We start from the raw sequence: 57,671 nt of genomic DNA, 5'->3' as shown, positions 1-57,671 counted from the left end.
TATGCTAGTTTCAGTGATGGCAGGACTAGCGGCGGTGTTTCTGTTAACGTTTGTCCTTTAATGAATATTTGATAACAAAAAGACGTAACTTTAATTGATGAAGTTACGTCTTTTACTATCTATTATATTAAGTTATTTGTACATGTAGTCACGGGTCATTGGAAGTGATGCACCAGCCGGTCCCTTTGAAATGAGGTACTGCATGACATCGATATTTCCAACCTTAAATGAAGCGGCACAGGCTTGAAGGTACAAGTCCCACATGCGGCAGAAACGTTCGTCAAACATATTTTCAATTTCTTTTCGGTGCGCATTGAAGTTTTTGTCCCATGTTTCCGTAGTCTTCTGGTAGTGTCTTCTTAGTGATTCAAGATCGTAGATTTGCATGCCATTATCAATAATATGGTCTAAGTTTTCGGTCAAACCAGGGATGTAACCCCCAGGGAAGATCCACTTATTTAACCAACCATTGATCGCACCACCCTGTTGTCTGGTAATTCCATGGATGAGGGCGTTTCCGTTTTTCGCTAAGTGGTCTGAAACGACCTTGAAGTATTCATCAAGATTTTCTTTCCCAACGTGTTCAAACATTCCAACAGACGTGATGTAATCCCACTTTTCTGACTTTGGTAGTTCACGGTAATCTTGAAGGCGGACTTCAGCGACGTCTTCAAGACCGTATTTTTTGATCTGTTCGTTAACGTAGTCGCATTGTTCCTGACTAAGGGTCACACCAGTAACCTTTAGGTCGTATTCTTTAGCGGCAACTAACATTAAAGTACCCCAACCACAACCGATATCTAAAAGAGTACCACCAGGCTGTGGGTTTAGTTTCTTGATGATGTGATGAACTTTATTCATCTGAGCATCGTACAGGCTATCTTCTGGACTTTCCCAGTAACCACATGAATAGGTCATGGTCTTATCAAGCCAAATTTTGTAGAATTCATTTCCGATGTCATAATGCTTTTGCACATCTTTTTTACTTGCTGCTTCTGAATGAGAAGACTTTGGTAGCCACTTAATGAATTTCTTGTTGTGTAAGAAACTGCTGCTATCCAGGTAAGCTGCTGCAACTAAATCTTCTAAAGAAATCCCTTCAACAGTGATTACACCATCCATGTATGCTTCACCTAAAGCGATTGAAGCATTACTGGTAATATCTTTAATTGGAATTGCTTTGTGGATAGTAATGTGAGCTTTAGGCTCACCCTTACCATAAGTCTTGGTAGAACCATCCCAGTATGTTACCTTTAATGGAATATTAAAACTGTGTTTGATAAATTCACTGTAAAACGTCTTTTCAAGCATATAAAAACCTCTCTTTAATTCAATAGTTATATGGCCATTATAACCTTTTTTTGTGAAACTCGTAAAATAGACTGACATGAATTTTAACAAATTACATTAGATGCTATAATAAAAATATTACGTATTACTATTAAAATTGATTTGAGTAAAGTGTTAAATACGAATTATGAATGGAGAGGGGATGGATTAAAACCAAAATGGAGAATTTAACTAATTGGTGGCAAAAATTTTTAAATAACACAAAATTAAGACGGGCAGTGGTCTTGTTGCTAATTGTCGTTGTTCTGTATCTCTGTCGGTCAATGATGACCACCATTCTTCTGACCTTTATCTTTACGTTATTAATAACCAAGTTAGTACTTTGGATTCGTGCCCGGATTAAGATTCCGATTCCAATCTTGGTCATTGTGATTTACCTATTAATTGTGGGGGCCATTGTACTGGTGAGTGTCCTGTACCTCCCCCAGATTGCTGAGCAGGGAGTTGAAATAACCAAGACGCTAATTACCTTTTATGAAAGTCCCCATTCGATTAAAAACCCAGAATTACGTTCGTGGGTTTTATGGTTACTAAAGAACTTTAATGTACCAAACCAGATTAAGGGAAGTATGAACCTGATTTGGAGTTACATTACAAGCATTGGTTCAACTGGGATTGCTATGTTCTTGTCACTACTTTTGAGTTTCTTTTTTACCTTGGAACTTAAGCAGGTGAAGCGCTTTTCTAAGAAGTTTTTAACCAGTACCTTTGGGTGGTTCTTCTCGGATATCCTGTTTTTCGCGAAGACTTTCGTCAAAACCTTTGGGGTCGTGATTGAAGCCCAATTCTTTATCGCAATCTGTAACACGACGATTACCACGATTTGTTTATGGATCATGCAGATTCCACAGCTTTTGATCTTAGCTGTCATGATTTTCTTCTTGAGCCTCATTCCGGTGGCTGGGGTTATCATTTCGTTAATTCCTCTAACCTTGATTGGTTATACTGTAGGTGGATTTAGATACGTGGTATACATCTTCATCATCATTATGTTGGTTCATCTACTTGAAGCATACGTGTTAAACCCCAAGTTCATGTCGGCTAAGACCGAACTACCAATCTTCTTTACGTTCGTGGTCCTCCTGGTTGGTGAACACATCTTTGGAACGTGGGGATTAATTGTTTCGGTTCCTGTTTTCACCTTTTTACTGGACGTCTTAGGAGTCCAAAACGTTGATGAAGTGGCGAGAAATCGAAAACCAGGTTGGTTTAGTAAGATCAGTAAGTTAGTGAAAAAAAGTTTTAAATGATGTAAAATGAGTTAGTATAAAAACAAAAGAGGGGTAATTACAATGGCTAAATTAGTATTTGTTAGACACGGCCAAAGTGAATGGAACTTATCGAACCAATTCACTGGTTGGGTTGACGTTGACTTAAGTGAAGAAGGAGTTAAGCAGGCTAAAAATGCGGGTAAATTAATTGCTGAAGCAGGAATTCAATTTGACCAAGCTTACACTTCAGTTTTAAAGCGTGCCATCAAGACTTTAAATTATGTGTTGGATGAAAGTGACCAATTATGGATTCCAGTTTTGAAGTCTTGGCGTTTAAACGAACGTCACTATGGTGCACTTCAGGGCCAAAATAAGGCTGAAGCTGCTGAAAAATTTGGTAAGGAACAAGTTCACATCTGGCGTCGTTCATACGATGTTTTGCCTCCACTTTTGGACGCAAATGATGAGGGATCAGCTGCTAAAGATCGTCGTTATGCTGACTTAGATCCAAAGGCGATCCCTGGTGGTGAGAACTTAAAGGTTACTTTGGAACGAGTTATTCCATTCTGGCAAGATCACATTGCTCCTAAATTGTTAGACAACAAGAATGTGATCGTTGCTGCCCATGGTAACTCTCTTCGTGCTTTAACTAAGTACATTGAAGGAATCTCTGATGAAGACATCATGAACGTTGAGATTGCTACTGGTCAACCAATTGTTTATGATATTGACTCTGACTTAAACATTTTAGACAAGGTTAAATTAGGCGAAAATAAATAATTTAATCTAAACCAAAAGACACTTCCTAATTAATTAGGAAGTGTCTTTTTTGTATCCATTAGTGTGATTTTACTACCACGATCGCTTACTTTGATAATGACCGATTTACTGGGGTCGTCTGAAAGAGGTCCCATATTAATGCAGTAGTCGTCATTTTTAGTTTTAACGTATTGAACCCGATCAAGGATTAATTTTTTAAAGACTTTACTGATTTCTTCGTGACGTTTTGCCTTATCTACTGCCGTGGCTAGAGTAAATCCGGACTCTAGATAGGATTTGATTAATAAAACGGTTACTAAGGTATAAATGCTATATCGCTTGTTTTGATTTTTATGAACTGGTAAAGAAGTAATGTATCCTCGCTGCTCCCAGTAGCGAATCTTACTTTGGGAAAGACCGGAGCATTTGGAAATATCACCAATGCCAACCGAAATGTTATTTTTTTTGATGATTTTTCCGAGTCGTCCGTTGAGGTCAGCTACTTCTTGATCATTCTCATTTTCCAAGGGTTTACCTACTTTCTATGCTTAATCAAACTCGATGAATTCATTAAATAATACAATACTAATTATATGTAAAATAATGAACGTGTCAATTAAATTGACATAAACATCGGATGGTTGTATAGTAGTTGGTGTTGTAATTTTGAGCAAATATTAATTAATTAAGCTTTTGAAAGGGGCATATATAATGCATAATATTCCTGCTGTTGATGCGAATGGCAAAAAGTATAATCGAACCATGTTTGTCATTATTCTTTTGGTTGGAACTTTTTGTACGGTTTTAAACCAAACCATTTTGTCAACGGCTTTTCCAACATTAATGCGTGCCTTTAATGTTAATACCTCGACCGTTCAGTGGTTAACCACCGGATTTATGATGGTTAACGGAATTTTGATTCCAGTTAGTGCCTGGTTGAGTGGACGTTTTAACACTAAATGGCTGTACTTATCAGCAATGATCATCTTTGAGATTGGAACGGTGGGGTCATGGATAGCTCCAAGCTTCTGGTTTTTATTTGGATCACGTTTGATTCAAGGTGTTGGAGTTGGTATTGCCATGCCATTACTTCAGACTATCATGTTGTCAATTTTTCCAGCAGAAAAACGGGGCACTGCCATGGGACTTGCTGGAATCGTCGTTGGTTTAGCGCCTGCCATTGGGCCAACTTTGTCTGGATGGGTGATTGATACTTCATCTTGGCGAAATTTGTTTGGGATTATTGCTCCCATTGTTGCCATAGTCATTGTTTTAGGACTGTTTTTTGTTAAACCAGTTCTTCCAACTAAGAAGAGTAAGCTAGATTATCTCTCATTAGTTTTGTCTACCATTGGTTTTGGTAGTTTACTTTATGGATTCTCGTCAGTTGGAAATGACGGTTGGGGAAGTCCAACTGTCATTTGGGGATTAATTATTGGAATCATTTTTATTATTCTCTTTGGCTGGCGTCAACTGGTCATGAAGAACCCGTTCTTGAATTTAAATGTTTTTAAATCACGTGAATTTCGACTTGGAACCATTGTCAGTGCGGTGGTCTTCATGGGAATGGTCGGAGTTGAAATGGTCTTACCTCTCTACTTACAAATTGTTAGAGGGATGAGTGCTTTTCATTCCGGATTGACTCTATTACCCGGAGCACTTTTAACCGGATTTATGAGCCCAATTACTGGAAGACTATTTGATAAGTTTGGGGCCCGTCGTTTAGCAATGGGTGGATTGTTCTTATTGACGGTTGGAACTTTTCCATTTTTATTTTTAACAAAGGATACTCCAACCATTTACGTTGTTATTTTGTATGCGATTAGAATGTTTGGGGTGGCAATGTCCATGATGCCAGTAACGACATCTGGAATGAATGCTCTTCCAGTTTCTGAAATGGGACATGGAACTGCTGCTAACAATACCTTTAGACAGGTTTGTGGATCAATTTCAACGGCCGTTATGATTTCAATTCTAGCCAACGTTACTACCAATAATATGCCAGCAAAACACTTACTTAAAATTAATCCATTGGCATATCGAGCTGGAGCAATTAACGCTAATTTGAAAGGATACATGGCAGCCTTTGGAGTCGCATTCTTAATCTCATTAATTGCCTTTCTTTTGACGTTTGCGTTGAAAAAGGGTCATGTTACTGAAGATCCTGTTTTTGAAAAGGGAGGTAAAAAATAATGATATTTATCTTACTAATTATTTTTGTAATTGCCTTTTTCTTAACGTGGAATTTGATTGCTAATAAAAAAGTGGCAACCTCTTTAGGCCTTATATTTGCTACTTTGATTATCATTACGATTGGTCTAATGATTGCCAATTACCACAATCACTTTGGGATGGAAAAGAAGACCACGGTTAAGACCACTTCGTTTACATCAGTGAACAATCAAGCCAACATGATATTGTATAAGAAGATTGGTCAGACTAATGATAAAGTTGTGATCTACAAAAAGAATGTAAGTCAAAAGAAGCCAACCGTAACACCTGCGATTGACACTACGAATGAAATCAAACCAGGTGGCGATTCAAACAAACTGGTTACGAAGAAACAAGATTGGGTCTACAAAAATAAATTTTACAAAGTCTTCTTCATGTTTGCTCAAAAAGAAGCCTTTATTAAACGTACGAATACTTTCCACGTAAAATCAGGTTACATGGTATTCACACCTGAACAAGCTAAAGCATTTGGGAAGGCCATGAAACAAGAGGCTGCTCAAATGAAGCAGTCACAACAAAATCCTGAAGCTCAGCAACAGATGGCTGCTTCTGGGAAACAGTTTGTAGCAGCTAAGATACAACAAGCTATGGCCGAAAATCCAAAGATGTCACCAAAGGACCAAGCTAAGCTGCAAAAACAAGCTGAGAATGAATTTAAGGCGCAAATGCAAGCAAAGGTTAAAGGGCAAATGGAACAAAAAGCGATGGAACAAGCTTTAAAGGTTAACTAGATAAAAAATGATGCTCAAATTTTGAGCATCATTTTTTATTGCTGTTTTTGGATTTTTTCAAGTTCTTGGTATTGATTGTTCATCCACTGCATGTAATTCTGGCCCTTTGGAGCAGTCTCTGAGACGTTTAAAATAGGAACATGATGTGTTTTAGCGTACTTAACCATTTGCGTTACCACCGGGCTATCGGATTGAGTGTTATTAACAAAGAAAGCAATCTTATGGTTGCGCATGTCACTTTGCAGGTTAGAAATGTCACTGACTGAAGGATCGACGCCCTTTTCGATCGCATTTGAGAACCCGTAGTCCTTAAGTTTGTAACCAAGGGCTGAAAGTGAGTAGTCAAAGACGGGCTCGCTGGTAGCAACTGATTGACCGTGTGAATTCTTTGATAACTGCTTGATTAACCGTTGCGTTTGGCCCCATTCATTTTTGTATGTTTGCGCATTTTCCTCAAAATATCCACGGTGATCCGGATCAATCTTACTGTAGACGGTAACTAGATGATCAACCAAATGGTCCATGGTAGTTGGTTTATACCAAATGTGTTCGTTGTCGCCATCTTTTTTATGCATCAATTTGCCAACGTTTACGTCTTGTTGATGATCGTTTCCAGCGTTTTGAATTAATTCGTTCATCCAATCGTCATAACCAATTCCATTTGAGATGACCACGTTTGCCTTGGCAACTTCTTTCGCGTTGTTAGTTGTTGGTTCAAAGTCGTGTGGATCAACGTCTGAATTGATGATGGACGTGTTGTGACCATACTTTCCGACGACTTGTTGGGCAGCATCACCATAGAAGTTCACCGAACTCACAATCTGAATTTTCTTTGGGTCATGGGCTGCCGATTTGTGACAGGCTGTGAGTGGAATCATCAGTAGTACGAGACAAGTGACTAGGAGGGAAAGTTTAAAATGTCGTTTCATATTATCGTCCTTTTCTAATCTTTATGAATTCTATCCTAGTGTACCATTTTTGGTGTGGTAAAATAGGAATGCCATTCTAGCTCAGTAGGTAGAGCATTTCCATGGTAAGGAAAAGGTGCCGGGTTCGACTCCCGGGAATGGCTTATCGGTTATTTTCATAGTTTAAAACTCTCACTACGTAATCGTAATGAGAGTTTTTTTATTCAGCTGTTGAATTTTTGCTGACTTTAATTAAATTATCACTGATGGCTTGTTTGGGGATCAACGGGGAAACTTCGCCTTTACACAACAGGGTTAACGAATGCATGGCTCGCGTCAGAATTGTGTAAAGGACTCCAAGTGAGTGCTGATCAGGGTAATTCTTTTTTGAGACGTCCCAGGCAATGACCGAATCAAATTCGAGTCCCTTGGCCAAGTAGACGGGAAGTACGACAACTGGTGAAGTCATATCTCGGTCACTATCTTTTAATAATGTAGCATCATAGTGAGCGTTGACCTTTTGATAAACTTGTTTGGCCGATGTGGCATCCCTAGTAATGACCGCAACGGTTTCGTGTTTTTGAAGTTGGTCGTTGATAACGTCAAATAAAGAACTTGTTAGTTCATTAAAATTGTCCTTCACGATTAGCTCAGGCTTTTCCCCATTTCGGTTGAAGGCCTCGATGTTATTTCCATCTGGTAATAATGACTTGGCAAAGGACGTGATGGGATAGGTTGAGCGGTATGAACGATTCAGCTGAATTAGTCGCGAATGTTTACTAGGAATGGCATCATTAAGCTTGTCCAGTAACGTTTGGGCTGACTCGACATCCTTGAAAATGGCCTGTTCACTATCACCAATCAGGTTGAACTTAGCTCTCGGAAAAATGAGCTTGAGATACATAATCTGGGCAATTGAGTAGTCCTGAATCTCGTCGACGAAAAGGTATTTAATGTTAACGTTTTTGTTTTCCCCACTGAAACGATCCCTCAAGTATAGTAGGGGGGCAGTGTCATCCAAACCAATTTGGTGAAATTCAATGTGATTTAGGAAATCATTTTTGCTTTGTTTAAAAGCATCTGGTTCAACATTTTCAGGCAACTTAACGTGGTCAAGAAAATCGGCGTATTGAACGTATGGATCGAAAAACTCATCGTTGTAGATGGCATCGTACACGGTACTAAGTCGATCTTTAACTAGTCGCGTGGCAATGTAGTTTCGTTCATCGTCTAGTTCCTCAAAGTCATTTAAGTGTTTTTCTCCCAGAAGATTGTGGTACTGTTCTTCGCTCATGGTGTCGATAATGTCAGCGACCCATTTTTTCTTAGTTTCATCGTGAATACGGTTCTTCAGTCTCTTGATTAAGCGGTTCTTCGTTTGCAGAAGTTTTTCACTGCTAGTCATTCCACTGGGTAAACTAGCGTAAATCTCACGAATTTCCTTTTTAGAAAAGTAAACTTCACCATTAAAGTGAATATCATCGAACTTGATTTGATCAGAAGTGAGAGTTTGGACGTAGTTTTCAATCTGATCGATGAAGTTCTGACTATTTTTGAATTCGCGAAGTTTAGAATCAGAATCATGATCAGAAGCTTCGTAACGTTGAAAAAGGGTCTGAACTTTCATGCCCTCAAGTCGGTGGGCAAAAAATTCAGCTAACGTAACCTGACGCATATTACGTTCCCCTAAACTTGGCAGCACATCCTTAATGTAGTTACTAAAAAGAAGATTCGGAGAAAAGAGTAGGATTTGGTCAGCATTTAAAGAGTCCCGACTGTGATATAACAGAAAAGCAATCCGTTGTAAGAGTGCTGAGGTCTTTCCTGATCCAGCTACTCCCTGAACGACCAACAGATTACTGGTGGTATCTCTAATAATGTCATTTTGTTCGTGCTGAATGGTGGCTACAATGTTCTGCATCTTTTCGTTGTTTTCATCACTTAAAGCACTCTGCAAGAGTTCGTCGCCAACCGTTTCGTTGGTATCAAACATGTTGATGATCTTGCCGTCTTTAATCTGGAATTGACGTTTCTTTAGAAGGTCAGTGGCTTGTTTTCCATTGGGAGTGTCATAAGCAACTTTTCCAAGTGTACCATTATAGTAGACACTTGAAATGGGAGCTCGCCAATCATAGATTAAAAATTCACCGTTTTTATCGATGAATGACGCCTTTCCAATGTATAGGTGATCAACGTCAGAAAAGCCCTCGTCTGAGATGTCAATTCGACCAAAGTAGGGTGATTTTTTAAGGTCCTGATAAGTGGCTAGTTGGCCCTCAACAATGGCTTGATCCTCAACCACTTTGTTAGTTAAGCTTCGTTGTTGTTGCAGGTCAGCGCTGGTTTCGATTCGGTCATCAGCTTCCAAATAATTTGCGGATGTGTTAGTCCCGTAGTCTTTTTGAACTCGTTGAGTTTCTGCCTTGGCTTTTTGGTATTCGGTTTGGGTGTCTTGGATTTTTTCGTCCAACTGGGAACCAACCCAGGTGACCCGCTCTTGCTCTTTGTTTTTTTCATCCTTATTCAAGTGCATACTCCTCCCTTTAATTCGTGAATAATTCTAATTTGAAAAGCCGGTACTGTCAATTTTTTCGTGTTTTGACAACCCGTCATAAATCGCATAAAATGAAATTAATATGTATTTAGTTTAGTAAGTAGTGGAGTCAAATAACAGAGAGGCTATGTTTACTGAGATTAGTCAGACGACACGAACTGGATAATGGGTAACAACCTTATAGTTTAAGTGGCAGAGAAATCTCTGCAATTTAGGTGGTACCACGTGCAAGGCGTCCTATTGATTATTCAATAGGACGTTTTTTATTAAAGAAAGGAAAATTACTATGGCAAAAAAAGAAATTGTATTAACTGGTGATCGTCCGACAGGAAAACTTCACATTGGACACTACGTTGGTTCGTTAATGAGCCGTTTAGAGTTGCAGAATTCGGGTAACTACGATCCATTCATTATGATTGCTGACATGCAGGCTTTAACCGATAACGCTCGTGATCCAAAGAAGATTCAAAACAGTCTGTTGCAGGTAGCCTTGGACTATCTAGCGGTTGGACTTGATCCAAATCAATCAACAATCTTTGTCCAATCTCAGATCCCAGCCTTAAATGAACTGACCATGATTTATCTTAATTTAGTAACGGTTTCCCGGTTGAAACGAAATCCGACCGTGAAAACTGAGATTAAACAGAAAAATTTTGGTGAAAGTGTACCAGCTGGTTTCTTCATTTATCCGGTCAGTCAAGCTGCTGATATCACCGCCTTTAAGGCAACCGTGGTTCCGGTTGGAGAAGATCAAGAGCCAATGATCGAACAAACCAGGGAAATTGTCAGAAGCTTTAATAGTGCCTATCACAGAGACGTATTGGTTGAACCACAAGGTTTCTTTCCACCGAAAGGCATGGGGCGCATTCCCGGCCTCGACGGAAATGCCAAAATGAGTAAGTCGCTTAACAATGCTATTTACCTTGCTGACGATGCCGATACCATTAAGAAAAAAGTGATGTCCATGTACACGGATCCAAAGCACGTCCACGTTGATGACCCAGGTCAAGTTGAAGGGAACACGGTCTTTACGTATCTGGATATTTTCGCTCACGACAAGCAAAAAGTTAGTGAACTTAAAAAGCAATATCAACACGGTGGTCTTGGAGATGTTAAAATTAAGTTGTATTTAAATGAAGTTTTGCAAGATGAACTCAAGCCAATTCGACAACGTCGAGAAAAGTTAGCTAAGAATCCTGAGTATGTCTACCAGGTCTTAAAAGACGGAAGCGACGCGGCTAACATTGTTGCAGAAAACACCCTTGAAGAAGTTCGCGATGCCATGGGGATTAATTATTTTAAGTAGATAAATTGTCATAGCACCAAATATGAATAAATACTTGAGGAGGAGAATCGAATGGAGAACTTTGTTATCATTGATATCGGTTCAAACTCAGTCAGAATGGCAATTTATTGCATCGATTCCGATGGAAGTTATCATGAGATTAAACGCGTTAAGAACGATACGAGATTGTCTGAGGGAATCGGACAAAATAACATTTTACAGATAACTGCAATGAATCGTACGATCTCGGCGCTTCGATCCTTTAAGTCAGAGTATTCAAAGTATAAAAACGTTGTGGTTCGTGCCATTGCTACGGCAGCGGTGCGCCAAGCTCAAAATCAAAAGGATTTTTTACACAATGTTTATAAGCAGCTTCACATTAAGATTCGCGTGTTAACCGGCAAGGAAGAAGCTTACTATGATTATCTAGGAATCTCTGATCGATTGGCGGTTAAAGATTATCTCTTGATGGATGTTGGTGGTGCTAGTGTTGAAATTATTCAGGTTAGAAACCAAAAAGATATCCATTGTATCAGCGTTCCCATTGGAGCAGTAAAAATTTCGGAACAATTTCATTTGATTAACCAGGTGACTCCAGCTGATTTATTTGCGGCTGAGTCTTATGTTATCGAAGTGTATAGTCGGATTCCTTGGATTAAGAAGCCCCTTCATTATCCGATTGTTTTGATTGGTGGAGCTGCCCGCGCAATTGCAAGAATTAATCGGCAGTACCAACATTTAAGCCATGTTGATCACATCCAAAATTTTCAGTTAACCAGAAAACAAGTCAACAGTACGATGGAAATGTTTCTGAGTAAGACTTTGGCTGAGCGTCAAAAGATTAATGGACTTGAAAACGACCGTGCCGACGTCATCATTGGTGGTTCCCTTTGTTTAACTGTCATGATGCATTTTATTGATTCCAAGCGGGTCATTTTCTCAAACGGTGGCGTGCGTGAGGGACTGATTAATGAATACATTGAGAATAGTCCTCATTTTAGAAAATAGGTGTCATTTTGAACGATTTTAATGGATTTTATAAAAAATCATATCAAAAACGGTTACAGCAGGTTGCCAAATTTGCCGATCTTGATCGAACACAACTTGATGTGATTGAAAGTCACTTCGTAGACGCTAGTAGCCACATGATTGAAAACTACCTTACTGACTACGGATTGCCAGAGGGGGTTGCAACTAACTTTGTAATTAACGGAGTCGAACATTTAATTCCGATGGTGATTGAAGAACCCTCGGTCATTGCGGCCGCTAGTAACGGCGCCAACATGCTTCGTGTTGGTGGCGGCATTCAGGCTAAGTCTCAGAGTCGCATCTTGACTGGTGAAGTCATTTTAGGAGTCTCGGATCCGGTTCAATTTACCGAATGGGTTGAAAATCATCGAGTTAAATTAATTCAGGTTGCACACGATGCTCATCCCACAATTGATAAATACGGTGGTGTCCACGATTTGACCGTCTCACCTCTTTACGATCATTATCTGGTGATTGAACTGTTCGTTGACGTCGGTGATGCGATGGGGGCTAACATCATGAATTCGATGCTTGAGGCTCTTTCGACATACATTGAAATCAACACTAGTCAATCATCTTTAATGAGTATTTTATCGAATTATGGGGATAAAAATTTGGTTACAGCATCAGGAACCGTTCCGTTTCATGCCCTAAAACGAGGTCAATTGGACGGGAAAAACGTTGCTGAAAAAATCGCAGAAGCCTCATTAATTGCAAATAAGTACCCAAAACGGGCGGCAACTCACAATAAGGGGATCATGAATGGGATTGATGCGGTTCTCGTTGCCACTGGTAATGACTGGCGCGCCGTTGAAAGTGCGGTTCATTCCTATGCCGCAAGGGATGGTCAGTATCGTGGGGTTGGTCAATGGCGAGTTACTCCTGACGGATTAAAGGGAGAAATTACCATTCCGGTACCCTCAGGAATCATTGGTGGTGCAACTCGGCTCTTTTCAATGAGTAGGATTAACTATCAAATTTTAAACGTTAGCTCTGCCATGCAATTCATGGAGGTGATTGCTTCTGTGGGATTAGCACAAAATCTGGCAGCCCTAAAGGCGCTTGTAACCGATGGGATTCAACGGGGTCACATGAACCTTCAGATGAAATCACTCGCCATGTCTGCTGGAGCTTCCAGTAAGAACTTGGACATGGTGATTAACGCATTAAAGAAATTACCAACAAATCAAAGAAACTTAGAAAACGCAAAACAAATTATAGAAGGGAAGTTTGGATCAGATGGCCGAAAATAATGATAATGTGCAATTAAGTAAGACGACGCAAGGCTTAATTAACGAAGTCAGTCACTTTTTTCCAGGGGATGTTGAGGTTCAATTTATTGGCAACTTAAAGTCCGGTTATGTGCGACATGACCAAGCGCAAGTCGTGCAAGATGGTGATCGACTTTACGTGCAGATTAGAGATCTGACTGAGCCGGATTTTACTGCTACTCATGAGTTGTTACACTTGTTAATGACACTCCGTGGTTTTCCACAGATTTACTTTCCCCTTACTAGTGGGGATAAGCAACTTGATGAACAGTTAATGTACATGGGAACTGAGTTGTACGATGATGTATGTCACTTTGTCGTGTATGCTGAACAGAGAAAGCACGGTTTAGTTGATGAAGCGGTTGAAAAAGAATATGTTAAGGGTGTTAGACAGACGATTACCCCTGAATCTGGGAAGGTAGACGATGAAATGCCGTTACGATTGGTGACCATTCTGGATGCCATGATTTTTCTTGGCGACCACTTTGATCAGTACGCCGATGTATTTCAAACGAGTTTTCCCATTTCTTTAAAGGCCGCTAAGGAACTTTACGCAATGCTCACAGAGAAGCCGGTGGACTCACCATTTACCCTCAGACGCGATGTGGTCAAACTATACCGTGATTTTGATAAACAGATGAATAACTGGGAACTACCAGCCTTACAATTAAATGATTTTGTGATGCTAACGGCGGTCTTCTCAAAGCGCCAACTCGGTTTGCAAGTGAAACAGGTTTTTAACCTTTATCACTCAGAATTAAAGGAGACCAAGACTAACAAAAGAGCGTACGTGGGCTTTACCAAATCGGATGACCAAAATTCGTTTGTGACAAGTGGTCCAGCTGGTAAAAAGGCAAGTGAAGACTATTTCAAAGAACTATATTCAAAGACGGTTAAAGAGTTGTATCAAGACTTACGGATTCCATATTTATTGAGATAAGGTGACAATATGAATCAAGATAATATTCAAGAAAAGTTTGATAATGCTAAAAACATCGTATTTTTAACGGGAGCAGGAATCTCTACCCCTTCTGGAATTCCCGATTATCGTTCTAAGGGCGGATTGTATACGAATGACAAGAGCAGTAAACCAGCGGAATATTACTTGAGTCATGACTGCTTAGTAAATGAACCTGAGGTATTCTACGAGTACGTCAAAAAGAACATGTACTATCCAGATGCTCAACCCAACATTATTCACAAAAAGCAGGCGGAATTAACCCGTCAAAATCGGGCTAGTATTATCACTCAGAACGTTGATAATCTGTACGAAAAAGCTGACGCAAAGAGCCTGAATGAGTTTCACGGCAACCTCTATGATATTTACTGCCAAAAATGTGGCAAACACGTTGATTATCAGGAATATATGAAGAGTATGTATCATCAAAACTGTGGTGGAATTTTGCGCCCTAACATTGTTTTATATGGTGAGGGAATTAATCCTCAAACAATTGAAAATAGTGTTCGATTGATGAGTCAAAGTGATCTAATTGTGATTGTCGGAACTTCAATGCGAGTTTATCCGTTTGCCGGATTACTTGATTACCGTAATCCCAGTGCCGATGTGATTGCGATTAACCAAGAGAAACTTAATTTTCCGTTTCCGTTTACCATGGTGCAAGAAGACGCCGTTGATTTCTTTGATAAACTGAAAGTATAGGTGGTAACGTGATTTTAATTGGACTGACAACCTGGTCTGATCATCCATCGCTGATTAACGGGGAAGATCGCAAAGTGACTTTATCGGAGTATGCACAGCATTTTCCGATTGTTGAAGTTGATAATCCGTTTTACGGAATCCCCAAGATTAAGACGGTGGAGAATTGGCAGAAGCAGGTTCCAAATAATTTTCAATTCATCTTAAAGGCCAATTATTTGATGACCAAACATCATTTGCCACAGTTTGGTGAAGATAATGAGCAGGTTAGAAGAGAGCAATTTATGCGGTATGGTGAGATGGTTGCTTCACTGGTTGACAGTAACCAGTTGGCATCCGTTTTATTTCAATTTCCGCCGTACTTCCGTTTAAACAACGATAACATTAGGTACCTTCGACTAGTTCGTGAGTGGATGGGAAGTTTACCCATCTCAGTTGAGTTTCGTAATCCTAGCTGGTATGGTGATGAAATCTCAAATGATGTCCACGATTATCTAAAGAGCCTCAAAATGAGTGAAGTGATCGCTGACGAGCCTCATAACCTGTCAGATGGCGTGCCCTTTGAACCCGTTGTTACGGATAAAAATTTCGTCATGCTTCGACTGCACGGTCAAAACCAAAAGGGCTGGTTTGAAAAGAGCTCCCAGTGGCGTAAGAAACGGACTCTGTACCGTTATAACGAAGAGGAATTAAAGCATTTTGCCGAAGTTGTTGATGATCTACGCCAAAAAGCTAAGGTAGTTTGCGTCATTTTTAACAACAACTCTGGTCATGATGCGGCTGACAATGCCCTTCAGTTAAAAAAGATTTTAGGATTGAACTTTGGTGGGTTAGCTCCCATGCAACTCGATCTGTTTTAAGGGACAAAAGTAGTATAATATTGGTACGATTTAGTTTGTACGATAGGAATAAAGGAGCGAATTGGGATGGCTGAAAAACCAACATATTACATTACAACACCAATTTATTATCCATCAGGAAGGTTACACATCGGGAACGCTTATACGACGGTTGCCTGTGACGCACTGGCTCGTTTTAAGCGGGAATCTGGCTACGACGTGTTTTATTTAACCGGAACCGATGAACACGGACTAAAAATTGAACAAAAAGCAGAAAAGTTGGGTGTTGATCCTAAAAGTTACGTTGATAAGATGGCCACTCAAATATCTGACTTGTGGGCTAATTTAGATATTTCTAACGACGATTTCATCAGAACCACTGATGATAAGCACGTAAAAGCCGTGCAAAAAATATTTCAAACGTTACAAGACCAAGGCGACATCTATCTTGGACAGTATTCGGGGTGGTACTCGGTTTCAGACGAAGAATACTTTACCGAATCACAATTAGCAGAGGTTTATCGTGATGCTGAAGGCAACGTGATTGGCGGAAAAGCCCCATCTGGACACGAAGTTCAACTTGTTAACGAAGAGTGTTACTTCTTTAAGATGAGTAAATATTCTGATTGGTTAATGAATTACTACAAAGAGCATCCTGACTTCATTGAGCCGCATTCTAGAATGAACGAAATGGTTAACAACTTCTTAAAACCAGGTTTGGATGACTTAGCGGTTTCGAGAACCACCTTTAAGTGGGGAGTTCCCGTTAAGTCAAATCCTAAGCACGTGGTTTACGTATGGATTGATGCATTGTCAAACTATATCACTGCCCTTGGTTATGACAGTGATAATGACGAGTTGTTTAAGAAATTTTGGCCAGCTGATCTACAGATGGTTGGAAAAGAAATCGTTCGTTTCCATACCATTTATTGGCCAATTATTCTTCACGCCCTTGGTCTCCCACTGCCAAAGAAAATTTATGGCCACGGCTGGCTGACCATGAAAGACGGAAAGATGTCCAAGTCAAAGGGCAACGTAATTTATCCTGAGACGTTAATCGATCGTTATGGATTAGACGCTACCAGATACTATCTGATTAGAGCAATTCCGTTTGCAAGTGATGGGATTTTTACTCCTGAAGACTTTGTTGATCGGGTTAACTATGACCTAGCTAACGACCTTGGTAACTTGTTGAACCGAACGATTGCAATGGTCAATAAATACGAAGATGGCGTAACACCTTCATATCATGATTCTGATGATCAACCGAGTGTTGATTTACAAAAAGTTGCTAAAACAACCGTTTCAGAATTTAAACGGTTAATGAATGACACTCATTTATCTGATGCCTTGGCTGAGATTTGGAAATTAGTTTCTCAAACCAACAAGTACATCGATCAGACCGAGCCATGGACCTTGGCTAAGAACAAGGATGACGCAGATGACCAAGCTAAATTAGCAAACGTCATGAGTCATTTGGTTGCCAGTCTGCGCTTGATTGCAATCTTAGTAAGTCCAATCATGCCAAATGCGGCGAATGAAATGTATCGTCAATTAGGTCTTGATCAGATGGATGGGTTTGATATCAAGAATGCCGCTCTTTCTGGACTTCCTGAAAAACAAAAGGTAATTGAGAATGGTGAACCAATTTTCCCTCGTTTAGATCGCGACGTTGAAGTTAGATTCATTAAGGATCAGATGACTCAATCTGACAAAACAAAGGGTCGTTCAGCAATGAAACGTGCTGACCAAAAGAAAGCTTTTGACCCAGAAAAAACGATTTTGAAGTCAGAGAAGAAGACCTTGGACTTTAGTGATTTTGAAAAAGTTGAATTAAAGGTCGCAGAAATTAAAAACGTTGCTAAAGTTGAAAACGCAGACAAATTATTGAAGTTTCAACTTGATGCTGGCGATGACGGTGACCGTCAGATTGTTTCTGGAATTGCCAAGTGGTATCCAGATTTTAAACAGTTAATTGGTAAAAAAGTGATCATTGTTTCTAACTTAAAGCCAAAGAAACTTCGTGGTGAGTTAAGTCAGGGAATGATTTTGTCCGCTGAACAAAAGGACGGTTCAATTAAAGTAGCAACTGTTGACCAAACTTTAGATAATGGCAGTACTTTAGAGTAGTAAAAAAGTTTCACTAGTCAATGATTAGTGAAACTTTTTCGATTATGAAAGGAATAGTCAATGAAAATATTTGATTCCCACACTCATTTAAACGATCAACCATTCCAAAATGATATTGAGGGCTACGTTCGACACGCCAAAAGACTTGGTGTTGTTAGAATGGCTAACGTCGGGTCCAATACTGAGCTAAATGAGCGTTCCTTGGAGATTTCAGCTCAGTACGACAATCTGTATTCAATTATTGGATGGCATCCAGAAGACGCTATGAATTACAATCACGAGCAGGAAGAACTGCTCGAAAAGCAACTAGAAAATCCGCAAGTTGTCGCTGTGGGTGAGATTGGAATGGATTATTTTCAAGATGTCACACCGAAAGACGTGCAAGAACGAGTCTTTCGGCGACAAATTGAAATTGCCAAAAACATGCATTTACCAATCTCAGTTCATAACCGGGATGCCTTTGAGGATGTTTATCGGATTTTAAAAGATGAAAATATTGGTGAAGTCGGTGGCATTATCCACAGTTTTAACGGAGATAGTGAATGGATGAAGAAATTCGTTGATTTAGGGATGGTGGTTTCATACAGTGGGGTCGTGAGCTTCAAGAAAACCAAAGAGGTTCATGAAGCCGCTCGTTTAACTCCGCTGGATAAGATTCTAGTGGAAACGGATGCCCCGTATTTAACGCCAGAGCCGTTTCGCGGACGACAAAATGAACCGGCTTATTCTTTGTATACCCTAGAAGCAGTTGCCAGATTTAAAGACATTGATCCTGATGTGGTCGCAAAGGCGACGTACGAAAATACGAATCGAATATTTGGATTGGATAATTAAAATGAAAAGAATTAAAGAAGTAATTGTGGTGGAAGGAAAAGATGATACCAAACAAATTCAACGAGCCGTTGATGCTGATACGATTGAAACCCGGGGCTCTGCGATTTCGGATGAGACCCTCGATCTAATTGATCGGTTGGCACAAACCCGTGGAATCATCGTTTTTACTGATCCAGATTTTTCTGGGGAAAAAATCAGAAAAATAATTTCAGATGAGATTCCAGAAGCAAAGCATGCCTTTTTGAAAAAGTCGGAAGCAGTTCCTGATACACAGAAGGGATCCCTTGGGGTTGAGCATGCTAGTCCAGAAGCAATTCGGAATGCCTTGTCTGAAGTGTACACCGAAAGCGATGAGAATCCAGAAGTCATTAGTAAGCAGGATTTGATTCAAGCTGGTTTAGTAGGAACGAAAGAAGCCAAGGAACGCCGACTGGAACTTGGTGAATTGCTTCATTTGGGGTATGTTAACGCTAAACAAATGCAAAAAAGATTGCAAATGTTTGGCATCACGAAAAAACAGTTTAACGATGCACTAAAACAAGTTGATGATAAGGAGGGATTAGATGAGTAAAGTTCCCGCAATCGGCAGTCCAGCTCGGACCCAGGCCATCTTGAACCGATACCGTTTAAATGCGAAGAAAAGCTTGGGGCAAAATTTCTTGAACGATCTTGGAGTTTTAAAAGAAATCGTTGCAGTTGCCCAAATATCAGAAGCCGATGATGTAATTGAAATTGGACCTGGCATTGGGGCATTAACTGAACAAATTGCTCAATCAGCTCACGCCGTAATGGCCTTTGAAATTGACGAGAATCTTCTCCCAATCTTAGATGAGACTCTCAGTCCCTATGACAACATTAAAATTATTAATGAAGACTTCTTGAAGGCTAATCTGCCAAAATTAATTAAAGAAAACTTTGATGGAAAACACCACCTAAAAGTTGTGGCTAATTTGCCTTACTATGTCACCAAACCAATCTTGATGGATATTTTAAAGGGCAACGTTAAATTTAATTCAACGGTGTTGATGATGCAAAAAGAAGTGGCAGAACGAATTAGCGCAAAGCCGGGCAATCGCGACTATGGGGCTTTGACGGTTATCACTCAGTATCTTAAAAACGTTGAGATTGCAATTAACGTATCGGCCAAGTCCTTTATTCCCTCACCAAAAGTTGATTCTGCGGTGGTCAAGTTAACCCCGAAAACAGATAAAAAGGTGATTGCTTACGATGAAAAAGCTTTCTTTGGCTTTGCGCATGGATGTTTCATGCACCGAAGAAAGACACTCTGGAATAATTTGCAGGGTATTTTTGGAAAGAAACCTGAGGTAAAAGAACAAATTGAACAGGATTTAAAACGGTTAGGCATTAATAAGTCAGACCGTCCCGAACAGTTATCGGTTGATCAATTTGTGAAAATGGCAAATCAGTTTCACATAAGTGGATTGCTGGCATAACAGGCTATTCATCCATTACCTTTACATTATATTGATTTTAATGTATAATAGTAATACGCGAGGTGATTGATAATGCCAACTAGTCTATCTAAGATTAAATTATTTCTAGATAATCACATTGGACAGGAAATCCATGTAACTGCACAAGCCGGAAGAAAACGAACTAACGAATATAATGGGGTTCTGGCTGAGACATTTCCCGCTGTATTTTTAATTACACTTGATCCAGACGAGAAGTTAGGACAAGTATCATACAGTTATACTGATATTTTAACCAAGAACATCGAGATTAACTTTGTTTAATGAATTGACCGAAAGGTCTTTTTTTTTGCTTTATATTATTAGTAGTTAGTAAGATGATGTGGGTATTTAAATTAGTCAAGATAATCCATGATTTCCCCGAGCTGTTAGTTGCATGTCTTAAGATAACAGTGTTATATTAGTTGAGAACTATTGATTAGTTAGTAAGCTTCGTTAGTACTATTGAAGCTCGAAATGGTAGGAGTTTAAATATGGATGACTTAGTTTTAAAGATAGAAAATTTAACCGTTAATTTTGCGGATAAACACGTTTTAAGTGATTTGAGCTTTAATGTGAAACGTGGTAGTTTTTTAAGTATTGTAGGCCAGAATGGAGTAGGAAAAACCACCTTGATCAAAGTGATTCTTGGCCAATTGAAGCCCACCAGTGGAAAGGTTCAGTTTATCCCGGATCGTTCCCAAGTCAAGATTGGGTATGTGCCCCAGTTTAGAAATATTGATACCGAATATCCGTTGTCGGTAAAAGATTTTGTTGCTCTAGCTTTTAGTGGTTTTAAACTACCGTGGCTTTCAAGAAAAGATCGTGAAACGTTAAATCAGGTCCTAACTGAGACTAACCTAACTGATATTGCCAAAGAACCATTAGGAAGAACTTCCGGGGGGGAAAAACAGCGAGCTTATCTAGCACAGGCGCTGGTAGTGAAACCCGATCTTTTGATTTTGGATGAATCGACGGCAAGTCTTGACCCAGAGGCCAAGGAGAACCTGCTTAATGTGGTTTCCGATCTAAACGTCAAAAGTGGGTTAACCGTAATTTTTGTTACGCATGACATTCCGCTAGCAAAGAAGTTCGCAAACGAATACCTGTTTTTGCGTCCTGATAATTATGAATTTGGACCAATTAAGAACTTAAATGTTGAAGAATTTTGGAAGGGGCAAGCCGATGTTTAGTTTTGAATTTATGCGTAATGCCTTTTTAGCAAGTACCATCATTGCGGTGGTCTGTGGGGTCATCGGGGTGTTTGTCGTTTCAAGAAACATGCCGTTTCTGACCCACACCCTATCCGAGATTGGGTTTGCTGGAGCTTCCTTTGGAATGTTTGTTGGGATTAGTCCGTTAAACGGGATGCTACTCTTTACCACCATTAGTTCGGTTCTCGTTGGGAGAATGAGTGCTGGCTCCGTTGCCGAAAGACGAGAAGATACCATCAGTGCTGTTTCGGCCCTCTTTATTGGACTGGGAGTCTTATTTCTAGCCCTTTCAAACAGTAGTGCTAGTTATGCCACTAATATCTTGTTCGGAAGTATTGTCGGAATCAGTGCTTCTGAAGTCCATCAGATGATTTGGTTATCGGTGATTGTGTTAATCGTGACCCTATGTATTTATCGGGACTTAAAGTTTGATTCGTTTGATGCAGTGGGAGCCAGAGCCCAGAAAATTCCAAGTGGAATCCTCTCATTGATTTTCCTAGTGATGCTGGCCTTAAGTGTCTCCGTGGCTGCTCAAATTGTCGGGGCACTTTTGATTTTTATCCTTTTGACTTTGCCAGCTGCGAGTGCTAAATACTTTGCCCATTCAGTCGGAAAAATGATTGGACTGGCCATTGTTTTTGGTTTGATCGGAGTTTGGGCTGGATTAACGCTTGGATACTACACGAACTGGCCGGTCAGTTTCTTTATTGCTGTTATTGAGGTTGCCATTTACTTTGGATCACTTATTTATAATCACTTTAGGGAGGGCTAATTTGATTTAGTCCCTCTTTTTTTTACTCTTTTTTCGATAAAGTGAAGTAAAACACGAACATTTATGCTAAAATTTCCTTGTGTGCCAATTTATGACGAGGTGAAAGCATGAAATTTAAAAGAAGTGAACGATTAGTAGATATGACAAACTATCTATTAAACCGTCCTCATACATTAGTACCATTAACTTTTTTCGCTAAGCGCTACAATTCTGCTAAATCTTCCATTAGTGAGGACTTAGCCATTGTGAAGCAAGCATTTCAACAACGTGGGATTGGTCTGGTTGAGACCGTTCCCGGAGCTTCTGGGGGCGCCAAATTTACGCCATACATTTTAAAAGAGGCGGCTGATCAGTTTATTAAAGAGGTCTCTGACATCTTAAACGATAACGATCGTTATCTTCCTGGTGGTTATGTTTATATGTCCGATATTTTAGGCCAACCGGAGAAGTTGAAAACCATTGGGCGGATCATTGCCACCCAATACCTGTTTCAGAAAGTTGACGCAGTACTAACGGTGGCAACGAGAGGAATTCCAGTTGCCGAAGCTTCTGCCACGTATTTAAATGTGCCACTGGTAATTGCTAGGCACGACTCTCAAATTACTGAGGGGTCGACCGTGAGTGTTAACTACGTTTCGGCATCTAGTCAGGAAGTTAAACGAATGACCATCTCAAAAAGAAGCCTGAAGCCAGGTTCTAACGTTTTGATTGTTGATGATTTTTTGCGTGGTGGCGGAACGATTTCTGGTCTGACGTCTCTGATTGATGAGTTTGATTGTCATCTGGTGGGCAGTACGGTTTTTGTTGAAACCGATGACCCAGGTCACAGAAAGGTTACTGATTTTACTTCATTACTTAAAATGGATATTAAAGATGATCAGATTGAGATTAAACCTGGCAATTATGCCCAAAAAATTTTTGGGAGTACAAATTAAAAATTAATTACAAGGGGAACAAAAATGAGTTCAAAGAATACGATTATTTTAGCGGCTGGTAAGGGCACTCGGATGAAGTCCAAGTTATATAAAGTTCTCCACCGAATTTGTGGGAAATCAATGGTTGACCATGTTTTGACGCAGGTATCCAAGTTAGATATGGATAACATCATCACGATTGTTGGTTACGGTGCTGAAGATGTGGAAAACGAACTGGGCAATCGTTGTGAGTACGTCGTCCAAGATAAACAACTTGGGACTGGCGATGCCGTTGCACGAGCTGAAGGACTTTTAAAGAACTCAGATGGTGAGACGTTAGTTATTAGTGGTGATACTCCATTATTTACCTCCTCTACTCTTAAGCAACTCTTTGAGTATCACGAACAAAAAAAGGCCACCGCGACCATTTTGACGTCTAAAGCTCCTGATCCGACTGGTTATGGCCGGATTGTTAGAAATGACATTGGGATTGTAGAAAAGATCGTGGAGCAAAAGGATGCTACGCCGGAAGAGCAGGGCATTCATGAGATTAACACTGGGGTTTACGTGTTTGATAATCATTCGTTATTTGAGGCTTTGCACAAGATTAATAACGATAACGCTCAGGGTGAATATTATTTAACTGATGCCATTGAAGTTTTAAAAAATGAGGGTCACACAATTGCTGCCTACAAGATGGCGAACTTTAATGAATCGATGGGTGTAAACGATCGGGTCGCTCAGGCCCGTGCCACTCAAATTATGCAAGCCCGGATTAATCGTCAACACATGCAAAATGGCGTTACGATTGTGAACCCTGCTGATACTTACATTGATAGTGACATTAAGATTGGTCAAGATACCATTATTGAACCAGGAGTTCAACTGCAAAACGGAACGGAAATTGGGAGTAACTGTATCATTGGTGCCCACTCTAAAATTTCTGGTAGTAAAATTCATGATAACGTTAAGGTCTTCTCTTCGGTAATTGAAGATTCTGAGATGATGCCAGGTTCTAATATCGGACCAGATAGTCATTTAAGACCAGGCGCTAAGATTGAAAAGAACGTTCACATTGGCAACTTCTGTGAGGTTAAAAGTGCCACCATTGGTGAGGGAACCAAGATGGGTCATCTGACTTATGTTGGCAATGCTAAACTTGGTAAACACATTAATATTGGTTGCGGAGTGATTTTTGCGAATTACGATGGAGCCCATAAGCACACCACAACGGTTGGTGATGATTCTTTCATTGGAAGTAATTCCAACTTGATTGCCCCAGTCCACATCGCTGATCATACCTTTATTGCGGCTGGTTCGACCATTACCGACGACATGGATCAGTATGACATGGGAATTGCTAGAGAGCGCCAGACTAACAAGCCGGGTTATTATAAAAAACTTCCCTTTAAAGGCGCTAATTAATTTGAGCTAAATAGTGAAATTGTTTTCTGAAAATAATATAATGGAATTGATTAGGTAGGAAAAAAATGTGGGGGTTATAATGGCTGAAAAGTATGCTGATCCAAAATTAAAGATTTTTTCTTTAAATTCAAATCGTCCGCTTGCAGAAAAGATTGCTAAACGAGTGGGAGTTCCCTTGGGAAAGGCTTCCGTCAGTCGCTTTAGTGATGGTGAGATTCAAATTAATATTGAAGAAAGCATTCGTGGCGATAACGTTTATATTATCCAATCAACTTCTGATCCCGTTAATGATAATTTAATGGAATTATTAATCATGATCGATGCTTTAAGAAGAGCAAGTGCCAAAACCATTAACGTGGTTATTCCATACTATGGTTACGCTAGACAAGATCGAAAAGCACGAAGTCGTGAACCAATTACCGCTAAGTTAGTGGCAGACATGCTGGAAAAAGATGGAATCACACGTTTGGTAGCCCTTGATTTACATGCTGCTCAAATTCAAGGATTCTTTGATGTTCCCGTTGATCATTTGATGGGGGCACCGCTCCTTGCTGATTACTTCATCAAGAACGGACTCGCAAAAGACGCGGTAGTTGTTTCACCTGATCATGGTGGGGTGAGTCGAGCTCGTGCCATGGCTGAGTTTTTAAAGGCTCCAATTGCTATTATTGATAAGCGTCGCCCAAAAGCCAACGTTGCTCAAGTTATGAACATCATTGGGGATGTAAAGGGGAAGCGTTGTATTATGATTGACGATATGATTGATACAGCTGGAACCATTACGAAAGGTGCGCAAGCCTTAATGGATGCTGGTGCTTCAGAAGTTTATGCATGTTGTACCCATCCCGTCTTATCAGGGCCAGCAACCGAAAGAATCGAAGCTTCGCCAATTAAGAAACTGGTTGTGACTGATTCCATTCAGTTACCCGATTATAAAAAAATTGACAAGATCAAACAAATTTCAGTTGCACCATTAATTGGAGACGCAATTACTAGAATTAACGAAAATCGTCCCGTTAGTCCGCTGTTTAGTCATCGGTTTGACTATGGTAAGGATGATGAAAAAAAGTAATGGATAAAAAATAATCTTAGCTTAAAATGCTAAGATTATTTTTTTGCGCTCGTTTGTTATTGATTAACGTACTTATTGATGGCGTATGCTACCCCATCTTCTGAATTAGGTTTGGTAACAAATTGGGCGTTCTTTTTAACTTCATCGATTCCGTTACCCATGGACACTCCCAGTCCCGCAAACTTGATCATCGAAATATCATTCCCCTGATCGCCAATGGCCATGACGTTATCTGGCTTTAAACCAAGCTTTTCGGAAAGATCCCGTAAGGCATTGCCTTTACTTGAATTTGAGTTCATAAACTCAAGAAAGACCGGTGAACTCTGAACGACACTCATTCGGTCGTAAATTGATTTTGGTAGATTGCCCTTTGCTTTGGTGATCTTGTCCGGATAATCAACGTACATCAGTTTGTAAATGTTGACGTCACGAGTGATTTCACCAGGAGTTCGATATTTGATGGGCATCGAAACAAGATGGCTTTCTTCAACGGAAAAGGGACTAATATCACGATCGGTAGTGGTAATGGAATCAACCGTTTCGATTTGGAAGTGAACTCCCATTTCTCGTGACATCATTTCAATTTCTAAAAAGTCATCATACTTAACCGTTTCTTTGATTAACACTTTGCCACTAACCGTTTCGACTAGGGCACCATTATAAGTGATGGCGTATTCATCGTCTCCGTCAATTCCGAGCTTATCAAGGTATGGCTTTACGCCAGTAATGGGGCGACCAGTACAAAGAACCACTTTTATGCCTTGATTGCAGGCTTTAGTAATAGCTTCGATGGTTGCTTTTGCTAATTGATTTTTTTCGTTTAATAGGGTGCCGTCGATATCGATGGCAATTAATTTGATATCCATGTTAGTTCTCCTTTGGAATTATAAGGTTGTCATTATCAATGTATTTTTGAAATTCATCGTATAAAGGTTGAAAAAGTTCAACGTTTTTTGTTGGCTTAAGCATTTCACGTGGAAAGAAAAAACGCTTGTCACCAATTAGTTTTCCGGTAATGGCACGAACTAGGTCACTAGTTTGAGAGAGTTCTACCAAATTACCATCATTTTCCATCAGTTCAATCTGGGCGTTTTGATGTTTACTTTTGGGATCGTAGACATCATAGGGCTGATCAAAACTGTTGTCAGTGGCAGTGTAGTACTTTGGATTAAATCCGGCCTTTTCAATGATCTTTTGTAGCTTAGGGATTAAAAATTCCGTCTGATCATTGTATTTAGCGGATTTAAAGGGACGCCGATTTAAGAAACGTTTGGCGAGGTCAGAGAGAATCGGATCTTCTGACTTGCGCCACATGACGAAGTAAGTGTTAAGCACCCCGTCGTCAATTTGTAAATAATCATCTAGGGAATAGTTGTTAGAAAAAATTGGCATTAAAAGACTTGGTTTAAAGGTGCTCTTTGGTTGTAATGCTAGTTCTTTTGCCCGCATCAGTAGATGACTTAAAATAACTTCCATCGAACGTGAGACGGGATGGAAGTAGACTTGTTGATACATTTGAAAACGGCAAACAATGTAATACTCAATCGCATGTAAACCACTTGCCCGAAAACAAATCCCACCAGAGTACGGACGCATCACCTGAAGAATCCGATCCAAATCAAAATTACCGTATTGTGCTCCGGTGTAATATGAATCGCTTAGAAGGTAGTCCATCCGATCGGCATCAACTTGACTTGAAATCATTTGGACGACTTGCGGATTGTCATAGGTCTTGTTAATGACACTGGCGACGCGTTCGGGAAAATCGGGACCGACCTCACTTAAGACGTGGTTAATTTCCGTTTCGTTTGAAGTGATGATTTGCTGGGTAATCTGTTCATGATTGGTGTGAAAAATGTGTTCAAACGTATGTGAATAAGCTCCATGACCAACGTCGTGAAGTAGAGCGGCACACAGGGCCACGATTCGTTCTGAATCGTCCCATAAGCCATCACCCGCTTTTTTAGACGGATAATTTCGCTTAAAATTATCACAAATTCGTCTAGTAATTTCATACACTCCTAAAGAGTGGCTAAAACGGGTGTGTTCTGCTCCGTGAAAGGTTAATGAAGTAGTTCCTAACTGCTTGATTCGTCTTAGACGTTGAAATTCAGGCGTATTAATGAGATCGAGAATTACTTGGTGTTCAACGTAAACGTGACCCAGAACTGGGTCACGAAAAACTTTGTCATATTTCAATGGTTGATTGTAATACTTCAATAAAAGACCTCCACTTATACTAATCTCTCTTCATTATAACTGAAATAAAAATAAACGTCATGACAAACTCAAAGTTAGTGCATTTCCATTGCTAACGGCGTAAAATCAAATTTGTGAGGTGATATTTTTGACAGAAAACGAAAAGATCGAAAAAGTTCAAGTTGAGATTGCAATCGAAATAAAACAGGACGAAAACGTCGAACACCATCATTTTAAAGAAAATGGGCAACTAGTTATGCTCAACGGCTATCGTTATTTACGTTACGTTGAACACGTTGACGGACAACCGGACGTTCCTGTCACCTACCGGATTGGAAAAAATGCGATTCGGTTAACTCGTGCTGGCAAAAATCATCTTGAACTTCATTTTAAACCGAACGAAACAATCGAAGACTTGTACCGAACGCCATTTGGTAATTTGAAAATTGGGGCACATACCACTAGCATTAAGCAATCTAGAGATGATAAAAACGGATGGCAAATGATTGAGATTAACTATGAGTTGTACACTGACGGACAGAAAGTCGGCGACTATCGAGTCAAATTGCAATTTAAATGTTAAACTAGTATTATTAGTCTGTTAGGAATCTAGAAAGGCGTGGTCGAATTGGAACTTAAAGAATTAGACAAGCAAGATAAAAGCGAATTATCAATGGTTGAAGTGGCTCATGCAATTTTAGCTGATGCTGGTAAAACCATGTCATTCGTTGATTTAACCAACGAAGTACAAAAATACTTGGGGGACAGCAACCAAGTAATTCGTGATCGTTTACCTCAATTCTACACAGACCTTAATGTTGATGGGAGTTTTATCTCCCTTGGCAATAACGTTTGGGGTCTTCGTACTTGGTACCCATATGAATCCATTAACGAAGCCACCATCAATGAAGGTGAAGAAGACAACGGTAATACTCCCAAAAAGCATCGTAAGGTGAATGCTTTTATGGCTGATGCAGCTGACGATGATGACGTGATCGACTATGATAACGATGATCCAGAAGATCAGGATGATTTTGATGATACCCCTGACGACAAGGATAAGTATCATAAGGATCTTGATGAAGAAAATCCTGATACTGATGATGACGCCATTGACGATGATGATGGTGTTGAAGGCGACCTCTCAGAGGTCAATCCAGATGACGATGACGATAAAAAAGATGATGACGACGACAATGATTAAACTTGACTAATTATGTAGAATCACTTAACATACTATTTGGGCACTTTACAGACATGTGAAGTATTTCGAATAAGTAACCGCTCCCTATTCAATGAATGGGGAGCTTTTTTTATGTTGTAACCTAAATTTGATGGAGGAGTTAAGCATGACTAAGTATATTTTTGTAACCGGTGGAGTAGTTTCTTCCTTAGGAAAGGGAATTGTTTCGGCTTCAATCGGAAGATTATTGAAGAATCGTGGCTTTAACGTTACGATCCAAAAATTTGATCCATATATCAACATTGATCCGGGAACAATGAATCCTTATCAACACGGAGAAGTCTTTGTTACCGATGATGGTGCTGAAACTGATCTTGATTTAGGTCATTACGAACGTTTTATTGATAACAATTTAAACAAGTACTCTAACTTTACGACCGGTAAAATCTATGAAGAAGTTTTAAGAAAAGAACGTCACGGAGATTATCTTGGGAGAACCGTTCAGGTCATCCCTCACATTACTGGAATGATTAAACAAAAGATTATGAGTGCCGCTCAAAGCACGGACGCTGATATCGTTATTTCAGAAATTGGTGGAACGGTTGGAGACATCGAGTCCCTACCGTTTTTGGAAGCCATCCGTCAGATGAAACATGAAGTCGGTGATGAGAATACTTTTTATATTCACGTTACGCTTGTTCCGTACCTGCACGCCGCAAAGGAAATGAAAACCAAACCAACCCAGCACAGTGTTAAAGAATTGAGGGGAATTGGCATTCAACCCGATATGTTGGTTCTTCGTGCTGAGAAGCCAGTTAGTGATGAGATGAAGAAAAAAATTGCCATGTTCTGTGATGTTCCGGTTAAGGATATCATCGAGTCCATCGATGCTCCTAACTTGTACCAAATCCCGCTTAGTTTTCAAAAACAGGACATGGACGATGAGATTTTAAAGCACTTTAACGTTAAAGCTCCAGAGGCTGACATGAAAGACTGGAAGAAGATGGAGAAGCACATCAGAAATCTCAAGGGTGAGGTTAACATTGCCATTGTTGGTAAGTATGTTGATCTAAACGATGCTTATTTGTCCGTCAATGAAGCTTTAAAACATGCCGGTTATGCTGCTGACGATAAAGTTAACATTCACATGGTTGATGCGGGTACGATTAACAGAGACAACGTTTCTAAGAAGTTAAAGGGAATGGACGGAATCTTGGTTCCTGGTGGATTTGGTAATCGAGGGGTCGAAGGAATGATTCAAGCCGCTCGATATGCTAGAGAAAATGATGTTCCTTATTTAGGTGTTTGCCTTGGAATGCAGATTGCTACCATCGAATATGCTAGAGACGTTGTGGGTTATAAGGATGCCAACTCAACTGAATTTGATCCGCAGACTAAGCACAATGTGATTGATCTCATGGCCGATCAAAATGATGTTACTGATGCTGGTGGAACTCAACGCTTGGGTGCTTATAAGACTAAGTTAAAAGCAGGGAGTAAAGCCGCCGGTGCATACGACAACAAAAGGGAAATCTCAGAGCGTCATCGTCATCGTTATGAATTCAATAATAAATTTAGAAAAGACCTGGAAGATGCTGGCTTAGTTATTTCTGGGACCTCACCAGATGATCACTTGGTTGAAGTGGTCGAAGTTCCTGATAATCACTTCTACGTTGCAGCACAATACCATCCCGAATTTTTATCACGTCCAAATCGTCCCGAGGGATTATTCAAGGCGTTTGTCGCCGCTGCCGACAAAGAACACATGCATAATCACAAGAAGTAACCAGGCTTCTTTATAATCTTAATAAAATAATTTCTGATTTTGTATTGTGTTTTGGTGAAAACTTTCCTATGATTATTATTAAAAGATATGATATAAGTGAGGATTACCAATTATGACGATACTAAAAATATCAGGAGGACATCCTCTATATGGCGACGTTACCGTTGGCGGAGCTAAGAATAGTACGGTCGCTTTGATACCGGCTGCTATTTTGGCGGATAGTCCAGTGGAACTTGACATGGTTCCCGATATCCTGGATGTGCATAATCTCATGCTAATCCTCCAGTCGATGAACGTAACATCTGATTTTTCAGATGGTGTCTTAAACATTGATCCAACTAATATACTTGAGGGTGAATTGCCCGGTAAAGCAATTAAAAGTCTGCGTGCTTCCTATTATTTTATGGGAGCGCTTCTTGGCAAGTTTCATCGTGCCACGATTAGTTTCCCTGGTGGAGACAATATCGGACCACGGCCAATTGACCAGCACATTCGCGCCTTTAAGGCCTTGGGTGCAGAAGTCAATGAAAGTGATGATTCGGTCGATATTAATGCAACGGAAAATGGACTTCATGGGGCTTCAATTTTCTTTGACATGGTTTCGGTTGGAGCGACGATCAACACGATTCTGGCAGCGGTAAAGGCTGATGGGGTTACTACCATTAGTAATGCCGCTAAAGAACCGGAAATTATTGATATTGCATCATTTTTGAATAGTATGGGAGCTAAGATCAGAGGAGCTGGGACCGACGTCATCAGGATTCAAGGCGTTGATCATCTCCAGGCCAAGGCGACGCATACGATTATCCCTGATCGAATTGAAGCGGGGACATACTTGACGTTAGCCGCCGCTGTTGGGAAGGGAATTAACGTTAAGAACGTAATTCCTGAGCATTTACAAGCCTACACAGCTAAGTTGATTGAAGCCGGCGTTCAATTAGAAGTTGGCGAAGACAGTATTTATGTTCCAAAGACTGGGAAATTAAATGGTATCGAGATTAAAACGGCACCGTTTCCAGGGTTTGCGACGGATTTACAACAACCAATTACCCCCATGCTGTTTAAAGCAGACGAGGATAGTGTGATTCACGATACGATTTATCCGGAACGTCAGAATCACATTGCCCAGCTCCAGAAGATGGGGGCTAATATCAAGGTCAATCCAACTGATAATTCAATTATTATCAGTAAGAGTGAGAACCTCCATGGGACAACCGTTCAAGCCGGAGAGATTCGCGCTGGGGCATCCTTGGTCATTGCTGGGCTGATGGCTAGTGGTAAGACCGTTATTGAAAATGCGGACAATATTTTACGCGGATATGATAATATTACTAATAAATTAACCAATCTACACGCTAACGTCCAGATGATTGACCAGGACGACTAACGCCTGGGTCCTATTGCGTACGTCAAAAAATAATGTTAAGCTATTATGGTTGATGTTATATTCGATAATCAATCTCTGAACTGTGTTTAGGGCAAAAGGAGCGAAATATTATGAAAAAAGGAATTCATCCAGATTTTCATCAAGTTGTTTTTCAAGATTCAAGTACTGGATTTAAGTTCATTACTGGTTCAACTGCAACCTCTGATGAAACCGTCAAAATGGACGACGGCAACACTTACCCATTAATCCGAGTTGAAATTTCATCTGATTCACATCCATTCTACACTGGTAAGCAAAAGTTCAACCAAGCAGATGGTGCGGTCGATCGTTTCAACAAGAAATATGGTCTTGCCGACAAATAATAATAAATAAAAAGAGCCAACTTCTAGTTGGCTCTTTTTTTGTCTAAATTTAGTTTACGGTCTTCTGTTCGTTTCTGGTTTCGTTTAATACTAACAAGAAGTTAATGAAGACAAGGATTGCGGTTGAAATGAACACACTTGAGTAATCAAACAAAGAAGAAACAATGGAGCCGATGATGGGTCCGATACAGTTTCCAGCTGCTTGCATGGACTGGTTCCAGCTAAAAATCCGACCAGTAACGTTAGATGGGGTGTTTTTAGCTAAAATGGTTTGAACGGCAGGTAACATACAGGCGTTGGAGATTCCAATCAGAAATCTGAGTCCCATTAATTCCCAGACGTTGGTTACAAATGCCATGGGGATGTAGACCAAGATGGCAAAGATGAAACCGCCTAGCATAATCTTGGAGGTCCCGATTCGATCGCCTAATGCTCCCAGTTTGGGGGCGGCAAAAAGCGTGGCAATTCCCGGAACTGCGGCAACAATTCCACTGTAGAAGGTGACTTGAGGACTATTGTGCATGATTTCTTTGACGTACAGTGACAGAATGGGTGAAATGGAGAAATTAGAGGCTTGAATAATCAGGGTGGTCAAGAACATTCCAAAAATCAGTTTGACGTTTGAAAGTTCGAAAATAACCTGTTTGGTAGATAGGTTATCTTCTTTTGCAACCGGTTTAAAGTGTTCTTTAACGAAAAATAGCGTGACAAAAAAGACGGAAATGAGTAAACCACCAGTAATGAAGAAGGTAAGACGATAACTAAAGACAGAAGCTAAAATTCCGCCAATGAAGGGACCAAAAAGGGTTCCTGAGACGTTGCCGGTGGTTAAAATTCCAAGGGCTTTCCCACTTTCTCGCTTTGGTACCTGAGTCGCAAGTAAGGCGTTGGCATTGCTCATGTATCCAGAGAAGATTCCTTGAATAAATCGAAGGGCAATTAACTGCCAAACAGCAGTAACAAAGCCCATCAATATTAGACAGATTGCCATTCCAAGTGATGCTCGTAAAAGCATCACTTTTCGTCCGTATCTGTCAGCCAAAGATCCCCAAATGGGGGAGACGACGGCGGTAACAATGAAAGAGGCTGAGAAAGCAAGCCCACTATAGATACTTAGTTGACTAGAATTATAGTGGCCTAGGGTAGCGATGAACAGGGAGAGAAAAGGCATGACTTCACTAAAACCTAATCCATTCATGAACATCCCAAACCATAGTGCTACTAGGTTTTTGTGCCATATTTCTGAAGGAACCGGATCAGAGATTTGGGCTTTATTCTGATTCAAATGATTCGCTTCCTTCCTGTTTGCTGTTATGATGTTCTTGCATGTACTTTAGCCACAAGGGCAAAGATTGATCCAGCATTTGATAGGTATCCTCAAATCGATGGGTATACCAAGGATCAACGATGTTGACTCCCTTTTTACCGGGAACAATGTCCATGCATAAATGAAGCTTATTCCATTGACTTTTGGGAATCATCTTTTTAAGATCACTGATATTGTAGTCATCCATGGTAATAATGTAATCAGCATTATCGATGTCGTAAGCGGTGATTGGATGGGATTGTTTCCCACTATAATCCAAGTGATGAGCGTCCATGGTTTTTTGAGCACCAGGATGAGGACGACTACCTGCCTCATCGTTTTCGGTGGCAGCTGAACTTACTGAATAATGATTTGAAAGTCCTTTATTTATAAGCATTTTTTTAAACATTGCTTCTGCCATGGGAGATCGACATATGTTCCCCAAGCAGACAAATAAAACGTTAGTTTTTTTCATAATCCACACTCCCGAAATTTAAATCGTTATTACTATATTAACAGTAATTGAACTTCATATATATAAAAATGAATGCTAATTATAACGTAAGAAAATGACGTGAGTTGGAAAAATGGTTATTAAAATCTTATTTTATGGTGAAAGGGGTAATAAGGATTGGAGCAAGACGAATATGTTAATTAACACAGTGTATTTTCAGGTTAATCCAGTTAAGAATTTTGCCTACAGTTGGGGAATTCTTCCGTCAGATTTTTTAAACGGAATTAAGAACGATCCCCAAAATATTATTTTATTAAATGATGATTATCGTTACGCAAATGATTTTAATATGTCCACTAAATTTGATTTAATTACCGGTCAAAATGAAATTAGAGAGTACATGATTAACAATAAAATTAGTACCAAGAAATGGGTTGATTTTAGAAACCGGGAGGATCTGGATTCTTTAAATGAGGATGAAATCGCAGATTTATTGTACTTGAGTCACATGGGTATCCCACTCAATCAAACGAGTCCATTTTCGGTTAAATTGAAGAATCAATTTGTGTTTTTGGGTGAATCCACTGGCTTTACAAAGGTATACATGCGTCATTTTAGTGTCATTAATCAAATTTTAGCTGTCTGCATTAAACGGCATCTAAAAAAGCAGTGGGACAGTAGACGAATGTTCGTAAAGTCAGTGCCGTTTAGGGATATCGACGAACGTACCATGACCAAGTTGTTAAAACTGGGAATTACGGGAGTTATTATTCCGTATGATATGATAGTTATGAAGAGACCGAAGCTTGAGATTCCCTTAATGAGACACAAAAAACGATCTCCAAAGGTAATTTGGAACTCTTATGACCAGTTGAAAAGTGGAGCCTTTAAAGTTGGTCAAATTACTTATGATATTTCCACTAAAACGTGGGAACTTCAAAGAGACGTTGATGATGAGGGAGAATTAAACGATTTGGTTTAAACCAGCTGAGTCGCTTTTTTATTGATTTTTTTCTGATATACTTTAAATGCATTTACATCGAATTAAGAGGAGTTTTTGTTATGAAAATGAACCTTTTAGAGGTTGCAAAATCCGTTAATGGTGACTTGAATTCAAAAAAATACGAAAACGTTGAAATAACGGGAGTTTCGTTTGATAGTCGGAAGTTAAAACCGCATGATCTTTTTGTTCCACTCACTGGGAATCACGATGGGCACGATTTCATTGCTAGTGCCATCAAAAACGGGGCTAACGCAACGTTTTGGAATCAAAGTCGAATTAGTGATGTTCCGAAGGATTTTCCGGTTATTTTAGTCGATGACACGTTAAAAGCCCTACAGGATCTCAGTCGACACTATTTAAATAAGATTAATCCTAAAGTGGTGGCAATTACCGGAAGTAATGGCAAGACCACTACTAAAGACATGATTGCTTCAATTCTTGCCACTCAGTTTAATGTTACTAAGACGCACGCTAACTTTAATAATGAGATTGGAGTCCCAATTACGATCCTTTCCATGGAATCTAACACAGAATATTTGGTGGTAGAGATGGGGATGGATCGACCTGGCCAACTTGACTTTTTAAGTAAGCTAGTTAAGCCAGACATCGCCGTCATTACCATGATTGGGGAAGCTCACATTGAATTCTTCGGAACCCGTGCTAAGATTGCGGATGCCAAAATGGAGATTACCCATGGACTTAGGCCAGATGGGGTGTTTGTCTATGACGGTGATGAACCCTTATTAAACGAACGGGCTAAATCACTTGACGTTGAAAAGTTGACCTTTGGAAGAAAAGACACTAACGATATTTACCCAAAGGATGTCTATGACGGCGACCACGAAACGACGTTTAAGACCAATCGGTTTGGAAACATGAAATTCACCATTCCGCTAATTGGTGACTACAACGTCAACAATGCCCTTGCTTCCATTGAAGTTGGTGAACTAGCGGAAATCCTGCCGGCCAACATGAAGTCAGCACTAGACCATGCCAATTTTACTAATAATCGAACTGAATGGGTTAAGGGTCAAAATGGTGAAATGATTTTAAGTGACGTATATAATTCGAACCCATCGGCTCTAAAAGCCGTTTTAAAGGCGTTTCAATCCACTCATTTACAAGGGAAGCGAGTTGCAGTTTTAGGTGACATGCTGGAACTTGGTGATAAGGGAGTGGAGATGCATGAGGATATTTCTGATGCAATCGATCCGCAATTGATTAACCAGGTTTACCTAGTTGGACCACTTATGAAGTCTTTATATCAAATGTTGCAAAAAAAATATCCCAATCAAAATGCCCTCCATTATTATCCGGTTGATCAGCTTGATCAATTAGCTAAAAGCCTAGACTCCCAGTTGTCTACTGGGGATGAAGTCTTGTTAAAAGGGAGTCACGGAATTCACTTAGAACGAGTTTTAAAAGCGTTAGAATAGGTTCATCGGTTTGTGAAATTAGGCCAGATGGTGTAATATGTTTTAGACACGTAATCGCTGAAGAATATAGAAATAAATGTGAATCAGACGATTTGCGCATTATGGAAAACGGATTTTTTCCAAGCAAATCATTGAATTCACAATTGTAGTTTCAATAGGAGGAACACATTTGAAGTTTAAAGATTTAGGACTATCTGATAGTCTATTAAAAGCCGTGGAAAAATCAGGCTTTGACGAACCCACTCCAATTCAGGCTCAGACAATTCCATTATTGTTAAAGGGTCAGGATGTTATTGGACAGGCTCAAACTGGAACTGGGAAAACGGCTGCGTTTGCCCTTCCAATCCTGCAAGAAATCGATCTGAATAATCCAGATGTGCAGGCACTTGTAATTTCACCAACTAGAGAACTTGCCATTCAAACGCAAAAAGAGATGCAACGTCTTGGTGGCGTTGAAGGAGCTCGAGTTCAAGTAGTTTATGGTGGTTCAGATATTCGCCAGCAAATTAGAGATTTGAAGAAGAAGCCACAGATTGTGGTGGGAACTCCAGGACGAATTCTTGATCACATTAATCGTCGCACCTTAAAACTAGGACACGTTAAGTACTTAGTGTTAGATGAAGCCGACGAAATGCTTAACATGGGATTCTTAGATGATATTGAAAGCATCATTAAGAACATTCCAGAAGATCGGCAAACTTTGCTTTTCTCAGCAACCATGCCAGCACCCATCAAACGAGTGGGGGTTCAGTTCATGAGAGATCCAAAGCAGATCACGGTTAAGTCGAAGGAATTAACCACTGACCTAGTTGATCAGTACTACGTTAAGGTTAAAGATAACGAAAAGTTTGATACGATGACCCGTTTGTTTGACGTTCAAACACCCAAGGTTACCATCGTATTTTGTCGAACTAAACGACGAGTCGACGAAGTTTCTAAGGGATTGATTGCGCGTGGTTATCGGGCAGCCGGTCTTCACGGTGATTTAACCCAAAAACGGCGAACTCAGATTATGAACGAATTTAAGAACGACAAGATTAATTATTTAGTGGCTACTGATGTGGCTGCTAGAGGAATTGATGTTTCGGGTGTCACTTACGTTTATAACTTTGATATTCCCCAGGATCCAGAAAGTTATGTCCATCGAATTGGACGAACTGGTCGTGCCGGCCATCATGGTACCTCAGTAACGTTTGTCACTCCAAATGAGATGAGTTATTTAAGAGGAATTGAACGACTTACCAAGGTAAGGATGCTTCCTTTAAAGCCACCTTCAGAAGACGAAGCCCTTGCTGGTCAGTTAAAATTTGCTGAAGATGATATTGAAAAGTTAGTAAAGAAGACGGATACTGCCAAGTTTGAGCGGGTCGCAAAAAAGCTCCTTGAAAAGTATGACAGTGTCGATTTGGTTTCTGCTCTTTTGAATGACATGACAAGAGATCAGGTTAAGGTTCACATTACGGCCGAAAAACCACTTAAAAATCATGGTGGCTTTGGTGGTCATCGTGGTGGCGGTTATCGCGGTAAGAGAAATGACCGGAACAGTCACAAACGCTTTGGCAATCATCGCGGTGGTCACGACTCAAGACGTCGTGATTCACGAGGTCATAATGGTGGTAACCACGGTAAATCAAAGAATTTTGTTATTAAGAATAAGTAGCAAAGAGAGAGCCTTCTTGGTTCTCTTTTTTATTTAGAAAATTAATTTATTAAGTGTTATAATAATTATCAAAGAATAATTAGATAGTACTTTATTCGAGGAAGTATACGTTATGGCAGTGGGAAGAAATCGAAATGCACAACTAGTTATTGATGAAGATGCCATTTTTCATAACATTAGTGAGGAACGAAAACGATTGGATGCCAAGTCGGATCTATTCATGGTCGTCAAGGCTAATGCTTATGGACACGGTGCGGTTCAAGTAGCGAGGATTGCTAAACAAGCAGGAGCTACTGGTTTTTGTGTTGCCATTTTAGACGAAGCAATTCAGCTTCGAGAAGCTGGATTTGTGTCTGAACCCATTCTTGTTTTGGGTCTTTGTGACCTTTCAAATGTTCCATTAATTGCGAAGTACAATGTTTCGGTTACGGTGAGCTCGATTGATTGGATTAAGCAGGCAGCTAAGTTAGCTGAGCAACTGAAATTAAAGAACAAGATTAGGGTTCATTTGGCTTTGGATACTGGAATGGGAAGGATCGGACTCCAAACTGTTTCAGAAGTTAGAGATGCAATAGTTGAGTTGAACCGAACTAGCGAGTATATTGACTTTGAGGGAGTATTTACTCATTTTTCTACCGCAGATAGCGCTAATGATGATTATTTTAAGTATCAATTGGATAATTTTAACGAATTGATGACTGCGATTCCCGATAAACCTCGTTATGTTCACGCGGCAAATTCAGCTACTAGTATGTGGCATAAAGCAGCGGGTGGAAACATGGTCCGCTTTGGAGTGGCTGGCTATGGTTTGAATCCATCGGGGGTTGAGATTGCTTCACCATTTAAGTTGAAACCAGCACTGAGCTTTACCAGTGATTTAGTTTACGTTAAAGAAGTTAATGCTGGTCGTTCAATTGGATACGGTGCAACTTATACATCCAACTCAAAGGAGTGGATTGGAACGGTTCCTGTTGGATATGCAGACGGAGTTCGTCGCTCAATGCAGGGATTTTCACTTCTAGTAGATGGACAGTATTGTCCAATTGTCGGAAGAGTATGTATGGATCAACTGATGGTGAAGTTACCACATCAGTTACCAATTGGAACGAAGGTGACCTTGGTGGGAACTGATCATGGTCATACTATTACTCTCCAAGACGTTGCCGACTATTGTCATACCATTCACTATGAGATTGCATGTGGGTATTCGGATCGATTACCACGGGTGTATAAATCAAGTAATCATTTGAAGTAACTATTTGTAAGGAGGAGTTCTCCATGACATACAAATACACGATTGATGCTATTTGGTCTCAGAAAAATGAAGAATATTTCACCAAACTAGGACTTTCTTTTGACAACCACAAAGTTGCCATGGACTGTGACTCGTTTGATAAAGACCCTCTAATTAATTCTTTAATTTATGGCTACTCAATCATGGCCAATCTAAATTCAATAATTGTTGATGAATATTCTCCATGTGAGGATGAGATTGCAAGACGGCTCTTTGACAATTATGAAGACGAGAAGTCACGGTTGTAAGTTTATTTATGCGGAAGGAATAGTCTATGGAAAACGTTGAAATTAAACGTGGCGATATTTTCTATGCAGACTTATCTCCAGTCGTTGGTTCTGAACAGGGTGGAATGCGACCAGTTTTGGTAGTCCAAAATAACGTTGGAAATCATTATAGTCCCACTGTGATTGTAGCCGCAATTACGGCTCGGATTACTAAGCCAAAGATGCCTACTCACGTGGGTATTACACCTCAGAATGCCGGAATTGAGAAGAGTTCGGTGATTCTGTTAGAACAAATTAGGACGATTGATAAGCAGCGTCTTAAAGATCATGTCACTCATTTAAGTAAAGATATCATGAGAAAAGTTGATGCTGGTCTTAGTTTAAGTCTAGGGCTCAGTCAGAGCACGCACGAAGTCTGATGATACATAAGATACAAAAAAGAACGTGGAATAATTCCACGTTCTTTTTTGTATCTAATTTTCTTCAATTGGAGTTTCTTTTGATTCTTGTTTTAGATCTTCAACTTCTGGAACTTTGAATCCCTTTCGTTCTAGAGCTGCAATGATACGGTCCAGACGATCCTTAGTCACCTTAGACGGGAGGGTAAACATGGTTCGATAGACCGTTTTACCAGAACGATCAACTGAATCCAAGCTGATCACACTTGAAATGGCGGTATATCTAGTAATAATGTGAGCCATCTCTTCTAAGTCCCCACGTTCACCAGGTGAGACAACTGAAATCACGTAGCTACCAAATTTCACGTTCCATGATTGTGACAAGCTTTCCATCAATTTCGTGTGAGTTAAAATGCCATAAAAATTGTTGAACTCGTCAAGAACGGCAATGTATGGAAGATCCTTAATCGTAAAGAAGACCTTGAAAAAAGCTGAATTCAGGTTAACAAATTTAGTTTCGTTTCTAATCAGGGTCATAACCGAGTCGGACATCTTGCCGCCATCGGCTTCGTGTTTGTAGATGTGCATGCGATAAATGTTACCCTTGAAGGCTTTATGAGTGGCATCTAAAACGGGAATGCAACGAAAATGATTCTTTTCCATTAATTTTAATGCGGTGTCGAGATCAGTGTTTTCATCAACAGTAATCAGGTCACTTTTAGGTTTAACTAAAGATTGCAAAATCATGGCTAAGGCTCCTCACGTAAGTAATTTCTAATTAATATTAACACAAAATAACTTGGAGCATAAAAAAACAGACATAAATGTCTGTTCTTTTTAAACTTATTTTTAAAGGTTGATGGTCTTCATACCTTTAGCAATGGTTTCTTTTAAAGTTTTAGCTGAAGCACTCATCTTGTCTTTTTCGTCATCACTTAATGGAACTTCAAGGACTTTGGCAACTCCTGAAGCATTAACAATGGCAGGAGTTCCAATGTAAATATCGGACAAACCGTATTCACCATTCATTGGGGCACCAATTGGTAAAACGGTGTTTTCGTCTCTTAAAATGGCCTTTGAAATTCTCATCAAAGCAGTTCCAACTCCGTAGAAAGTAGCACCCTTCTTGTTAATGATGTCGTAGGCCTTATTTCTAGTTTCGTCTTCCATTTTCAATAAGTCGTCCTTGCTAACACCATTTTGTTTAGCAAATTCAACCAATGGAACGTTTCCGATTGAAGCTTCATCAATATCAGCAAATTCTGAATCACCGTGTTCACCCATAACGTAAGCATTAACGCTTTGTGGGTTAACGTTTAACTTCTTACCAACGGCAACTTGGAAACGTGAGGTATCAAGTGATGTACCTGAACCAAAGACACGGTTTTTAGGAAAGCCAGAAATCTTTTGGGTTGCGTAGGTTAAGATGTCAACGGGGTTAGCAGCAATTAAGAAGATTCCATCAAAACCAGAATCAACAACTGGCTTAACGATGGTAGTCAAAATCTTCAAGTTTTTGTTAACCAGGTCAAGTCTAGTTTCACCGGGCTTTTGTGGAGCTCCAGCAGTGATCACAACTAAATCAGCGTCTTTACAGTCACTGTAGTCACCAGAGTAGATCTTTTTTGGAGAAGTGAAAGGTTGGGCATCTTCAAGGTCCAATGCGTCTCCTTCAGTTCTGTTTTTGTCGATATCAACAACGACAAATTCTTCGGCGATCCCTTGTTGCATCATTGCGAATGCGTATGATGAACCAACGGCACCATCACCAACTAAAACAACTTTTTCGTGTTTTTCAGCCATAATATTTCTCCCTTTTGAAATTAGTTTGTTCACAAACTGATTATATCATGAACGAATTTATTTATACAGAACCATATTCTTAATGGTACGGGATCAGCTCAAATCGTTAATCTATTATGATACAATAAACATGATTAAGCCGAGTGAGTAATTATTCATTTCGGCCATTTTGGGTTAATTAGAAGTAAATGGGAGACAATAGTAATGAAAATGATTGTGGGATTAGGCAACGTTGGTGCTGAATTTGATGGTACTAGGCATAACACGGGGTTTATGGTGGTTGATAAGTTTGCTGATCAAAACCAGATTACGATTAATAAACAAAAGATGGATGCCATGTATGGTACGGGAATAGTCAATGGTGAAAAGGTAATGGTAGTCAAACCAACGACGATGATGAATGATTCAGGGCGCGCAGTTCATCCGTTGATGCAATTTTTCAAATTAGATCTTGATGATTTAGTAATTGTTTACGATGACATGGATTTACCAGTGGGACGAATTCGGCTAAGAAACCACGGTTCGGCTGGTGGTCATAATGGAATTAAAAGTATCATTGCCCACCTTGGGACCGATCAGTTTAATCGGATTAAGATTGGAACCAGTCATCCCAAACGTGAAAGTGTTGTGAACTATGTCTTGAGTAAATTTAGTCTGGAACAACGGGCACCGTTTTTAGAAGCGGAGGATCATGCGGTTAAAGCATTAGACGAGTGGGTTTCTGGTACTCCCTTCAGTAAGTTAGAAAATCAGTTTAATTAATTCGTATAATTAATAAAAGAGGAGATGAGTTTTTGAAGCTAGATGAAACGTTAAAAGAAATGCCACAGTATGAAAAAATCAGTTCTAATCTTGCTCCTGATACCAAGCAACTGATCACTGGGACTAGTGGATCCGCTCGTACTCTATTATTAAAACAATTAATTAATGATAAGCAAAAACCTACGATATACGTAACCGATACGATGAACCATGCGGATCAAATTACCGAGTCTTTTAATGAAGTAATGGATTCAGATCAGGTCTTTGAGTTCCCAGCTGAAGAACTCGTCGCGGCAGAGATTGCAACCAGCTCTCCGCAGTATCGAGCTCAAAGAGTGCGGGCCCTAAACGCGCTTGAGTCAGAGAAACCAGTGGTGGTGATTGTTTCAACGGCTGGTCTTAAACGATATCTACCAGAGCCAGCTAGTTTTAATCAAGCCCAATTACACGTCAAGGTTGGAGACGACTTGGACCTTATAAAACTTCAACAACAGTTGGTTCAAATGGGTTACGAGAAGAAGAACATGGTTTCCGCCCCCGGTGAATTTGCTAATCGTGGGTCAATTTTGGATATCTACCCACTTAATTCGGACTATCCAATTCGGATTGATTTTTTTGATACGGAAGTGGATTCCATGCGTTATTTTGATGCTGCTACCCAACGAAGTGTGGCAAATATTGATGATATTAGTGTGTTGCCAGCTTCTGATTTTTTACCCAGCGAAAGCGATCGCAAGCATGGAATCAAGGAACTTTCCAAACGATTGAACCAAACCATCAAAGACGACGGCAGTGACGTTTTAGTTGATAACATTCAACAGGTGATTGACGGGCTCAAAGGCCAATCGATTGACCAAAAATGGAGTGAGTATAGTCAGTTTATTTTTGAAAAGGGAACCTCAATTTTAGATTATTTACCTGAAAATGGGATGGTAGTCTATGATGACTACAGTCGCATAAGGGATGCTAATAAGCAACTTGAAAGTGACGAACAGAACTGGCGTGATTCAGTTGAAGATAATCATGAACTGTTTTCTGACCAGAAACTGTCGCTTAATTTTAGAACGGTTACTAGCAGTGACCATCATGCGACCTTGTTATTTTCTTTGTTTCAAAAGGGACTAGGGCGAATGAAGCTTTCTGACATCATCGACATCAAGGTTCACCCAATGCAGCGTTTTTTTGGACAAATGCCGATGTTTAAAGCAGAAATGCAACGTTATCAAGCTGAGAAACGAACCGTGGTCATTGCCGTTAGTGATGAAAAACGAGTGGAAAAGGTTGCGTCAACGTTGAGTGATTTTGGTGTTGATGCCATTCAATCAACCACTGATAACATTATTAAGGGAAAGACTCAGATTGTTTCAGCTAACCTAAAAAATGGCTTTGATTTGCCGGCCGCTAACCTAGCGATTGTTTCTGAATCAGATATGTTTAAACGGGTGAATGAACAAGGGAAAAAGAAACGAGTTAGAAGACAGACCTTTTCTAATGCAGAGCGAATCAAAAGCTATACCGATTTAAAACCCGGTGACTACGTTGTTCACGTTAATCACGGAATTGGACGATACGATGGGATGAAGACTATGGAAGTCGATGGTAGGCATCAGGACTATATGACTTTAACCTATCAAAAGGGTGCCAAGATCTACGTTCCCGTTGACCAACTGAATTTGGTACAAAAATACGTTTCGTCAGAGGACAAACATCCAAAGATTAATAAACTTGGTGGAACGGAATGGGCCAAGACGAAGCGTTCGGTGGCTTCTAAGGTGGAAGACATTGCTGATGATCTGGTTGACTTATACGCCAAACGGGAGGCCGAGTCGGGTTATGCCTTTCCGGTTGATGACCAATATCAGGCTGAGTTTGAGCAGGCGTTTCCATACACGGAGACACCCGATCAGCTTCGAAGTACTGATGAAATTAAAAAAGACATGGAGAGTCCCCATCCGATGGACCGTTTACTGGTTGGAGACGTGGGCTACGGGAAAACTGAGGTAGCCTTGAGAGCGGCCTTTAAAGCCGTTGAAGCCGGGAAACAGGTGGCTTTTCTGGTGCCCACAACGGTACTAGCTCAACAACATTATGAGACCATGGTTGAACGATTTAATGGCTTTCCGGTTAAAATCGGAGTTCTCTCGCGTTTTGACACGCCCAAACAGACCCGCCAAACCATTCAAGACCTAAAGGACGGAAAAATTGATATCGTGGTTGGCACCCACCGTTTGCTGTCTAAAGACGTGAAGTTCAATGACTTAGGTCTTTTAATCGTCGATGAGGAACAACGATTTGGGGTTAAACACAAAGAAAAAATCAAGGAATTGAGGTCGGATGTTGACGTGTTGACGCTAACTGCCACACCAATTCCACGGACTTTGAACATGTCAATGATGGGCGTTCGTGACCTATCAGTTATTGAAACTCCTCCGGCTAATCGCTATCCGATTCAAACCTACGTGATGGAACAAAATGAGGGTTCGATTGTGGACGGAATCAGACGGGAGATGCAACGCGGGGGACAGGTCTTTTATTTGCACAATCGGGTAAAAGATATTGATCAGACGGTCGACAAGTTGCAAACCCTTTTGCCTGATGCGCGGATTGCTTCCATCAACGGCCAGATGTCCGAAAATCAAATGGAAGGGATCCTGTACGACTTTGTTAACGGAGATTATGATGTGTTGGTTACGACGACCATCATCGAAACGGGAGTTGACATTCCTAATGCGAATACCCTGTTCGTTGAGGATGCGGATCGGATGGGACTCTCCCAGCTTTATCAGATTCGGGGAAGAATTGGTCGAAGTAATCGAGTAGGACAAGCTTACTTTATGTACCAGCCAAATAAAGTGTTGACCGAAGTTTCTGAGAATCGACTAGAAGCCATCAAGGATTTCACTGAATTGGGTTCAGGATTTAAGGTGGCCATGCGTGATCTTTCGATTCGTGGGGCTGGAAACGTGCTCGGAAAGCAGCAGCACGGTTTTATTAATTCAGTTGGTTATGATATGTATACTAAGATGTTGTCTGATGCTGTCTCCAAGAAGAAGGGCCAGCATCGCGTGGTTGAAAAGTCTGATTCAAAGGTTGAACTCGGGATTGAAGCTTATCTTCCGGCGACTTACATTGAGGATCAGCAACAAAAGATTGAATTATACAAGCGAATCCGACAGATGGATAGTGAGGAACAATTTACCGAACTACAAAGTGATTTAATTGATCGGTTTGGTGAATATCCTGATGAAGTAGCTAATCTGCTTGAAATTGACCGCATTAAGATGCTTGCCGATTATGATCTGATTGATAAAATTCGCAAAGATCAAAATAATTTAACCGTTACCATGAGTAAGGTAGGAACCCAAAGATTCACTAGTAAGGAAATTTTGAAAGCCATTGCTGATACGGATTTTCGTTCCTCAGTGAAAATGGTTAACGGGTGTTTTCAAATTAAGTTAGTTGTTCAACCAACGATGAAAGATGCCGATTGGTTGAAACAGCTTTATCAATTTGTCAAAAGCTTGAGTAAAATAAGATTGGATCAAGAAGAACATGAATCAAAAGACAAGTAAAAAGATTGTTAGTGGAACCTTGATCCTTTCGGTAGCTGCCATTATTTCAAAGGTACTAAGTGCCGTTTATCGGATTCCACTGGAAAATTTTGTTGGAAACGTTGGATTTTACATCTATCAGCAGGTTTATCCTATTTATGGGATTGGGGTTGCGTTTGCCTTGACCGGTCTTCCAGCGTTTGTTTCCAAGATGATTGTGGAACGGGAGACTGAAGAGGAGAAACAAACGTTGTTTTTCCAAATCATGGTGATCTTAATGATCATTTCGGTGGTTGTTTTTGGCGGATTACAGTTATTTTCATCAGAAATTGCTGCTTTAATGGGAGACTTTGAATTAAAACCCGTAATTCAAGCGGTAAGCTGGATGTTTTTGTTGATGCCCCTCTTAGCGGATGTGAGGGGGTACTTTCAATCTAGCATGCAGATGATTCCAACGGCGACTTCTCAAGTGGTAGAGCAGTTTGTGCGGGTTTCAATGATCATTGTGGTAGCCTATTTAGCAGCCGTCCAGCATTGGAACTTATATAAGATGGGGACGTTAGCAATGTTATCGGCTCCATTAGCAGCGATTTTTTCAGCACTTATCTTGGGATATTATGCACGTGACATACTTGCTCATTTTCACTTTCAAGATTTGAAATTTAACTACCTGAAATTAGCGAAGCAAATCATCTTACAGGGTGGTGTGCTTAGTGTTTTAGCTGCTCTAATGGTGTTAATGCAGTTGGTCGATTCATTTACGGTAAAAAATGGGCTGGTAGTAAGTGGTGTAAGTAATCTAATGGCTCAGACCCAAAAGGGGATTTATGATCGCGCTCAGCCCATTGTTCAACTAGGATTAGTGATTGGAACGGCCATTTCTTCAACCGTCTTGCCGCAGATGGCGTATTATCATCATGCTGGAAAAGAAAGGTCATTTAAGACCCTTGTAAAACACAGTATGCGCATTACACTGGTAGTGACGATGGCAGTTACCTTCGGACTGATTAGTATTATGCCTCAATTAAATCATCTCTTGTTTGGGAGTTATGATTTAGACATCACGCTTTCGGTATACTGTTTGAGCATCCTCTTCGCTACGATGGTGACAGCTTTTAACTCGGTTTTACAGAGTATTGATGACTTTAAAAGTACGGTGACCGCTATTTTGTTAGGTCTAATTTGTAAAATAATGATCACTAAGTGGTGCGTAATTCATTTCGGGATCATTGGTGCTTCATTATCAACTATCATTGCTCTGTTAATCGTGTTATTAGTTAACTGGTATACTAGTCCAAAGCGGGTTCATGAGCACATTTTTAGTTGGAAGTTCCTATTAGAGGTATCATTAATCAGTATGGTAATGGTGATTGTCGTTGTTTTAACTGAATTCGGATTGAACCACGTCCTTGGAGATACCAGTCGACTGGTGGATGTTATTAAATTAATGATTGTTATTCCGATTGGGGCATTCGTGTTTTTAGGAATGTGTCTGAAAGGAAAAGTTTTGACTGCTTCGGAGTTAGCGATGGTTCCAATTATGAAACGGTTTGTAGGAGATAAGCAAAAATGAGAATTGATAAATTTTTAAAAATTTCACGGATTATAAAACGTCGTCCAGTTGCCAAAAAGATTGCCGATCAAGGGCGAGTCTTTGTAAACGGCGAGCCAGCCAAATCATCAAGTAAGGTTTCGGTTGGCGATCAAATTCTGATTAAGTTTGGAAATAAAAATTTAACCGTAGAGGTGCTACAACTGTTAGATACCACCAAAAAGTCTGATTCAGACACGATGTATAAGACCATCAGTGAAACCTATGATCGTGACTATCGGGCTGAAAATGATGAATTAGAATAATTATTGTTGAATTAATATTATATTCTGGCTTTACATGTGGTACTATGTTCATATAAATTCGTGGAGGCATTCCTGATGAACAGAAATAACAACGTTGAATACTTGAATTCTGCTTCAAGGAAAAGTAAAGCAAACCAACATCAAAGAGATAATAAGAAGTTAAGTAAAAGAACCAAGCGACTGGTTGCTCTCGTGGCAATATTTGCCGTGGCTTTTTTGGCGCTCGGGTGGCAAATTGTTAGTGGAATGAATCAAATTCACGGTGTGAATGCCCAAATTACCAGAAAAAAACAGGATTACCAGGTTGAAAAACAAAAAGAAAAGAATCTTAATGAACAAATTAGGCTTTTAAATAACAAGAATTATCTTCAAGAATTGATGCGAGCTAAATATTATTATACAAAACCAGGCGAAACTGTTTACAGTTTCCCACAGAATAGTAAGATTGGTAATGAATAGAGGATTACTAGGATGTAATCTTCTTTTATTTTACTTTAAAGGATTATGTTATAATTAACACAACATTTATTAGGAGGAATGGCTTTTTTATGACAATTAAGGTTGGAGAGAAGGTCACTGGGAAAGTTTCAGGAATTACTAATTTTGGAGCTTTCATTGATCTAGGCGATCATAAGACTGGACTAGTTCATATCAGTGAGGTTTCTGATGGTTACGTAAAAGATATTCATGATATTCTGTCGGTTGGCGATGAAGTGACCGTTAAGGTTTTGAGCATTGGGGATGATGGTAAGATTGGCCTATCAATTCGCAAAGCTTCCGATCATCCAGAAAAAGAATCACATCAACATCATGGTGAACATAATCATGATGAGCATTCACACTACGGGCACTCAAATAACGGGAATCATGGACATCGCAGTGGCCGCGACAATCGTAATGGCCATAAGGGTAAGAATGAAAGCTTTGATGATTTGCTTTCAGACTTCATGAAAGAAAGCGAAAGTCGGATGTCCGTCATTAAGAAAAACACAGAAGGAAAACGCGGCGGTCGTGGTGGTCGTCGTAGTTAATGAACGAATAACTGGGCAAATTGCTCGGCTTTTTTGTTTTGGAGGTTAATTTGAATTTACGTAATCAAATTAATTCGTTGGTTAAGAAGAAACAGTGGTGGAAAAAAGACGAAAATGTTGTGATTGGGGTCTCAACTGGAGTTGATTCCATGGCTTTGTTAGATTTACTCCAACACTTAAAAGATTTTAAACCTCATATTATTGTTGCTCATGTTAACCACCATTTACGAAAACAAAGTGAGGTTGAAGAACGGTTTCTGATTGATTACTGTAAGAAACACCACCTTGATTTGCGGGTTGGCAATTGGAATCACGACCAGATTAGTAGTGGGGTGGAGAATCAAGCTCGTAAGTTTCGCTATCATTTTTTTGCGGAAGTCATGAATGATTTTAATGCTTCAGTCTTGTTAACGGCTCATCAAGAAAATGATCAAGCCGAGACCATCCTTATGAAACTCATTCGCAGTGGGAATTTGTTTGAGGTTCAAGGAATTAAAGAGAGTCATCCCTTTAATGGAGGAACGATGGTTCGACCATTACTACAGTTTTCGAAAGAATCCATCCGTTTGTATGCTAAAGAACACTCATTAACATGGTATGATGATAAAACTAACTTTGAAAATACGGTCCTCCGTAATCGGATTCGTAACCAGGTTTTACCAGAATTAATTAAAGAAAATCCTAATGTTATCTCTCATTTTGCTAAGTTTGCTAGTAATTTGCAGTCGGAACTCGGCGGATCAAGTGGTTTCGCTCAAGCCGATCTTTTGAGACATGACTTAAAGGTTAAAAGAGACTGCGTAAGTGCCGAGTACGATACAACGTCAATTAATCAACTTTCCATTTTACTTCGCGCATTGTTAAAACAGTTGACGTCAACGGTTACTCTTTCTGATAATCAAATTGCTGAAATTTTGACTTTAGTTAAAGATTTTGGAAAACCACAGGGAAAATTGCGAATTTCAAATGCTTATTTTTTTGAAAAAAGTTATAATAAAATCATGTTTTTTAAACAATCTCCTAACAATTACGATGATCACCGTGATGAAAGTTCGTTTGTGGTAGAATTAAACCAGTGGAACCGCAACGTTAACGGATTTAATTTTGGTATTTTTGATGAAAATCATGTTCCAAAGGGAAAATTTTGGCGTCGAAGTCATTTTAATTTGGCCGACTCTCAGTTTCCCTTGTCCAAAAGAGCCTTTAAACCGGATGATACCGTTGAACTCAAGAATGGCGGTCATCAGAGTTTAAGAAGATTGTTAATTAATCAGAAAGTTCCAAGTGCCAAGCGACGTCACGTGCAAGTACTGGTGGACAGTAAGGAGAGTGTGTTGGCCGTCATTGGTTATAAGGAAAGCAAGTGGTTGCCTAAGGGTGCAACTCACGGGTATGAACTTTTAATTACGCGAAAGGATATAACAAATGAATGACGATATTGAGCGGGTCTTGTATAGTCAAAAAGACATTGCTTCTGCAGTAAAAAGGCTAGGGAAGCAGTTAAGTAATGATTATCGAGACAAAAAGCCACTAGTGGTTTGTGTGCTGACTGGGGCAGTGTTATTTATGAGCGATATTATTCGCCAGATGGACATATATCTAGATCTTGATTTTGTCGATGTTTCAAGCTATAAGGGTGGGACTGCTTCAACCGGAAAAGTTGAGCTCATCCGTGATCTTGATGGTGATGTTAGTGGCCGTGATATCATTTTTGTTGAAGATATTATTGATACAGGACGCACCCTTCAATTTCTTGAGGATTTGGTTTCAGATCGAGGAGCTAATTCAATTAAAGTTTGTACCATTTTTGATAAACCTGAGGGAAGAGTTGTCCCTGCCAAGGCAGATTATGTGGGTTTTAACGTTCCAAATGAATTTATTGTCGGTTATGGACTTGATTACAAGGGTTTTTATCGTAACTTGCCGTACATTGGAATTTTAAAACCTTCAATTTATTCGGCCTAAACGGTCGTCCATTTAAAGTAAAAGTGATAACATTCTATTTGTTATCTTTTCGAGAAATTAGATTGGGAGGCACAAATGAAAAATAATAAAAATGGGCTTTTTAAGAGTAGCCTATTTTATATCATCATCTTTGTGGTTGTCATGGGTGTGATTATGCTTGTCACTGGTGGTGGCAGCGGATCACAAAGCACTCAAACTCAGGGAATTCGTTCAAGTCAATTTACAAATGATTTGCAGACGAACAAGGTTAAAAACTTCTCTGTTCAACCTTCTGGCGGTGTATATAAAATAACTGGTCAGTACAAGAAGCCCCAAAATGTTAAGCAGAAAAATAACGGAATTCCGCTTAATTTTAGTAATGGAAAACTTACCAAGTCGAGCAACAATACTTACACTAAGGTAAATGGATTCACTACTAGCATTTTAAAGAATGACTCATCGGTTAGTCAGATTACCAAGTTAGCTAATAAGAATAAGGTGCCGATGAGTACTAAAGAAACACAATCAAATAGCTTTTGGTTAAACTTAGCAATCTCAGTTCTACCATTATTAATCTTCATTTACTTGTTCTACATTATGATGAAGCAAGCAGGTGGAGCAGGTGGTGGCGCTGGTGGTGTCATGAAAGTCGGAAAGAGCCAGGCTAAACCAGTTAAGAGTAATGTTAAGTTTAGTGACGTTGCTGGTGAAGATGAAGAAAAACAAGAACTGGTCGAAGTTGTTGAATTTTTAAAGGATCCAAAGAAGTTTACTAAACTGGGTGCCGTTATACCAAAAGGTGTCTTGCTTGAAGGACCTCCAGGTACTGGTAAGACGCTGTTAGCCAAGGCGGTTGCCGGTGAAGCAAACGTTCCATTCTACTCATTATCAGGGTCTGATTTCGTTGAGATGTTCGTTGGGGTTGGTGCGAGTCGTGTTAGAGACTTGTTTGCTCAAGCTAAGAAGAATTCACCGGCCATCATCTTTATTGATGAAATTGATGCCGTTGGACGAAAACGTGGATCCGGAATGGGTGGCGGTCACGATGAACGTGAACAAACCCTTAACCAGTTGTTGGTTGAAATGGATGGTTTTACTGGTAATGAAGGTGTTATTGTCATTGCCGCCACGAACCGTTCTGATGTTTTAGATCCAGCCTTAACTCGTCCAGGTCGTTTTGATCGGAAAATCTTAGTTGGTCAGCCTGATGTTCGTGGACGAGAAGCAATTTTGAAAGTTCATGCCAAAGACAAACCACTTGCTTCTGATGTTGACCTTCATGAAATTGCTAAACAGACTCCCGGATTTGTTGGTGCTGATTTAGCGAACTTGCTAAATGAAGCTGCCTTACTGGCCGCGAGAAATGGTGATAATGAGATTAATGCGGCTGATATGGATGAAGCTGAGGATCGTGTTATTGCTGGACCAGCTAAACGTAATAAGGTTATTAACGAACACGAACGTCAAATTGTGGCTAACCATGAAGCTGGTCATACCATCGTTGGCTTAGTATTAAATGACGCTCGAGTTGTTCATAAGGTTACCATTGTTCCAAGAGGTCGTGCTGGTGGATATGCCATCATGCTGCCTAAGGAAGACCAACAATTGATCTCAAAGAAGAACGCTCAAGAACAATTAGCTGGGTTAATGGGTGGTAGAACTGCTGAAGAAGTCGTTTTCCATTCTGAATCATCTGGTGCTTCAAATGACTTTGAGCAAGCCACTAATCTTGCTCGTGCCATGGTTACTCAATATGGAATGAGTGACAAGATTGGAACCGTGGAACTCGAAAGTCCTAACCAAGATCCATACGCTGCTCCTAAGTACTCACAGGAAACCGCAGCTAAGATTGATGATGAAGTGAAGTACTTTATTGATGAAGCTCATGGTGAAGCTAAGGAGATTATTGAGGGTCATCGTGATCAGCACAAGGCAATTGCGGATGCGTTGCTTAAATACGAGACGTTGGATGAAAAGGAAATTTTGAGTCTCTACAAGACCGGTAAAATGCCTGAACATTCAACTAATAGTGATGAGTACCCTAGTGAAAATGAAACCTTTGAACAAGCTAAGAAAGCCATTGACGCTAAGGAGCACGAGCACGAAAAGAAACTTGAACAAGAAATTGATCATTCTGAAGAAAAACACGATGAAAATCATGATAGTAATTCAGATCACCAAGATTCTGATAATCAAGATCAATAAACGAAAAGAACGTTGGGATCAAAGCCCACGTTCTTTTTTAATCTAAGGAGGGAATAAAATGAATGATAAAAATGATGTATTAGTTAAGGCACTTACTAAAGATGGGATGTTTCGGGTTTACGGCTTAAACGCGACTGGAATTGTCAGTTATGTTCAAAAAATTCATGATACCTGGAGTACATCAACGGCAGCACTTGGAAGAACGATTGCTGCAACCTTGATGCTGTCGGCCTCAGTGTTAAAGGGAAAAGAAAGCATGACCGTTCGCTTAAATGGACGTGGTCCAGTCGGCGGAATGGTTATTGATGCTGATGCTAAGGGACACATTAAGGGATACATTCAGAATCCTCACGTTAACTTGCCACTCACAAAGGATGGGAAAGTTGATGTTTCTAAGGGTGTAGGAACGAATGGTTTTTTAGAAGTCGTTAAAAATCAGGGAACAAGTGAGCCTTACACTAGTGATGTTCCACTCGCAAGCGGTAAAATTGGTGATGATTTTACCTTTTATTTAGCAAAGTCAGAACAGATTCCATCAGCCGTTGGAGTTTCAGTTGACATTGACGGAGAAAACAACGTCCAAAGTGCCGGGGGATATTTGATTCAAGTCATGCCTGGTGCTTCTGACGAGGCAATTGATAAGTTGGAGCAGACTTTAAAGAATGCGCCCAGTATTTCGTCCATGTTAGAAAAGGATCCTAATCCTGACCACATTTTGGATGAGTTATTCGGAACGGATAATCTGGATGTTATTGATCATATGCCAGTCGAATTTGTTTGCAATTGTTCCAAAGAAAAATTTGCCAAAGACATTGCGGGAATTGGTAAGAAGGATCTGCAGCAATTGATTGATGAAGATCATGGGGCACAGGTTGTATGTAATTTTTGTGGTAAAAAGTATAACTTTTCGGAAGATGAATTGGTTGATTTACTGAATGAGAAGGATAAGTAGTATTAAAGAGCGTGCTGTCATACGGTTCGCTCTTTTTTGTACGGGTATGGTATTATATAAAATGTTTGGAAACAATTTAGATGAGGTGAAAAAATGGAGTGGAAAATTGGAAACGTAACGATTCCAAATCAATTAGTAGTAGCTCCAATGGCTGGAGTTACGAACTCAGCCTTTAGAATCATTTGTAAAAAGTTTGGTGCGGGATTAGTTGTCTGTGAAATGATTTCCGATCGTGGAATTATGTATAACAACAAAAAAACGTTAAGCATGGTTAACGTTGATCCTAATGAACACCCAATGAGTATTCAGATTTTTGGTGGAACCAAAGAAACTTTAGTGGAGGCTGCTAAGTTTATTGATCAGAAGACGGCTGCTGATATTATTGATATCAACATGGGTTGTCCCGTAAATAAGGTCGTTAAGACCGATGCCGGGGCTAAGTGGCTCCTTGATCCTGATAAGGTTTATGAAATGGTGTCATATGTAACTGCTGCCGTTAAAAAGCCAGTAACGGTTAAGATGCGAACTGGTTGGGATGAGGATCATGTTTATGCGGTGCAAAATGCGCTTGCTGCTGAGGCGGCTGGGGCTTCTGCTGTTGCGATGCACGGTCGAACTAGAAAACAAATGTATACCGGACATGCTAACTGGGAGATTTTAAAAGAAGTTGCCGATGCATTGACGATTCCGTTCATTGGAAATGGTGACGTGACTACTCCACAACAGGCTAAACAAATGATTGATGAAGTAGGTTGTGATGCAGTAATGATGGGCCGTGCCGTTGAAGGAAATCCCTGGGTTTTGAGGCAAACTGAGCACTATCTAGCAACTGGCGAATTAATCCCGGAACCAAGTGTTGAGGAAAAAATCAACACTGCTAAGGAACACTTGCATGGGCTGGTTCGAATTAAGGGTGAATACGTTGGACCAAGACAATTCAGAGGTCAGGCAGCTTATTACTTGAAAGGAATTTCTCATTCGGCTCGAACCAAAGTAAAGTTAAACAATGCTGAATCTGAAGCAGAGATGGACCAGATCTTCGATGATTTTCTAGAAAAAGATGCGATGAGAAACGCACGGAAAAATGCATAATTACGATGCTTAACTATGTTATTATGAATGTAAGTTACTAGTTTGGGGGATTTGAATTGGCACAAGAGAAGAAAATGAATGACCAATTAAAAGTTCGTAGAGAAAAGATGCAAGAGCTACGAGATGAGGGAATTGATCCTTTTGGTCATGCCTTTAAGCCAACTTATTTGGCAAAAGATTTAGACAAAGAGTTTGATAAGTACGATAAGGAAGAATTAGAACAAAAAGATGTCAAGGCTACAATTGCTGGGCGAATGGTAGCTAAACGGGGCAAAGGTAAAGTTGGATTTGCCGATATCCTTGATCGTTCGGGTAAAATCCAGGTTTACGTTCGAAAAGACGTTGTTGGAGAAGAACAGTATCATATCTTTAAACGTGCTGACATCGGGGACTTTCTTGGCTTTACTGGTGAAGTAATTAAGACAGACATGGGGCAACTAACCGTTCGTGCGACGTCCATCACTTTCCTATCAAAGGCACTTCGTCCACTTCCTGATAAGTATCACGGATTACAAAATAAAGAACAAAAGTATCGTCAGCGATACCTTGATTTAATCTCAAATCGTGATAGTTTTGAGCGTTTCCAGAAGCGCAGTAAAATTATTAAGGCAGTTCGAAACTTCTTGGATAATAAGATGGACTTTACTGAGGTTGAGACGCCAGTATTACACACTACTGCCGGTGGAGCATCCGCTCGTCCATTTATAACTCATCATAATGCTTTAAATATTGATTTATATTTGCGAATTGCACTGGAACTTCATTTGAAGCGTTTGATTGTAGGTGGCATGGGACGTGTCTACGAGATTGGCCGTGTGTTTAGAAATGAAGGGATGGATAAGGAACACAATCCTGAATTTACTGAACTTGAGACCTATGCTGCATACTTTGATTTTCATGATGTAATGGATGAAACCGAAGGAATTTTTAGAGCCGCTGCCAAAGCCGTTAGTGATAATGGTAAGGTTACGTATCAGGGTGAAGAAGTTGATTTGAACCAAGAATTCGATCGAATTCATATGGTTGATGCCGTGAAAAAATATACGGGAGTTGATTTTTGGCCTAAGATGTCGGATGATGACGCTAAGAAGTTGGCTGATAAACACGGTGTGCACTATGAATCATACTGGAAAGTTGGTCATATCATTAATGCTTTCTTTGAACAGTTCGTTCAACCAAAGCTAAAGAAGCCAACGTTTGTCTATGGTCATCCAATTGAAATTTCTCCTTTGGCAAAGAAAAATGCTGATGACCCAAGATTTACGGACCGTTTTGAATTATATATTCTTGGTAATGAATATGCTAATGCTTTTTCTGAATTAAATGATCCAATTGATCAACGTCAACGTTTTGAAGCTCAAGCTAAGGAACGTGAAGAGGGGAATGATGAAGCTCAGGGTATCGATGAAGACTTTATCGAAGCACTTGAGTATGGCATGCCTCCTACAGGTGGATTAGGAATTGGAATTGATCGTTTGGTAATGCTTTTGACTGACGCACCATCCATTCGTGATGTTCTCTTGTTCCCAACTATGAGACCAGAAGATAATTCTGATAATCCACAGGATGAAGATAATAAAAAATAGATTTGTTTGATAGAAAAAGAGATGATTTTGATCATCTCTTTTTATTTGTACAAAAATGATTTGAAACATTGTTAGAGTAGCTTTTGTAAAGATTGATCACTTGTCCGATTATGTTCATTTATTAGATGGAAAATAAAAATTGAAAAAAGTTTGACCTTTTTTGACCAAAAGTGTTGACAAAGTATTTGAGCGCATGTATAGTAGTAAATGCTCAGTGAGAGAGAAAAATGATTTGATAATAATTAATAAGTCACTGATTATGAACTAAGTTAATTATCATAAATATTGCTCTTGCACTAAAGTGCAAAATACTGTATTATATTTGATGTTGCAATAATGGTTTTGCCGATTGCTAACAAATAAATTTAAAATAATTGAGTTTATCTGTTGACATTGAAAACACAACGTAGTATAGTTATATATGTTGCGTTGAGGAAGAATCAAACGGCAACAATCAAGAGTAGATCTTTGAAAACTGAACAAGATTTTGATTACAAGTGTAAGGTAATTTTAAGTTGTAGAACTTAAAATTAA

Annotated in this window: 54 protein-coding genes and 1 tRNA gene (1 of these 55 running past the window's edge); 45 read left to right on the top strand and 10 right to left on the bottom strand. The window is 39.8% G+C overall.

The genetic code is table 11. From position 1 onward, the window contains the following. Positions 1–61: the end of an AzlD domain-containing protein gene (locus AC6UD6_RS04250; RefSeq protein WP_500694018.1), read on the top strand. 272 nt of this gene lie to the left of the window's left edge; only the last 61 of its 333 coding nucleotides appear in the window; its start codon lies off the left edge, out of view; it ends in the stop codon at positions 59–61. Between the two features lie 71 nt (positions 62–132). Here AC6UD6_RS04250 and AC6UD6_RS04245 read toward each other — a convergent pair whose 3' ends face one another. Beyond that, positions 133–1,311, bottom strand: coding sequence for a class I SAM-dependent methyltransferase (locus tag AC6UD6_RS04245; protein ID WP_500694017.1), 1,179 nt, complete (start codon positions 1,309–1,311; stop codon positions 133–135). A 197-nt stretch (positions 1,312–1,508) separates the two neighbouring features. On the opposite strand from AC6UD6_RS04245, the gene AC6UD6_RS04240 reads away from it, so the two are divergent. Both AC6UD6_RS04240 and AC6UD6_RS04235 read left to right on the top strand, forming a co-directional pair. Beyond that, positions 1,509–2,600, top strand: a complete 1,092-nt coding sequence (locus tag AC6UD6_RS04240; protein WP_500694016.1) for an AI-2E family transporter — start codon at positions 1,509–1,511, stop codon at positions 2,598–2,600. A gap of 42 nt (positions 2,601–2,642) precedes the next feature. Continuing rightward, complete coding sequence (locus AC6UD6_RS04235) at positions 2,643–3,341, top strand: 2,3-diphosphoglycerate-dependent phosphoglycerate mutase (RefSeq protein ID WP_500694015.1); 699 nt, start codon at positions 2,643–2,645, stop codon at positions 3,339–3,341. 29 nt (positions 3,342–3,370) lie between these two features. On the opposite strand, the gene AC6UD6_RS04230 is transcribed toward AC6UD6_RS04235, so the two are convergent. After that, positions 3,371–3,847 (bottom strand): MerR family transcriptional regulator, encoded by a 477-nt coding sequence (locus AC6UD6_RS04230; RefSeq protein ID WP_500694014.1) that lies wholly within the window; start codon positions 3,845–3,847, stop codon positions 3,371–3,373. A gap of 184 nt (positions 3,848–4,031) precedes the next feature. On the opposite strand from AC6UD6_RS04230, the gene AC6UD6_RS04225 reads away from it, so the two are divergent. Together AC6UD6_RS04225 and AC6UD6_RS04220 are read left to right on the top strand one after the other, a co-directional pair. Then, on the top strand, positions 4,032–5,513 hold the full coding sequence (locus AC6UD6_RS04225; protein WP_500694013.1) for an MDR family MFS transporter: 1,482 nt from the start codon (positions 4,032–4,034) through the stop codon (positions 5,511–5,513). Beyond that, the gene (locus AC6UD6_RS04220) at positions 5,513–6,283 is read left to right on the top strand and encodes a DUF4811 domain-containing protein (RefSeq protein ID WP_500695784.1); all 771 of its coding nucleotides are present in this window, start codon (positions 5,513–5,515) and stop codon (positions 6,281–6,283) included. The genes AC6UD6_RS04225 and AC6UD6_RS04220 overlap by 1 nt, the downstream gene beginning before the upstream one ends. A 35-nt stretch (positions 6,284–6,318) precedes the next feature. On the opposite strand, the gene AC6UD6_RS04215 is transcribed toward AC6UD6_RS04220, so the two are convergent. Next, positions 6,319–7,212 carry a metal ABC transporter solute-binding protein, Zn/Mn family gene (locus AC6UD6_RS04215; protein ID WP_500695783.1) on the bottom strand — a complete coding sequence of 298 codons (894 nt, stop codon included), beginning with the start codon at positions 7,210–7,212 and terminating at the stop codon, positions 6,319–6,321. A gap of 70 nt (positions 7,213–7,282) precedes the next feature. On the opposite strand from AC6UD6_RS04215, the gene AC6UD6_RS04210 reads away from it, so the two are divergent. Next, positions 7,283–7,355: transfer RNA gene (locus AC6UD6_RS04210), tRNA-Thr, on the top strand. A 56-nt stretch (positions 7,356–7,411) separates the two neighbouring features. Here the strand turns inward: AC6UD6_RS04210 and helD are convergent. Beyond that, positions 7,412–9,724: an RNA polymerase recycling motor HelD gene (helD, locus tag AC6UD6_RS04205; protein WP_500695782.1), complete on the bottom strand. Its 2,313-nt coding sequence runs from the start codon at positions 9,722–9,724 to the stop codon at positions 7,412–7,414. Positions 9,725–10,031: 307 nt separating this feature from the next. Here helD and trpS point away from each other — a divergent pair, with 307 nt between their 5' ends. The 16 genes from trpS to AC6UD6_RS04125 all read left to right on the top strand — a co-directional run bounded on the left by trpS (position 10,032) and on the right by AC6UD6_RS04125 (position 25,659). Beyond that, positions 10,032–11,051: a tryptophan--tRNA ligase gene (gene trpS / locus AC6UD6_RS04200; RefSeq protein ID WP_500695781.1), complete on the top strand. Its 1,020-nt coding sequence runs from the start codon at positions 10,032–10,034 to the stop codon at positions 11,049–11,051. 51 nt (positions 11,052–11,102) lie between these two features. Then, a complete protein-coding gene (locus AC6UD6_RS04195) occupies positions 11,103–12,038 on the top strand; it encodes a Ppx/GppA phosphatase family protein (RefSeq protein ID WP_500694008.1) in 936 nt (311 codons plus the stop codon). Positions 12,039–12,046: 8 nt separating this feature from the next. Next, entirely contained in the window at positions 12,047–13,312 is a 1,266-nt protein-coding gene (locus AC6UD6_RS04190; RefSeq protein WP_500695780.1) for a hydroxymethylglutaryl-CoA reductase, degradative, read from the top strand. After that, complete coding sequence (locus tag AC6UD6_RS04185; protein ID WP_500695779.1) at positions 13,299–14,270, top strand: IpaB/EvcA family protein; 972 nt, start codon at positions 13,299–13,301, stop codon at positions 14,268–14,270. Before AC6UD6_RS04190 ends, AC6UD6_RS04185 begins: the two co-directional genes overlap by 14 nt. Positions 14,271–14,279: 9 nt before the next feature. After that, complete coding sequence (locus AC6UD6_RS04180; RefSeq protein ID WP_500695778.1) at positions 14,280–14,990, top strand: NAD-dependent protein deacylase; 711 nt, start codon at positions 14,280–14,282, stop codon at positions 14,988–14,990. Between the two features lie 8 nt (positions 14,991–14,998). Then, on the top strand, positions 14,999–15,847 hold the full coding sequence (locus tag AC6UD6_RS04175) for a DUF72 domain-containing protein (RefSeq protein WP_500695777.1): 849 nt from the start codon (positions 14,999–15,001) through the stop codon (positions 15,845–15,847). 66 nt (positions 15,848–15,913) lie between these two features. Next, positions 15,914–17,956, top strand: coding sequence for a methionine--tRNA ligase (gene metG, locus AC6UD6_RS04170; protein WP_500695776.1), 2,043 nt, complete (start codon positions 15,914–15,916; stop codon positions 17,954–17,956). A gap of 60 nt (positions 17,957–18,016) precedes the next feature. After that, positions 18,017–18,790, top strand: coding sequence for a TatD family hydrolase (locus AC6UD6_RS04165; RefSeq protein ID WP_500695775.1), 774 nt, complete (start codon positions 18,017–18,019; stop codon positions 18,788–18,790). A 1-nt stretch (position 18,791) separates the two neighbouring features. Then, positions 18,792–19,361, top strand: a complete 570-nt coding sequence (gene rnmV, locus AC6UD6_RS04160; RefSeq protein ID WP_500695774.1) for a ribonuclease M5 — start codon at positions 18,792–18,794, stop codon at positions 19,359–19,361. Beyond that, complete coding sequence (rsmA, locus tag AC6UD6_RS04155; protein ID WP_500695773.1) at positions 19,354–20,244, top strand: 16S rRNA (adenine(1518)-N(6)/adenine(1519)-N(6))-dimethyltransferase RsmA; 891 nt, start codon at positions 19,354–19,356, stop codon at positions 20,242–20,244. Before rnmV ends, rsmA begins: the two co-directional genes overlap by 8 nt. Before the next feature lie 72 nt (positions 20,245–20,316). Then, positions 20,317–20,547, top strand: coding sequence for a Veg family protein (locus tag AC6UD6_RS04150; protein ID WP_500695772.1), 231 nt, complete (start codon positions 20,317–20,319; stop codon positions 20,545–20,547). A 209-nt stretch (positions 20,548–20,756) separates the two neighbouring features. Further along, positions 20,757–21,455: a metal ABC transporter ATP-binding protein gene (locus AC6UD6_RS04145; RefSeq protein WP_500695771.1), complete on the top strand. Its 699-nt coding sequence runs from the start codon at positions 20,757–20,759 to the stop codon at positions 21,453–21,455. Beyond that, positions 21,448–22,248, top strand: coding sequence for a metal ABC transporter permease (locus tag AC6UD6_RS04140; RefSeq protein ID WP_500693997.1), 801 nt, complete (start codon positions 21,448–21,450; stop codon positions 22,246–22,248). The genes AC6UD6_RS04145 and AC6UD6_RS04140 overlap by 8 nt, the downstream gene beginning before the upstream one ends. Positions 22,249–22,355: 107 nt before the next feature. Continuing rightward, positions 22,356–23,183, top strand: a complete 828-nt coding sequence (gene purR, locus AC6UD6_RS04135; protein ID WP_500693996.1) for a pur operon repressor — start codon at positions 22,356–22,358, stop codon at positions 23,181–23,183. A gap of 24 nt (positions 23,184–23,207) precedes the next feature. After that, entirely contained in the window at positions 23,208–24,587 is a 1,380-nt protein-coding gene (gene glmU / locus AC6UD6_RS04130; protein ID WP_500695770.1) for a bifunctional UDP-N-acetylglucosamine diphosphorylase/glucosamine-1-phosphate N-acetyltransferase GlmU, read from the top strand. A gap of 79 nt (positions 24,588–24,666) precedes the next feature. After that, positions 24,667–25,659, top strand: coding sequence for a ribose-phosphate diphosphokinase (locus AC6UD6_RS04125; RefSeq protein WP_500693994.1), 993 nt, complete (start codon positions 24,667–24,669; stop codon positions 25,657–25,659). Between the two features lie 56 nt (positions 25,660–25,715). Here AC6UD6_RS04125 and yidA read toward each other — a convergent pair whose 3' ends face one another. Together yidA and AC6UD6_RS04115 are read right to left on the bottom strand one after the other, a co-directional pair. After that, the gene (gene yidA / locus AC6UD6_RS04120) at positions 25,716–26,525 is read right to left on the bottom strand and encodes a sugar-phosphatase (protein WP_500693993.1); all 810 of its coding nucleotides are present in this window, start codon (positions 26,523–26,525) and stop codon (positions 25,716–25,718) included. Position 26,526: 1 nt separating this feature from the next. Then, a complete protein-coding gene (locus AC6UD6_RS04115; RefSeq protein ID WP_500693992.1) occupies positions 26,527–27,879 on the bottom strand; it encodes an HD domain-containing protein in 1,353 nt (450 codons plus the stop codon). A gap of 127 nt (positions 27,880–28,006) precedes the next feature. On the opposite strand from AC6UD6_RS04115, the gene AC6UD6_RS04110 reads away from it, so the two are divergent. The 5 genes from AC6UD6_RS04110 to AC6UD6_RS04090 all read left to right on the top strand — a co-directional run bounded on the left by AC6UD6_RS04110 (position 28,007) and on the right by AC6UD6_RS04090 (position 32,576). Beyond that, positions 28,007–28,441 (top strand): YwiB family protein, encoded by a 435-nt coding sequence (locus tag AC6UD6_RS04110; RefSeq protein ID WP_500695769.1) that lies wholly within the window; start codon positions 28,007–28,009, stop codon positions 28,439–28,441. Between the two features lie 45 nt (positions 28,442–28,486). Next, the gene (gene rpoE, locus AC6UD6_RS04105; RefSeq protein WP_500695768.1) at positions 28,487–29,062 is read left to right on the top strand and encodes a DNA-directed RNA polymerase subunit delta; all 576 of its coding nucleotides are present in this window, start codon (positions 28,487–28,489) and stop codon (positions 29,060–29,062) included. 145 nt (positions 29,063–29,207) lie between these two features. Further along, positions 29,208–30,827: a CTP synthase gene (gene pyrG, locus AC6UD6_RS04100; RefSeq protein WP_500695767.1), complete on the top strand. Its 1,620-nt coding sequence runs from the start codon at positions 29,208–29,210 to the stop codon at positions 30,825–30,827. Between the two features lie 112 nt (positions 30,828–30,939). Continuing rightward, the gene (murA, locus tag AC6UD6_RS04095) at positions 30,940–32,214 is read left to right on the top strand and encodes a UDP-N-acetylglucosamine 1-carboxyvinyltransferase (protein WP_500693988.1); all 1,275 of its coding nucleotides are present in this window, start codon (positions 30,940–30,942) and stop codon (positions 32,212–32,214) included. A 110-nt stretch (positions 32,215–32,324) separates the two neighbouring features. Continuing rightward, positions 32,325–32,576, top strand: coding sequence for a type B 50S ribosomal protein L31 (locus tag AC6UD6_RS04090; protein ID WP_500693987.1), 252 nt, complete (start codon positions 32,325–32,327; stop codon positions 32,574–32,576). A 49-nt stretch (positions 32,577–32,625) separates the two neighbouring features. Here AC6UD6_RS04090 and AC6UD6_RS04085 read toward each other — a convergent pair whose 3' ends face one another. Continuing rightward, complete coding sequence (locus AC6UD6_RS04085; protein ID WP_500693986.1) at positions 32,626–33,861, bottom strand: multidrug efflux MFS transporter; 1,236 nt, start codon at positions 33,859–33,861, stop codon at positions 32,626–32,628. Then, on the bottom strand, positions 33,848–34,357 hold the full coding sequence (locus tag AC6UD6_RS04080) for a low molecular weight protein-tyrosine-phosphatase (RefSeq protein WP_500693985.1): 510 nt from the start codon (positions 34,355–34,357) through the stop codon (positions 33,848–33,850). Before AC6UD6_RS04080 ends, AC6UD6_RS04085 begins: the two co-directional genes overlap by 14 nt. A gap of 172 nt (positions 34,358–34,529) precedes the next feature. Here AC6UD6_RS04080 and AC6UD6_RS04075 point away from each other — a divergent pair, with 172 nt between their 5' ends. The 6 genes from AC6UD6_RS04075 to AC6UD6_RS04050 all read left to right on the top strand — a co-directional run bounded on the left by AC6UD6_RS04075 (position 34,530) and on the right by AC6UD6_RS04050 (position 40,375). After that, positions 34,530–35,318, top strand: coding sequence for a hypothetical protein (locus tag AC6UD6_RS04075; RefSeq protein ID WP_500695766.1), 789 nt, complete (start codon positions 34,530–34,532; stop codon positions 35,316–35,318). Positions 35,319–35,398: 80 nt separating this feature from the next. Continuing rightward, positions 35,399–36,775, top strand: a complete 1,377-nt coding sequence (locus tag AC6UD6_RS04070) for a UDP-N-acetylmuramoyl-tripeptide--D-alanyl-D-alanine ligase (RefSeq protein WP_500695765.1) — start codon at positions 35,399–35,401, stop codon at positions 36,773–36,775. A gap of 169 nt (positions 36,776–36,944) precedes the next feature. Continuing rightward, complete coding sequence (gene cshA, locus AC6UD6_RS04065; RefSeq protein ID WP_500695764.1) at positions 36,945–38,435, top strand: degradosome RNA helicase CshA; 1,491 nt, start codon at positions 36,945–36,947, stop codon at positions 38,433–38,435. A gap of 112 nt (positions 38,436–38,547) precedes the next feature. Then, positions 38,548–39,690, top strand: coding sequence for an alanine racemase (alr, locus tag AC6UD6_RS04060; RefSeq protein WP_500695763.1), 1,143 nt, complete (start codon positions 38,548–38,550; stop codon positions 39,688–39,690). A 23-nt stretch (positions 39,691–39,713) separates the two neighbouring features. After that, positions 39,714–39,977: a hypothetical protein gene (locus AC6UD6_RS04055; protein ID WP_500693980.1), complete on the top strand. Its 264-nt coding sequence runs from the start codon at positions 39,714–39,716 to the stop codon at positions 39,975–39,977. Positions 39,978–40,003: 26 nt separating this feature from the next. After that, entirely contained in the window at positions 40,004–40,375 is a 372-nt protein-coding gene (locus AC6UD6_RS04050) for a type II toxin-antitoxin system PemK/MazF family toxin (RefSeq protein WP_010022835.1), read from the top strand. Positions 40,376–40,429: 54 nt separating this feature from the next. Here the strand turns inward: AC6UD6_RS04050 and cbpA are convergent, their stop codons facing one another. Further along, positions 40,430–41,101: a cyclic di-AMP binding protein CbpA gene (cbpA, locus tag AC6UD6_RS04045; RefSeq protein WP_500693979.1), complete on the bottom strand. Its 672-nt coding sequence runs from the start codon at positions 41,099–41,101 to the stop codon at positions 40,430–40,432. Between the two features lie 102 nt (positions 41,102–41,203). Further along, on the bottom strand, positions 41,204–42,157 hold the full coding sequence (locus AC6UD6_RS04040) for an L-lactate dehydrogenase (protein ID WP_500693978.1): 954 nt from the start codon (positions 42,155–42,157) through the stop codon (positions 41,204–41,206). Between the two features lie 204 nt (positions 42,158–42,361). Between AC6UD6_RS04040 and pth the strand changes: the two genes are divergently transcribed. The 12 genes from pth to lysS all read left to right on the top strand — a co-directional run bounded on the left by pth (position 42,362) and on the right by lysS (position 57,137). Then, the gene (gene pth / locus AC6UD6_RS04035) at positions 42,362–42,919 is read left to right on the top strand and encodes an aminoacyl-tRNA hydrolase (RefSeq protein ID WP_500695762.1); all 558 of its coding nucleotides are present in this window, start codon (positions 42,362–42,364) and stop codon (positions 42,917–42,919) included. A 32-nt stretch (positions 42,920–42,951) separates the two neighbouring features. After that, positions 42,952–46,491: a transcription-repair coupling factor gene (gene mfd, locus AC6UD6_RS04030; RefSeq protein ID WP_500695761.1), complete on the top strand. Its 3,540-nt coding sequence runs from the start codon at positions 42,952–42,954 to the stop codon at positions 46,489–46,491. After that, a complete protein-coding gene (locus tag AC6UD6_RS04025; RefSeq protein WP_500695760.1) occupies positions 46,472–48,043 on the top strand; it encodes a putative polysaccharide biosynthesis protein in 1,572 nt (523 codons plus the stop codon). The genes mfd and AC6UD6_RS04025 overlap by 20 nt, the downstream gene beginning before the upstream one ends. Beyond that, positions 48,040–48,327: an RNA-binding S4 domain-containing protein gene (locus AC6UD6_RS04020; protein ID WP_500693974.1), complete on the top strand. Its 288-nt coding sequence runs from the start codon at positions 48,040–48,042 to the stop codon at positions 48,325–48,327. Before AC6UD6_RS04025 ends, AC6UD6_RS04020 begins: the two co-directional genes overlap by 4 nt. Positions 48,328–48,402: 75 nt before the next feature. Next, positions 48,403–48,786, top strand: a complete 384-nt coding sequence (locus tag AC6UD6_RS04015; protein ID WP_500695759.1) for an FtsB family cell division protein — start codon at positions 48,403–48,405, stop codon at positions 48,784–48,786. An 89-nt stretch (positions 48,787–48,875) separates the two neighbouring features. After that, positions 48,876–49,358, top strand: coding sequence for a S1 domain-containing RNA-binding protein (locus tag AC6UD6_RS04010; protein ID WP_500693972.1), 483 nt, complete (start codon positions 48,876–48,878; stop codon positions 49,356–49,358). Positions 49,359–49,408: 50 nt separating this feature from the next. After that, positions 49,409–50,791 carry a tRNA lysidine(34) synthetase TilS gene (tilS, locus tag AC6UD6_RS04005; protein WP_500695758.1) on the top strand — a complete coding sequence of 461 codons (1,383 nt, stop codon included), beginning with the start codon at positions 49,409–49,411 and terminating at the stop codon, positions 50,789–50,791. Beyond that, entirely contained in the window at positions 50,784–51,323 is a 540-nt protein-coding gene (gene hpt / locus AC6UD6_RS04000; RefSeq protein ID WP_500693970.1) for a hypoxanthine phosphoribosyltransferase, read from the top strand. The genes tilS and hpt overlap by 8 nt, the downstream gene beginning before the upstream one ends. Before the next feature lie 75 nt (positions 51,324–51,398). Beyond that, the gene (ftsH, locus tag AC6UD6_RS03995) at positions 51,399–53,507 is read left to right on the top strand and encodes an ATP-dependent zinc metalloprotease FtsH (protein ID WP_500693969.1); all 2,109 of its coding nucleotides are present in this window, start codon (positions 51,399–51,401) and stop codon (positions 53,505–53,507) included. A gap of 58 nt (positions 53,508–53,565) precedes the next feature. Beyond that, positions 53,566–54,459, top strand: a complete 894-nt coding sequence (hslO, locus tag AC6UD6_RS03990; protein WP_500693968.1) for an Hsp33 family molecular chaperone HslO — start codon at positions 53,566–53,568, stop codon at positions 54,457–54,459. A gap of 93 nt (positions 54,460–54,552) precedes the next feature. Next, on the top strand, positions 54,553–55,551 hold the full coding sequence (dusB, locus tag AC6UD6_RS03985) for a tRNA dihydrouridine synthase DusB (protein WP_500695757.1): 999 nt from the start codon (positions 54,553–54,555) through the stop codon (positions 55,549–55,551). Between the two features lie 56 nt (positions 55,552–55,607). Beyond that, positions 55,608–57,137 (top strand): lysine--tRNA ligase, encoded by a 1,530-nt coding sequence (gene lysS, locus AC6UD6_RS03980; RefSeq protein ID WP_500695756.1) that lies wholly within the window; start codon positions 55,608–55,610, stop codon positions 57,135–57,137. The last annotated feature ends 534 nt before the right edge of the window (positions 57,138–57,671 follow it).

This window comes from Fructilactobacillus sp. X8R2C1 (assembly GCF_059900955.1).
This window is presented reverse-complemented; position numbering and strand designations above follow the sequence as displayed.

Excerpts from the sequence above, each read along its gene's own strand:
- AC6UD6_RS04050 (WP_010022835.1), top strand. The coding sequence starts at position 40,004 with ATGGAAAACGTTGAAATTAAACGTGGCGATATTTTCTATGCAGACTTA.
- AC6UD6_RS04195 (WP_500694008.1), top strand. The coding sequence starts at position 11,103 with ATGGAGAACTTTGTTATCATTGATATCGGTTCAAACTCAGTCAGAATG.
- AC6UD6_RS04070 (WP_500695765.1), top strand. The coding sequence starts at position 35,399 with ATGAAAATGAACCTTTTAGAGGTTGCAAAATCCGTTAATGGTGACTTG.
- hpt (WP_500693970.1), top strand. The coding sequence starts at position 50,784 with ATGAATGACGATATTGAGCGGGTCTTGTATAGTCAAAAAGACATTGCT.
- alr (WP_500695763.1), top strand. The coding sequence starts at position 38,548 with ATGGCAGTGGGAAGAAATCGAAATGCACAACTAGTTATTGATGAAGAT.
- AC6UD6_RS04180 (WP_500695778.1), top strand. The coding sequence starts at position 14,280 with ATGAATCAAGATAATATTCAAGAAAAGTTTGATAATGCTAAAAACATC.
- AC6UD6_RS04040 (WP_500693978.1), bottom strand. The coding sequence starts at position 42,157 with ATGGCTGAAAAACACGAAAAAGTTGTTTTAGTTGGTGATGGTGCCGTT.
- AC6UD6_RS04075 (WP_500695766.1), top strand. The coding sequence starts at position 34,530 with ATGTTAATTAACACAGTGTATTTTCAGGTTAATCCAGTTAAGAATTTT.
- AC6UD6_RS04015 (WP_500695759.1), top strand. The coding sequence starts at position 48,403 with ATGAACAGAAATAACAACGTTGAATACTTGAATTCTGCTTCAAGGAAA.
- AC6UD6_RS04140 (WP_500693997.1), top strand. The coding sequence starts at position 21,448 with ATGTTTAGTTTTGAATTTATGCGTAATGCCTTTTTAGCAAGTACCATC.
- AC6UD6_RS04220 (WP_500695784.1), top strand. The coding sequence starts at position 5,513 with ATGATATTTATCTTACTAATTATTTTTGTAATTGCCTTTTTCTTAACG.
- AC6UD6_RS04025 (WP_500695760.1), top strand. The coding sequence starts at position 46,472 with ATGAATCAAAAGACAAGTAAAAAGATTGTTAGTGGAACCTTGATCCTT.
- AC6UD6_RS04185 (WP_500695779.1), top strand. The coding sequence starts at position 13,299 with ATGGCCGAAAATAATGATAATGTGCAATTAAGTAAGACGACGCAAGGC.
- AC6UD6_RS04245 (WP_500694017.1), bottom strand. The coding sequence starts at position 1,311 with ATGCTTGAAAAGACGTTTTACAGTGAATTTATCAAACACAGTTTTAAT.
- trpS (WP_500695781.1), top strand. The coding sequence starts at position 10,032 with ATGGCAAAAAAAGAAATTGTATTAACTGGTGATCGTCCGACAGGAAAA.
- AC6UD6_RS04165 (WP_500695775.1), top strand. The coding sequence starts at position 18,017 with ATGAAAATATTTGATTCCCACACTCATTTAAACGATCAACCATTCCAA.
- AC6UD6_RS04145 (WP_500695771.1), top strand. The coding sequence starts at position 20,757 with ATGGATGACTTAGTTTTAAAGATAGAAAATTTAACCGTTAATTTTGCG.
- purR (WP_500693996.1), top strand. The coding sequence starts at position 22,356 with ATGAAATTTAAAAGAAGTGAACGATTAGTAGATATGACAAACTATCTA.
- AC6UD6_RS04215 (WP_500695783.1), bottom strand. The coding sequence starts at position 7,212 with ATGAAACGACATTTTAAACTTTCCCTCCTAGTCACTTGTCTCGTACTA.
- murA (WP_500693988.1), top strand. The coding sequence starts at position 30,940 with ATGACGATACTAAAAATATCAGGAGGACATCCTCTATATGGCGACGTT.
- AC6UD6_RS04125 (WP_500693994.1), top strand. The coding sequence starts at position 24,667 with ATGGCTGAAAAGTATGCTGATCCAAAATTAAAGATTTTTTCTTTAAAT.
- pth (WP_500695762.1), top strand. The coding sequence starts at position 42,362 with ATGAAAATGATTGTGGGATTAGGCAACGTTGGTGCTGAATTTGATGGT.
- AC6UD6_RS04055 (WP_500693980.1), top strand. The coding sequence starts at position 39,714 with ATGACATACAAATACACGATTGATGCTATTTGGTCTCAGAAAAATGAA.
- dusB (WP_500695757.1), top strand. The coding sequence starts at position 54,553 with ATGGAGTGGAAAATTGGAAACGTAACGATTCCAAATCAATTAGTAGTA.
- AC6UD6_RS04090 (WP_500693987.1), top strand. The coding sequence starts at position 32,325 with ATGAAAAAAGGAATTCATCCAGATTTTCATCAAGTTGTTTTTCAAGAT.
- cbpA (WP_500693979.1), bottom strand. The coding sequence starts at position 41,101 with ATGATTTTGCAATCTTTAGTTAAACCTAAAAGTGACCTGATTACTGTT.
- pyrG (WP_500695767.1), top strand. The coding sequence starts at position 29,208 with ATGACTAAGTATATTTTTGTAACCGGTGGAGTAGTTTCTTCCTTAGGA.
- AC6UD6_RS04225 (WP_500694013.1), top strand. The coding sequence starts at position 4,032 with ATGCATAATATTCCTGCTGTTGATGCGAATGGCAAAAAGTATAATCGA.
- rnmV (WP_500695774.1), top strand. The coding sequence starts at position 18,792 with ATGAAAAGAATTAAAGAAGTAATTGTGGTGGAAGGAAAAGATGATACC.
- AC6UD6_RS04150 (WP_500695772.1), top strand. The coding sequence starts at position 20,317 with ATGCCAACTAGTCTATCTAAGATTAAATTATTTCTAGATAATCACATT.
- yidA (WP_500693993.1), bottom strand. The coding sequence starts at position 26,525 with ATGGATATCAAATTAATTGCCATCGATATCGACGGCACCCTATTAAAC.
- AC6UD6_RS04235 (WP_500694015.1), top strand. The coding sequence starts at position 2,643 with ATGGCTAAATTAGTATTTGTTAGACACGGCCAAAGTGAATGGAACTTA.
- AC6UD6_RS04080 (WP_500693985.1), bottom strand. The coding sequence starts at position 34,357 with ATGAAAAAAACTAACGTTTTATTTGTCTGCTTGGGGAACATATGTCGA.
- ftsH (WP_500693969.1), top strand. The coding sequence starts at position 51,399 with ATGAAAAATAATAAAAATGGGCTTTTTAAGAGTAGCCTATTTTATATC.
- metG (WP_500695776.1), top strand. The coding sequence starts at position 15,914 with ATGGCTGAAAAACCAACATATTACATTACAACACCAATTTATTATCCA.
- glmU (WP_500695770.1), top strand. The coding sequence starts at position 23,208 with ATGAGTTCAAAGAATACGATTATTTTAGCGGCTGGTAAGGGCACTCGG.
- helD (WP_500695782.1), bottom strand. The coding sequence starts at position 9,724 with ATGCACTTGAATAAGGATGAAAAAAACAAAGAGCAAGAGCGGGTCACC.
- AC6UD6_RS04010 (WP_500693972.1), top strand. The coding sequence starts at position 48,876 with ATGACAATTAAGGTTGGAGAGAAGGTCACTGGGAAAGTTTCAGGAATT.
- AC6UD6_RS04240 (WP_500694016.1), top strand. The coding sequence starts at position 1,509 with ATGGAGAATTTAACTAATTGGTGGCAAAAATTTTTAAATAACACAAAA.
- hslO (WP_500693968.1), top strand. The coding sequence starts at position 53,566 with ATGAATGATAAAAATGATGTATTAGTTAAGGCACTTACTAAAGATGGG.
- AC6UD6_RS04020 (WP_500693974.1), top strand. The coding sequence starts at position 48,040 with ATGAGAATTGATAAATTTTTAAAAATTTCACGGATTATAAAACGTCGT.
- rsmA (WP_500695773.1), top strand. The coding sequence starts at position 19,354 with ATGAGTAAAGTTCCCGCAATCGGCAGTCCAGCTCGGACCCAGGCCATC.